Source organism: Rhodococcus sp. C-2 (genome assembly GCF_027854095.1).
GTDB classification, from domain to species: domain Bacteria; phylum Actinomycetota; class Actinomycetes; order Mycobacteriales; family Mycobacteriaceae; genus Rhodococcus_F; species Rhodococcus_F qingshengii.
The window spans coordinates 170,642-228,312 of record NZ_JAQGFI010000013.1; the positions used below are offsets into that span (position 1 = coordinate 170,642).

Here is a 57,671-nt window from a genome sequence, read left to right on the forward strand (position 1 = left end):
CGGTTTGGATGAACGACGACAGCGCGTCGACGTCGGTGGTCATACGCGTCATGATGCGGCCGGACAATTCCCGTTCGTAGTAGTCCAGACCCAGGCGCTGCAAGTGTGCATAGCTGCGGACGCGGAGCCCGAACAACACGCGTTCACCGGCTCGGGCCGTGAGCACCGTCATGACCGCCACGATGACCCAGTCTGCGGCGACCAGGAGCGCGCCGAACGCCGTCGCGATCCAGAGTGTGGTGCTGTCTGCGGTCACGACTCCGTGGTCGATCGCATATCTGACGAGGGAGGGAAATGCGATCGCCGCGGCGGAGTCCAGGGCGAGGCACACGACAACCGCCAGTAGAACCCAGCGGACCGGCCTCAAGATCTGTCGGAGTGAGAACTGTGGATTCGATTCGCGCAGGCTCTCAGGAGCGATTCCGGGGTCTTCGCGTGCGGGTGGGAGAGCGTCGACTGCTGCCCGCAGGGACGGCGTCACCGCGATTCCGCTGAGCGCTCCGGCCATCGGTCCGCCCGCACCCTGCGTCGTAGCGGCTGTGCTGTCGGCTTCGGATTCCGGTGCCTGCGGCCACAACTGCTCGGTTGTCGGCTCGCTGCGGTCACGTCCGAAAGCATCGGAGTCGACGTCGTCGAGTTCGGCCGGTAGTTCCGGCGGCGAGGAGAACAGGGCACGAAAGAGCGGACATCGCGCTTCCAGTTCGTCCACGGTTCCGGAGTCGATGATCCGTCCGCCGTCGAGAACCGCGACCCGGTCTGCGAGCGTCAGGGTGGACCGCCGGTGAGCGAGGATGAGCGTGGTCTGGCGCCGTCTGGCCCGGAACGCGTCGAAGATCGCGGCTTCGGTAGCCGCATCGACTGCGGAGGTCGCGTCGTCGAGGACCAGGATTCGTGGGTCGACGAGCAGTGCCCTGGCAAGTGCGATGCGCTGACGCTGGCCGCCCGACAGCGTCAGACCTCGTTCACCGACAACGGTGTCGTATCCGTCCGGGAGTGCCTCGATGAACGAATCTGCCTGTGCCAGTGCTGCTGCGTCGCGGATGTCCTCGTCGGAGGCGTCCTCGCGACCCAGTGCGATGTTGGCGGCAATGGTGTCCGAGAACAGGAAGGGCTCGTCGAAGACGAGGCTGACGGCGGCACGAAGCTGCTCACTGCGCAGTTCGCCGATGGGGAACGTCTCGCCGGCGGTATCGACTGTCACCGCACCCGAAGTCGGTGCGTAGAACCGGGGGAGAAGCAAGGACAACGCGGTCTTGCCCGACGCGGCCGGACCAACGACGGCGACGGTCTCGCCCGGTTCTATGCGGAGGTTCAGCCCGGTCAGGACGTCGCGTTCGGTGTCGAATCCGAATGCCACGTCGTCGAAGGTGACTCCGAGAGGACCGTCGGGCAGGTCCACCGGATGGTCTGGATCGGCGATGTCCGGCTGAGCGTTGATGACGTCGTAGACACGCTCTACAGCGGCGCGCGCCAGCTGCGCCATGACGATGACCGACGACAGAGTTCGGGTGACGCCGGTCATCGTCACGATGTAGGTGGCGAACGCGAGAAACGTTCCCACGGTGATCTTGTCGTGCAGCGCGAGATACCCGCCGAGGGCGATCACTCCCACCTGCCCGAGCTGGGGCAAGGCGGCCATGGTTGGCGCGAATTTCGCATTCAACCACGCGGCGCGAAGGCGCTCGGAGTACAGCGTGCGGCTATGTTTCTCCAGCTGGTCGACGGCTCGTTGTTCCTGCCCGAATCCCTTGACGACGCGCACGCCGGTGACGGTTTCCTCGACGTGTTGGGCGAGGTCGGCGGCCCGCTGCTGCGCGGACCATGTTGCGGCGAAGAGCATCGGTCGCATCAGGAACACCACCAGCCCTACTGCTGGGATGACGGCGACAGCGACGAGAGTCAACAGCGGCGAGAGCCACGCCATGATGCCGATCGCCAGCACGAATTGCAGGAGCGCTCCCGCGGACATCGGCACCATCGCGAGTAAACCCTGGACGAGCTGCAGATCCGTGATGGACCGGGAGACCACCTGGCCTGTGCGGATCTGATCCTGCCCGCGTCCGTCGAGGCGTTGCAGCGAACCGAGCAGGGCGAGCCGCAAGTCGTGTTGAACGTCGAGCGAGAGTCGGCCGGCAAGCATCCGTCGGCCGTACTGGCACGCGAAGCGGACGATCGCGAGCAACGCGATCGCCAACGCGACGAACCCGATCACCTTGCCCGGGTTCTCCTGGCTTGCGGCGTCGAGCGCATAGCGGGTCAGGAGAGGAAACGAGATGTCGATCGCAGAGGCGATGACCGTAACGAGTAGCGCGCCGATCGCAACTCTTCGGTGCAACCAGCATGCGTGGGCCAAGCGGCGGATCCAGCCCGGAGCTCGATCCACCTCTCCAGCTACCGGACTGTCCGTGTTGATCGTGTTCATCGAGATCCACGGTAGACCCGGCCCCAGACAGCTTTTTCAGGTGATGTCGCGGGTCCTGGTCCGTAGCCAACCGAGCCCGCAGAACAGAACTACCCAAGCGGACAGCATCATCGGGCCGCTCGGCCAGGACGCAAACGCGTCGACGTCGATCGACGGTGCCGCATTGACGATCGTGCCGATCGTGGCCGACACCGGAAGCGCGGCCCCGATCCCACCGAGATCCATCGCGAGCAGCACGGCGCGGACGATCCATTCACCGAAGACGAACCACAGGACGACCGAGAGGGCACCGGCCATCGACGAACCGGTGAGCAGGGCCACCCCGGCGCCGAGTAGTGCCCACAGCGCACACGCCAGGATGCCTGCGGCGCAGATGGCGAAGAGATCGGTGGTGAAGCTGAAGTCCCGGCCGAAGAGCAACATCGCGCCGATGCTGACTACTTCGACCGCCAGTGCGTAGCCGACGGCGAATACCGCGACGACGGCAAGTTTTGCGCCGAGAACTCCGTCGCGGCCACGAGCTGTGAGGAACGTCGTGGTGAGAGTCTTGTAGCCGAATTCGGATCCGGCGGTGAGTGCTCCGAAGACGGCCGCGAACACCAGGACAAGCGTGTTCGAGACACCGAGGCTGACGCCGGTGGACACGACATCGACGTCGAACGTGGTGTCGGCCGAATCGGCCACGACTTCGACGAACGTCCGAGTCGAGGCAGCAATCAGCACGGCCACGACCACCGGTGCGATGGCCAGTGCCCACCAGTAGCGCAGGGTGAGAACTTTGAGTGTCTCCGCGCGCACGAGCGTGGTCATCTGTGTCCTCCGGAAGGTCCGTATGCGGCAGGGCCGTAATAGCCCGGTCCGGAACCGGGACCGGGTGGGCGGTGGTATCCGACCTGGGGAACCGCGTACTGCGGTGTTGTCATCGCGAGGAACAGTTGCTCGAGATCTGCGCCTTCGGTTGCGACACCGAAGATCGTGACTCCGGCGGCCGACGCCACCGGTGGCAGTACCGACGTGTCGGTGCCGCCCACGGCGAGCCGTCCGTCCTGGGTGATCTGGGCGTCGATGATTCCGCGAGCGGCCAAGGCCGTGGCGAGGAGCGCTGGGTTGGAACACGAGACGAGCAGTCGACTGCGCTGCGAGCGGCGAAGTTCGTCCATGGTCCCTTGGTATACGAGTGAGCCGGCGCTGACGATGACCACGCTGTCGACGGTCGCTTCCACTTCACGAAGCGCGTGACTCGAGATCAGAACCGTTCGGCCGGAACCAGCGAAGGTCTGCAGGAACTGACGAAGCCACGCCATGCCCTCGGGGTCGAGTCCGTTCGCGGGTTCGTCGAGCACGAGGATCTCGGGATCACCGAGCATCGCGGTGGCAAGGATCAGGCGTTGGCGCATCCCGAGCGAGAAGGTGCCGGTCTTGTGGGCTCCGACCGATCTCAGACCGACCATGTCCAGCACCTGCGCCGCGCGCTGAGTCGGCATGCCGATAGCGGCGGCGTAGATCTCGAGGTGTCCGAGGGCCGTTCGTTTCGGATGGAGACTGCCGACGTCGAGTACTGCGCCGACGGTCCGGGCCGGGTTGGGCAGCAAACGCATCGGGGTGCCGTTGATCGTGGCCGATCCCGACGTCGGTGACACCAGTCCGAGGAGCATCCGCAACGTGGTCGTCTTGCCCGAACCGTTCGGGCCGAGAAACCCGGTGATCGAGCCCGCCTTAACGTCGAAGCTCAGGTCGTTGACCGCGCGCGCCGCCTTGAACGTCTTCGTCAACCCACGAATCTCGATGGGGGCAGAGAAGGATCCCATTGCGGTGTTCGTCAATGCTGCTCCCGGGTCGGCGGCGAATACGTGATGCGAGCCTACGGCCCGGACGGCTATCTGCGGATGGCCCGGCGTGTCTCCGTCTGGGGAAGCACTGCGGCATCGTCGGCAGGCATCACGATCAGGTGATCGGTCCACCTGGCCGGTGCCGGTCCGAAGGCTTCGCGCGCATTCTTGACGACGCCCTTGCCGATTGCACGGTTGCCCGCACCGCCGATGACCGCACCGATTCCGGCCGGAACGAGCTTGCCGAGGATCAGTGCGCTGCGCTTCGCGGCGTACTTGGTCACGAATTTCCGCACGAGGGTGCTGTTCATTCCCCTCATCGTGGGTCCGGGAATCTTGCTCGTGATTGCCGTTCCCCAGTTCTTGGCTGTGATTCCGGTGGCCTTCTGCACGATCTCCATACCGGATTCGCCGAGGGCGACTGCCAGGACCAGGGCGCGTCGTTGCTGGTGATCCTGTACGGAGATTCCATGCACTGACGCAATTGCCAACGTCAGCAGTGCTGACGCCTCGAGGAAGAAAGCCGATTCCGCACCGACGGCAGCGATGGACGCGACCGTTCCGACGCCCGGCACCGCGGCGGTGGCGCCGACGGCACTGCCGCTGCCGGTCACGGCGAGAATGAACATCTTCTCCATCCGCTCGACGATCTGAGCAGGTGACTCGTCGGGGTGCGCCTTACGGACGTGGTTGACATATTTGGCCACTGCGGGCGCTTGCAGGCGGCTTCCGTTGTCGAGAACGGAAACGAGGACCTTCTCGATACGCCCGCTGTCGTTGTTCGTCGACTTGCTCATTGCTGCCCCTCCACAGTTGTCCTCCTCTGAAGCGAGGTGGACCGTATCTCGAGAATAGGTGAAGTTTTCGCTGGCGGCGGTGATCCCCGGGGCCATAGGCTCGTACGAGACTCGGTTTTCTTCGTGAGTTTTCCCAGGCAGGAGTTCGAGTGTTATGACCGCCACTTCGGAATCTCGTTCGACGACCATCTGGCCGACGCTGCGCTACCTCGACGCCCGTGCGGCAATCCACTTTCTGGTGAGCACCTTCGGTTTCGTGGAGAAGGCCGTCTACGGAGAGGGAGACGTGGTGGACCACGCCCAACTCGACTGGCCGGGCGGTGGCGGCATCATGTTGGGTTCGCCGCGCACCGATTCGGCGATCGCCGGCCTGCCCCCTGGAATCGGTTCGGTGTACATCGTCGTGGACGACGCGGACGCCGCCGATGCACTCCACGAACGCGCTGTCGCCGCGGGCGCCACGATCACGCAGGGATTGCGCGACGAGGACTACGGTTCGCGGGGGTTCACCTGCCGTGATCCCGAAGGTGTGTACTGGAGTTTCGGCACGTACGCAGGGGAGTAGCCCCCCGCGACCTACCTGGTGGCCCAGTGCTCTGCCGGAACCACTTCCGACGGGATGGGCGGATGAGGTGGTGTGCCGTCCCCGAACGGTCGGCCACCCAACTGTTCGCGTCCGTGCGGTTCGAGCCAGTGTGTCAATTCCGGTCCCTTGGGCACGATTCCGGAGGGATTGATCTCGGAATGCACGATGTAGTAGTGCGCTTTGATCTGTGTGAAGTCGATGGTGTCACCGAATCCGGGGGTCTGGAACAGATCGCGCGCGTAGTCCCACAGCACCGGCATCTCGCTGAGTTTGCTTCTGTTGCACTTGAAGTGGCCGTGATAGACGGGATCGAACCGCGCCAGCGTGGTGAACAGGCGCACATCGGCTTCGGTGATGGTGTCGCCCACCAGGAAACGTTGCCGGGCAAGACGTTCGGTGAGCCAGTCGAGGCGAGCGAACAGCGTGTCGTATGCCTCGTCGTAAGCCTGCTGTGAACCGGCGAAACCGCAGCGGTAGACGCCGTTGTTGACGTCGCGAAAGACGTACTCGGCAACTTCGTCGATTTCGTTTCGCAGAGGCTCCGGGTACAGATCCGGTGCGCCTTCGCGGTGGTACTTCTTCCATTGCGTCGAGAAGTCGAGGGTGATCTGTGGGTAGTCGTTCGTGATCACCTTGCCCGTGGCGATCTCCACCATGGCGGGCACCGTGATTCCCCTGGGGTAGTGGGGATCTCGGGCGAAGTATGCGTCCTGCAGTCGAGGGATCTTCAGTACGGGATCGACGCCTCCCGGGTCGAGATCGAAAGTCCAGCTTCGCTTGTCGTGAACCGGACCGCAGATGCCCATCGACAGTACGTCTTCGAGGCCGAGTAGGCGGCGGACGATGATGGCGCGGTTTGCCCACGGGCAGGCACGTGCCACGATCAACCGGTATCGCCCGGGTTCGACGGGGTAACCGTCGCGGCCGTCCTCGGTGATCCGGGTCGGGATGTAGTTGGTGTCGCGTTTGAATTCACGACCCTCTTCGACGAATGTCGGTTCGCTCGCGCCGTCTTCCGTACTCATCTGCGGTCCCTCTCGTTCGAGTGTCAACTGGGCAGGTGCACGTGTACCCGAGCGTATGCCCCCAGAACGTCGAATTTGGCTTTACGTGGAAGCGTCGCGCCGATCGCACTGCCGCGACTTGTGCGTAGCTGCGGGATCAAGCCGGAATCGAGAGCGTCCTCCGCAGCGAGAAGCGTTACTGCGCAGCCGATTCCGTGACGGCGATGCGCTGGAGCAGTCAGGGTCGTGAGATCTGCCACGAATCCCTGAAATTCGGAGTATGCCGCGCATCCGAGCACCTCGGTGGAATCGGTGAGGGCGGTGAACCACCGCGTCCGGTTCCCGAGGTCGGCTGTGGTGCTGTCGTCGGGTGGGCAGAGCGCAGCGACGGCGAGGGCATCGTCGATGTCGTGGGAAATCAGTAGTTGCTCGTCGGGTGGCGCGTCCGTGTAGTCGCCGAGGAAAGCGAGATCGACGGGGCCGGTGATTCGGCCGCCGTGATCGCCGGCGATCTCGAGCAGGCGCGCCGGTTGCAGCAGGGCGTCGACGGAGATGTCCTCGGTGCGCTCGATGAACCACTGCGGCCCGACGATCGCACCTGAGCCTGCCAGATCGAGAACGTGGATGTCGTCGCCGACGACGCGGGCCGTGTGTGCCGGCCGAAGTGCCGAGTCGCCGAGGCCCAGTTCACGTGCCCAAGCGAGTCGGATGATGTCGAGGTGATGTTCGTCCACTCGCTACAGGCTAGTCCGATTCGAACGGGTTGATCGAGATGGACAGAGGTCGTATATTCCATGTGGACTATTTCAGGTGGAATAGTCAAGAAATAGTCAATTGCGGCTTGTCAGGGAGGGGGACTCATGGGTGACGTGTCACTGACGCCTCTGGGAATCACCGTTCTGGGCCTGCTGTCCGAGCGTTCGATGCATCCGTACGAGATGTATCAACTGGCCTCGGTTCGCCGGGGCGATCAGTTGGTGAAGATCAAGCCGGGATCGCTCTATCACACGGTTTCCCGGCTGGAGAAGCAGGAACTTCTGGCTTCGATCGGGACCGATCGTGAGGGCAACCGGCCCGAACGGACGACGTACGAGATCACCGCCCGGGGCCGTGAGGCCCTCGAGCATCAACTACGTGAGATGTTGGCGGTTCCGGTGCGGGAGTATCCGCGGTTGCCGCTCGCGCTCGCCGAAATGCACAACCTCTCCGCGTCCACCGCGTGTCAGATGCTTCGAATTCGTCTCGCGCACCTCGACAAGACGATCGCGAAATTCGAGGTCGACTACGAAGCGGTGAAGGCGGCGGAAAAACCACGAATCTTCACGGTGGGCGCGGACTACGCCCACGCACTGACCGTCGCCGAAAGAGATTGGATCGGCGCGTTGGTGACAGACATCGAGAGCGGCGAAATGCCCTGGCTCTCACAAGAACTTCTCGACCGGCTGGCCGGCTCCGCAGGCTCGTCCGCACTACCTAAGGACTGAAGATGGAAAAGCAGGTCAATCCCTGGCACGCGCTGTGGGCGCTGTGTATCGGGTTCTTCATGATTCTGGTGGACAGCACCATCGTCGCTGTCGCCAACCCTGCGATCATGGAGGACCTCGGCACCGACATCAACAAGGTCGTCTGGGTCACCAGCGCGTACCTGCTGGCGTACGCGGTGCCGCTGCTCGTCACCGGCCGGCTCGGTGACAGGTTCGGACCGAAGAACCTGTACATGATCGGCCTCGTACTGTTCACCGGCGCTTCACTGTGGTGTGGCCTGTCCGGCAGCGTCGAGATGCTCATCGTGGCAAGGGCTTTCCAGGGTCTGGGCGCCGCAATGATGACGCCTCAGACGATGGCCGTCATCACACGCACGTTCGCGCCGAACAAGCGTGGCGCCGCAATGGGCCTGTGGGGCGCGGTTGCCGGTGTTGCGACGCTGGTCGGTCCGCTTGCCGGTGGTGTGTTGGTCGACAATCTCGGCTGGGAATGGATCTTCATCGTCAACGTCCCGGTCGGTGTCATCGCCTTCCTCCTCGCGTGGAAGCTTGTTCCGTCGTTGCCGACCAGCGAGCACAAGTTCGACATCCCCGGCGTGATTCTCAGCGCCGCAGGCATGTTCCTGCTCGTGTTCGGAATCCAGGAAGGCAGTTCGTACGACTGGAACGGATTCGTCTGGAGCCTGATCGGTGCCGGTGTGGTGTTGCTCGCGGTGTTCGTGTTCTACCAGTCGCGCAACAAGAACGAGCCCTTGCTTCCACTCGAACTCTTCAAGGACCGCAACTTCTCGCTCGCCAACGTCGCCATCACCGCGATGGGCTTCGCGATCACGTCGATGGTCCTTCCGCTGATGTTCTACACCCAGGCAGTTCGCGGACTCTCCCCGACGCAGTCGGCGCTCCTCCTCGTTCCGATGGCCGTGCTGACCGGCATTTTTGCGCCGATCATCGGCAAGCTCGTCGACAAGACGCATCCGCGCTACATCGCGGGCACCGGCTTCCTGCTGTTTGCGATCGCCCTGGGCTGGCTCGCACTGGTGATGTCTCCCGACGTCGCGATCTGGGAACTGCTCCTGCCGATCGGCCTGATCGGCTTCGCCAACGCATGCATCTGGTCACCGCTCGCGGCCACCGCCACACACAACCTGCCTCCGATGCAGGCCGGCGCCGGCGCCGGCGTCTACAACACCACCCGGCAGGTGGGTGCGGTTCTCGGCAGTGCCGCGATCGGAGCACTGATCACCGCACGATTGGCGGCTCAGGGTCTGACCGGCGGCAGTTCCGAAGCCGGAGTGGGTCACCTACCCGAGTTCGTCCGTGAACCGTTCAGCACGGCGATGTCGGAGTCGATCTGGCTGCCCGCAGGCGTGCTGCTCATCGGCTTCGTCGCTTCGGTGTGCTTCGCTCGGCCTCTGCGCGGCGACGCACACGACGACGCGATGGCCGTCAGTGCCGAAGCGCGTCGGGAAACATCACTGCACGATTGAGATAGTCGCTCGGGTCCAGGGCTCGCTTGATCGCCCACATCGTGGCTATGTCCTCCGCAGAGAGGGCCAGGTTCAGATAGTTGCGTTTGAGCGAGCCCACCCCGTGCTCGGAACTGACGTTTCCGCCGTGATCGCGAACCAGTTCGAGGATGCTGCGGTACACGGTGTCGGCGTTCGGGCAGTTCAGGACGTTGAGGTGGATGTTTCCCTCGGCGACATGTCCGAAGAGGATCGGAATTGCCTCGGGGGCACGACTCGCGATCACCGCCGCGGCGTCCTCGGCGAAGGTGGCAAGCGAGTCCAGCGGCAGCGCCGCGTCGAATTTCAGTGGGGGACCGAACAGTCCGACCACTTCGGCGAAACACTCCCGCGCCGCCCACAAACGCGTCGAGCCGGGATCGTCGACCGCCACTGCCGGGGTCTGCGGTGGGTCGATGCGTTCGAGCAGCTCGGCCAGGTCTTCCAGCGGATCGTGGGCCGCGGACACCTCGGCGAGCAGGTACCACGGTCGCCCCGTCGGCACCGCGGCGTTCAAATGGCGTGCGGCCAATTCGAGTCCACGGCCGTCCACCAACTCCAGTGCGTCGACGCCGTCGAGAGTGCGCAACGTGCGCCCCGCGTCCACGACGTCTTGCAGTCGGTCGAAACCGGTCAGCGTCGTGACCCGGTGAGTCGGTACCCGTCGTAGTTTCAGATCGACTGCCGTGACCACACCAAGAGTTCCCTCGCTGCCCACCCACAGTGCGGGCAGGTTGTATCCGGAATTGTCGGACAACACTTTCGGTGACCGACGCACCGTGGTCCCGTCGGGGAGCACCACCTCGAGGCCGAGCACCTGTTCGGCCATGTTCCCGTATCGAACCGTGTGCAGGCCACCGGCATTGGTGGAGACCATGCCGCCGATCGTCGCAGTGTCCCGCGAGGCTATGTCGACACCGAACTTCAAACCGGCGGCGGCGGCCGCCGAATGTACCTGCGCGAGTGTCGCTCCCGCACCGGCGGCGACCCGACCGGCGGCAACATCGACTTCGCCGATCGCCTCGAGGCGTTCGGTGGAGAGCAGGACGTCGTCGTGCTCGGGCACCGTCCCGGCGACCAGACCGGTTCGCCCGCCCTGAATGGTGACCGGTACGCCGCGCGAGCGGCACACGTTCAGCACTGCCGAGACTTCGGCGGTGTTTCCGGGTCGGACCAGAGCGCTGGCGCGCCCGCTGTAGCGCCCTGTCTGGTCGGTGGAACGGGTCGCCAACACGTCGGCGTCGTCGACGACGAACCGGTGTCCCACAACGTCCGCGAGTGCATTTCTCAGACCGTCCACCCGACGATCGTAGGCCGGTTCGATGTGGCAGTGTGGCGGCATGACTGCTCCCGAATCGCATCCCACCCGCCTCGAGCGCTTCACCACCGATGGTGGTGCCGAGGTGGCTGTCCTGACGTTCGCGCACGGACCACTCAATCTGTTCGATCAGGCCATGTTCGACGCCGTCATCGCCGATGTTGCAGCGCTGACCGAAAACCCACCGCGCGCTGTGCTTCTGCGCGCCGAGGGCAAGGTCAACTCGGCCGGCGTCGACGTCCATGTGTTCGACGGACTGAACCCGGAGCAGGGAGCGGAATTGTGGCGCGAACTGTTCGCCCAGATCTGCCATCCGCTCGAGGCGTTGCCGTGCCCGGTCATCTACGCGGCGCACGGGCTGACGCTGACTGCTGCCTTCGAGATCTCCTTGGCCTGCGACATCATCCTCGCGGCGCCGAAGGCGAAGTTCGGACTGGTCGAGACAGTGGTCGGTCTGACGCCGTCCATGGGTGGACCGCAGCGTTTGGCCGAGCGCGCCGGTTCCGCACGGGCTCGGGAGTTGGTCATGACCGGCGATCTCTACGACGCCGCAACCCTGCACTCGTGGGGCGTCGTCAATGCCGTTCACGACGATGTCGATGCTGCGGCGCGTGCCCTGGTGGCCCGGTTGGCGGACGGGCCCACGCGAGCCCACGACGCCACCAAGCAGATCGTGGCGGCCTGGCGTTCCGGCGGGATCGCCCACGCGGATTCGGTGACTCCCGGGGTGTCCGGTGCGCTGTTCGCCACCGATGACCTACGCGGCGCTGTCCGCAGTTTCCTCGAGGTCGGACCGGGCAAAGCGGTCTACTCCGGAAAGTAAGTTTGCGACGATTATCGCCAGAGACCTCCACGAACTGTGATCCACGTCATATAGTCGAATGGCCGGTGGGTTGTCAGTGACGTGGAGGTATCGATGCGGTCGACGCTTGTGGAATACCCGTGTTCGACTCAGCTCCTCGCCGACGCCCGTGTCACCCGTGCGGGTGACGGGGTGCTTCGGTACAGCCAACTCGACCCGTCGCTGTCCGAACTCCTCGACATCGCCGTTCATCGATTCTCCTCACGCATCGCGGTGGAGGAGGTCGACGGCGAGCAGGTCACCTTCGCGGAGTTGTGGGCCGAGGCGTCGCGGGTCGCAGGCGGGCTGAAGTCGCGAGGCGTCGAGATCGGTGACCGTGTGGCCATTCGCGTCGCCGCCGGGGTGAGGTGGATGGAGGCGTGCCTCGGCGTCATTCTCGCCGGCGGTGTTCCAGTCTCCGTGGGTGTTCATCTGAGCGACGACGCGGCGGACTTCGTCATCGCGGACAGTGGCTCGGTGTTGGTGCTCGACGGGGAACTCCCACACGGTGTTCCGTTCATCGACGACGGTGCCGCCCCGGAGGAGATGGCGATCCTCGCGTACACCGCCGATTCTTCGGGTGAAATGCTGGGCGTCGAGTTGAGCAACGAGAACGTGCTCTCCGCCATCGTCGGCATTCTGCACTCGCGCGATTACGGCGTCGAAGGTGTGCGCAATCTGTTGGTGGACAATGACTTCAAGTCGGTACGGCAATTCGTGCACGTGCTCGCGACGTTGGTGGTCGGTGGAACGGTGGTCCTCGCCGGCGACTTCTGGCGTGAGAGTGTGCATACCGTCGACATCGTGACCGGGCGGCCCGAGGACCTGCTCGAGCCACGGTTGCTCACCCTTGGACCGGCGGCGCGTGCCGGTTCGAGGTCGGTTCAGTGGATCGATTGCAGCGGGTCGCCGATCACGGCCGAACAGGAATCCAAGCTGCTGACCCTGTTCCCGGCCGCTCGGCATGTGATCGGGTGGGGCAAAACCGAGACCTGTGGGGCTGGTCTCATTCTGCCAACCGAGTCGGCGCCCACCCACCTCGGAAGCGTCGGAATCGCTTTCGGTGGAATGGAAGTGGCGTTGTACGGCCCGGATGCTCCAGGTGGTTTCGGTGAGTTGCTGTGCCGTGGACCGAGTGTCACGCGTCGGTATTGGAACTCGCCGCAAGCGACCTCGACGAGGTTCACCCAGGGGTGGTTCTGCACTCACGACACCGCGCAGATCGACCCCGATGGCTTCGTCCGTATTGTCGAACGCAACGTCGCGTAGTCACGCGAGCGTGGTCGACAAACGAGAGGGACATCATGGCGGACGAGGTTCTCACCGAGCGGCGCGGGCGGACACTGATCATCACCATCAACCGGCCCGAGGCGCGTAACGCCATCAACTCGGCGGTCAGTCACGCATTGGCCGCTGCGGTCGAAGAGCTCGATGCGGACGACGATCTGTCCTTGGCGGTGCTGACAGGAGCCGGCGGAAACTTCTGTGCCGGTATGGATCTGAAGGCATTCGTGGCCGGCGAGAACGTACTCGTGCCGGGACGCGGTCTCGGATTCACGGAAGGGCCGCCGCGTAAGCCGATCATTTCGGCGGTCGAGGGCTTCGCGTTGGCAGGCGGCACGGAACTCGTGCTTGCCACCGACCTGGTGGTCGCGTCGTCCGAAGCGAAGTTCGGTATCCCGGAGGTCAAGCGAGGGCTGGTCGCAGGTGGAGGCGGATTGTTGCGCCTGCCCAAGCGGATTCCGTACCAGAAGGCATTGGAACTGGCCCTGACCGGTGACAGTTTCACAGCCGAGGAGGCCTACCGCTACGGCTTCGTGAACACGGTGACCGAGCCAGGTAAGGCGCTCGAAGGCGCGCTGGAGCTGGCTGATCGCATCACCCGCAACGGACCGCTCGCGGTTGCGGTCACCAAGGAGATCATCGTCAAGGCCAGCGGTTGGTCCGACGACGAAGCTTTCGCGAAGCAGTTGCAGGTCATGGCGCCGGTGTTCGCGTCCGAAGATGCACGCGAGGGCGCGACGGCGTTCGCCGAGAAGCGCGCCCCGGTCTGGAAGGGGCGGTAACACCGACATGGCTACACCTGTCGCAGAGCTGCACATGCACATCGAGGGTTCTCTGGAACCCGAACAGATTTACCGACTTGCCGAGCGCAATCGAATGGACTTGCCGTACAAGGATATCGACGATCTGAAGTCGAGGTACGAGTTCACCGATCTGCAGTCGTTCCTCGATCTCTACTTCGCCAACATGGCCGTCCTGCGCACCGCGGAGGATTTTGCCGACCTGACGCGAGCGTACTTCCGCCGCGCGGCTGCCGCCGGCGTCGCGCATGCCGAGTTCTTCTTCAATCCACAGGCGCACGTGGTCCGTGGTGTTCCGCTGACCGAGGTCCTGGACGGGATCATGGATGCGGTGGCATCGAGTGAGCGCGAGTTCGGGCTCAGCAGCGCGGCAATCGCCGCCATCCTCCGAGATCAGCCCGTCAAAGACGCCGAGGAGATCTTCTCCGAGATAATTCGCCTGCAGGCTCCAATCGTCGGGCTCGGACTCGACTCCGCGGAGGTCGGCAACCCGCCGTCACTGTTCGAGGACGTGTTCGCCCGCGCCCGTGCCGAGGGTTTGCACGTTGTGGCTCACGCCGGTGAAGAGGGACCGCCCGAGTACATCTGGCAGGCGCTCGACATTCTCGGCGCCGAGCGGATCGACCACGGAGTCCGGGCACTCGAGGATCCTGCCCTGATCGAGCGTCTGGTCGACGAGGAGATTCCACTGACGGTCTGCCCGTTGTCGAACGTTCGTCTGCGGGTGTTCGATTCGCTGTCGGATCATCCGCTTCGATCGATGCTCGAGATGGGTTTGATCGTCACGGTCAACTCCGACGACCCGGCCTACTTCGGGGGATATGTCGACGACAATTTCACCGAACTGGGCCGAGCCCTGGGTCTGACGGAGGCCGAGCGAGACACCCTCGCCCGGAACTCGATCAAGGCCTCGTTTGCGAGCGATGCGCGAAAAGCGGAACTACTGCGGCACTGACCGTCAGTCGCCGAGCACCTGACGCAAGTATTCGTTGTCGAACACACGATTCGCGTCGTACTTGTCTCGAACGGCGACAAAGTCGTCGAGTCGGTCGTACGTCGGACGCAGGTCGTCGACGGTCCGGTTGTGCATTTTTCCCCAATGCGGCCGGCCGTCGACGGCGCGCGCGATGGCTTCCACCGCGGCGAAGTACTCCGTTTCGGGTCGGCGGTGGTACTGGTGTACCGCGATGTATGCGGTGTCGCGTCCGTGAGCAGTGGAGAGCCAGAGGTCGTCGGCGGCAGCAAAACGTACTTCGACGGGGAAAGCGACGTTGGTTCCGGACTTCTTCATCCAGCGGTCGATTTCGTGAAGTGTCTCGGTGACGTGTTCGCGGGGAATCGCGTATTCCATCTCCTTGAACTTCACCCGGCGCGAAGACGCGAATACCCGGTAGCTGCGATCTGTGAACTCGCGGGCGCCGAGCAATCGGGACGACACGTTGTTGATTCTCGGGATCGCGGCCGGTGCCAGGGTGGCAACGCGGTTGACACCTTCGAAGAGTGTGTTCGAGAGGAGTTCGTCGTCGACGAACGCGCGGACCTTGCCCACCGGATCGGGTTCGGTATCTCCGGGGAGTCGCGTATTGCTCTTCGTCAGGACACGATCGGTGTGCGGGAACCAGTAGAACTCGAAGTGATCCAGGCCCAGGCGATCGCCCTCGAGGGTGTCCAGTATGTGAGACAGCGTGTCGGGTTCCTCGATTGCGCGAAGTGTGAATCGCGGAACGCAGGCGAGAGTGATCTTCGAAATGATGCCGATTGCGCCCAATCCGAGGCGGCCCGCTTCGAACAGCTCGACGTTTTCGTCGGCGCTTGCGGTAACGACGGATCCGTCGGCGAGAACGATCTCGATTCCGCGAATCTGTGTGGCGATACCGCCGAATCGTGCGCCGGTGCCGTGCGTGCCGGTGGACGTCGCGCCGGCCAGTGACTGGACGTCTATGTCACCGAGATTTGCCATCGCATATCCGCGTTGCCACAAGGCGTCGTTGAGAGCATGAAGGCGAGTGCCTGCAAAAACAGTGACCAGCGCACCGTCGTCGGTCGGTGTGATCGAGTCGATTCCGCTCAAGTTGTCCAGGCTGACGAGGACACCGTCAGTGACCGCGACACCGGTGAACGAGTGGCCGGCGCCGACGGCCTTCACACGTTGGCCACGCGAGGCGGCCTCGGCGACCAACGACGAAAGTTCACGGGTATTTGTCGGCGTCGCAAAGCGACGCGGCGCGGCGCTTTGAGTGCCCGCCCAGTTCTGCCAAGTGTCCGAAGCCATTACGCAATAATGTACTTGGACGGTCGTCCAGGCAAGTATTGCGCGAAGATTTTGTCATTTGCGTTCTACGATCATTGGATGCTGAACAGGCTCCCGGCGGACGAACGCCGCACACAATTGGTCGAGTCCGCCTTGTCTATTGCGGAACAGCGCGGTGTCAGTTCTGTGACGGTAAGGGCGGTGGCAGAGGAGGCCGGGGTATCGCTCGGCGTCGTTCATTACTGCTTCGAGAGCAAGGAAGCGCTGATCGCGGCAATGGGTGAAACGCTCATTCTGCAGCTCAGTGCGTCGATGCAGTATGCGTTCGCGCAGGTCCGCCATGCGCCGGATCTCAGTGGCGTGCAGGGGCTCAGGGAATTGCTGCACATCGGCCTGACCGGAATGTGGCCGACCATCGAGGCAACCCCGGATCGCCAGTTGTTGACCTACGAAATTACTGCGCAGGCACTGCGTAGTCGCAATCTCGGAGCCGAACGTGCTGGGGCGGTTGCATTTGAGCAGTACCGAATCATGGATGAGCTCGCGGTGTCGTTTCTCGAAGAGTGCGCCAAGATATCGGGCACGGTGTGGACGGAGCCGTTGAGTTCGATTGCGCGACTGAGTCTTGCGATGATCGACGGCCTTGTTCTGCGATGGCTGGTCGATCGTGACTCCGACGCGACTATTGCCGAGTTCGGAGAAATGGTTCAGGTAATCGCCAACAAAGCCGTGGTCGCGCCTCAGTAGAACCGCCATCCTGGACATACGTCCAGGATTGGTGATTGACTGGTCGCACGCCGCGACGATTGGATCATCTGTGACCCGGACCCTTGATCGACTCACTGCTGCCACGCGAGAACTCGACCCGCCTCTGGCTGCTCTGGATCTGACCACACTGCGCAGTAATGCAGCCGACCTGGTGCGCCGCGCCGGTGGAACCCCGGTGCGAGTGGCGAGCAAATCGGTTCGTTGTCGGACGGTTCTGGCTGAAACTCTCGGCGACACACTGACCGCGTCCGGCGGATTCCGCGGAATCATGGCGTACTCACTGCGCGAGGCTCTGTGGCTGGTCGGGCTCGGCGCACGGGACATCCTGATGGGGTACCCGACCGCCGATCGTGGCGCCATCGCGGATCTCGCTGCCGACGACACCGCTCTCGCATCGATCACCTTGATGGTCGACGACGATGCGCAGTTGGACCTCATTCGTTCGGCGTCGACGGGGGATGCGCCTGTCCGCGTGTGTCTCGACGTCGACGCGTCACTGCGGATCGGCCCGATCCATCTGGGCGTACGACGCTCGCCACTGCGCGAACCTGGCGCGGTCGCCGCACTCGCGGCGCGTGCGCGCCAACGCGGATTCTCCGTCGTCGGAGTGATGTTCTACGAAGCCCAGATTGCCGGCCTTCCTGACACCAGTGCTCCGATCGGTTGGGTCAAGAAAGCCTCTGCCCGCGAATTGGCGTCCAGAAGGGGCGCTGTGGTCGCGGCCGTCACCGATGCCGTGGGTGCACTCGAGATCGTCAACAGCGGCGGTACGGGGTCGCTGGAGGTCAGCTCGGCCGATCCTGTGGTGACCGAGGTAACAGCAGGCTCCGGACTGTACGTACCGACCCTGTTCGACCGCTACCGTGCCTTCCGTCCCGATCCGGCGCTGTTCTTCGCGCTGTCGGCCGTGCGCAAACCGACGCCGTCGGTCACGACCCTGTTCGGTGGCGGATACATCGCGTCGGGACCTGCGGGAGCCACCCGCGTTCCGTCGCCGGTCTGGCCCGCCGGTCTCAAACTGCTCCGTAACGAAGGTGCCGGCGAAGTCCAGACGCCGGTCACCGGGAAGGAAGCCGGCAACATCGCGATCGGCGACCGTGTGTGGTTCCGTCACGCCAAAGCCGGCGAGCTGTGCGAGCGCTTCGACCGCGTGTACGTGGTCGAAGCCGACGGCACCCGAACCTCGGTTCCCACCTATCGCGGCGAAGGGCAGTGCTTCGGGTAGGGCAGTGTTTCGGGTAAGACAGGCTTCGGCTAGCTCGTCAGCCTCATGAACGCGCCCAGTTCGACCAATCCCGCAGGCGTACTGGGCATGTACTGCGTCAACGCGTGCGATCGAACGATGATCGCGCACCACTTGCCGCGTGAGACAGCAACATTGAGACGGTTTCGCGACAGCAGGAACGACATCCCTCGCGGGACGTCCTCGACGGCAGATGCGGCCATCGACACGATTGCCACCGCAGCCTCGCGGCCCTGGAACTTGTCGACGGTCCCGACCTCGACCTCCGTGAGACCGGCCTCGGTGAGATCGCGCTCGACGGTGCCCACCTGGGCGTTGTACGCCGCGACCACGAGAATGTCCGACTGCTCCAGCGGCCTGGTTCCCTCGAACTCGCTCGGGTCGGTCCAAGGCGTGCCGAGAAGGCCCTGGATCTGGCGAACGATTTCCTGGGACTCTTCCGGGGAGTAGGTGGAATTGCCGCGGTGATCGACGAACACCGTGTGTACTCCGGCAGCGAGTCCGTCGAGCTTCCTTGCCGCACTGACGGTTTCCTGGGAACGCAGCTTGCCCTCGTACGACAATGCGGACACGGGCGCACACAGATCCGGGTGCATCCGCCACGTTTTCTCGAGGAAGTAGCCGAGTTCGGGTGGCAGTGCGCCGTGTCCCTCGGCGAGCCAACCGAGTGCCGATTCGTCGACAGGTTCGGGGTGAGTACCTTGGCTCACCTGCGGCAACTGCTGCGGGTCGCCCAGCAGCAACAGGTTTCGCGCGGAAATCGCGACGGCAATGGTGTTCGCCAGCGCGAATTGACCTGCCTCGTCGACCACGAGCAAGTCCAAACTGCCGGCGGGAACACGATCGGTGTTCGCGAAGTCCCATGCAGTGCCGCCGATGACGCAGCCGACGCCTTCCGCTTCGGCGATGAATCCGGCGTATTCCTCGGACGCGATGTCCTGCCATTCCGCGGTCTTGCTGCGGCTGCCCTTCTTTGCGACCAGTGCGGGGTCCACGCCGGCCTTCAGAATGCCGCCAAGCATGTTCTCGACCACCGAATGTGATTGTGCCACCACGCCGATTCGCCAATGGTGTTGTTCGATCAGTGTCTTGACGACACGAGCGCCCGTGTAGGTTTTGCCGGTACCGGGAGGACCTTGCACCGCCACGTAGGAATCGTCGAGGTCGAGAAGTGCGGCGGTGATGGCGTCCGCGTAGTTGTTGTCGGCGCCGACGGGCGGGAGCGGTGAACCCGAGCGTGTCCTCGGGGTGCTGCGCCGGAGAATGTCGACCGCTGCTACGGGTGGCAGTTCGGGCAGGATCTCGCTGGCGCCGGATGCGGCAGCGGCGATGGACTTCTCCATGCGTCCGGTGGGAATCGGACGACCAGGTGCCAATGCGACTGGAGCATCGAGGTATTCGTCACCGCCGAGCAGTTCTTCGACGGTGACCACGTCGAGTCCTTCGGACTTGACCACGGCCGTGACCTTGACGCTGCTGGTGCCGCGTTGGGTGGGGTTCTCGCTTGCAACGGCATCGGGGGAGGGGGTTGCGTAGAGAGCGAACAGATCACTGCCCGGGCTCAAAGATGTTCCGGTGCCGAAACTTCCGGTCAGCTGAATGTGTCGACGGAACTTCTTCTGACGTGGAGTGCTCTTGTGCCAGTCCGCCTCGATTTCGGACTGTTCGACCACCATGACGTCGCGGATGTCCACCAGGTCTTCGATCGGTGCGACCAATCGGTCGAAGTGGGCCCACCAGTACGGCTTCCGCTCACGATTGTGGTACCCCACCGCAGCAGCCAGTAGAGCAGCTGCCTGCTGATCGGGGGTACGCGCCGAACCTGCCTTGTGTCCTGCGAATTCGCGGAGCGCGATCTCCGATTCGGTGAGCTCCTCGAGTGGAATCTTGATCTGCCCGGTCGGCTCACGAAGTTCGACGCCGTGTTCTGCGGCGCGCTCGGCAAGCCAATCGCGCAGGCGCAGAGTGGATTCGCAGTCGTATTCGTTGTAGTCGGAGATGCCCTGAAGAAGTTCCCTGGCCTGGTCGGCTTGTCCGCCGTCGCGCAATTGGCAGTAGTCGGCATAAGCGACAACCGAAGCGGCGGCATTGGTCACGTCGCCGTCGCGGCCGTGCTCACCCATGTAGAGCGGCTCGAGTTTCTTGATGCTGTACGAGCGTTGTCCGATCCGCAGGCAGGCACGGACGATCGGGTACAGGTCCACGAGCACGTTCTCGCTGAGCAGGGTGTCCACCGTTTGCTCGCCGACACCGTGACGTGCGGCCAAGCGCAACAGCGCCGATTTCTCGTACGCGGCGTAGTGGTAGATGTGCATGCCTGGATGAGCTTCTCGACGCGCGGTGACGTAATCGAGGAAGTCGAGGAGCGCCTGGCGCTCACCCTCGCGATCGTGTGCCCAGAACGGCTTGAACACGTAGTCGTCCGCCGGCCCTTCGACCACACCGAACAGATACTCCAACCCCCAATCGGTGGACCCGTCCTCGGCCCAGAGCGGATCGCCCTCGAAGTCGAAGAAGATGTCGCCGTCGTCGGGGATGGGGAGTCCGCCGAGCGCCGAGGGTTCGTAGACCTCGAATTCGGCGTCGCCGGACACTTCCTGGCGTAGTTGAACCGCTGCCTGTGCACGGAGCTTGTCGAGTGTTTCCCGGCGGATTCCCTCGACAGGGCCGGTGCTCGCGGCGAGTTCGTCGATTGTCGTGATCCCCGAGACGATCAGCTGTTCACGCTGATTGCCGCGGACACCCGCAACCAGCAGCAGGTCTCGATGGCTTTCGACCTCGACGCTGCAGGTGTCGCATCGACCACAACGCAGGTACCGATCGTCGAGCCACTGTGTCGGTTTCCCCTCGGCGCGGTGCTCGTCGAGGACTCGTTCGAGTTCAGCTCTACGTGCCGCGAATACCGGCGCGATGTCTCCGATGTCGTGCGACGACGTGCTGCCGTCGCCTAGCAGTAGATGAACTTGATCGGAGGCGGCAATTGCATTGCGCTCCAACGCATCCGCGTATGCGGCGAGTTGTAGAAGTGCCGACACCTTGGCGTGCCGGGAGAGCTTGCTGTCGTAGACCGCGTAGGTGTCGCCTTCGCGGACGAGGAAATCGCAGAACCCTAGGAATCGGCCGTCGAAAAAGGTTCCCTGATAAATGACTGGCGCGCCCGATCGTGCTGCCTCGACGGTGGCCAACGTGGCAGCGGTCAGGCCTGCGCGTGAGTGTTCCGGTCGCGGCATGACGACGACGCCGTCTCCGTGCTGATCGATGAACTTCTGAAGCTGTTCGCGCTCGTGCGAGTCGCCGAGGCTCGACGTCCGTTCGAGCATCGGATCCGCCTCGGCGGCCTCGGCCGCGATCAGACCGGTACGGGCGTCGAGTTGCCGCAGCAGTGCGAACTCGCACGAGGCCGCAGCCGAGAGGTCGCTGGCGCTGTAGACGATCTGATCATCGAGTAGGAACACAGGGCGATTGTGCCATCGCTCACCGACAAGGCAACCCACCAGTAATCGCTCACCAGCCGCGGATATCGGTAGCGGCGTGCAGAATGACGATCATGCCTTTCTTCGACGGACGAACCGGTCAGGTGCACTTTCGGCATTGGCCGGCGGCAGGGGGTGCGGTGCCCACGGTGTCACTGGTCTTTCTGCACGGTCTCGGCCAGCACAGCGGCCAGTATCACCGCTTCGCGGGCGCAATGACGGCGTCGGGGATCGACGTGTGGGCGATCGATCACACCGGGCACGGTTTGTCGGAGGGTGATCCGGGAGTCGGGGCTCCGCTCTCCGATCTTGCTGCCGATGCAGCCGCGCTGGCTGACATCGCCTTGGCGGAACTGCCCGAAGTTCCGCAGGCGGTGATGGGTCATTCGTTAGGTGCCGTGACGGCGCTGACGATGCTGGCTCATCGCGATCACGATTTTGCCTCCGCAGTGCTGTGCGGCATCCCGCGCAGCGCGGTCGAGCAACACGGGTGGGCGGAACTCTCCGACGCGGGCATCCCGGTTTTGGTCGTTCACGGTACCGACGACCGGATCGCCCCGGTCGATCCCGTCCGGGACTGGGCGCGGACGCTGCGCAACGTCGAGATGCGCGAGTTCGAGGACGCCGGTCACGACCTGCTGCACGAGAAGGTTCACGCCAGTGTCACCAACGTCAGCCGTGAATTCCTTCTCGCGCATTCCAGGTAGTCCTCTCAGGAGAGCGCGCCGAGCACCTCTTTCGACGTGACGGGGTGCGAGAACATCGGGTAGTCGTAGGTGATCGCGTTCTCGTGTTCGGCGACCGAAGTTCCGGCTACACAATCGGTGAGTGTGATGACCCGGTAGCCGTTCTCGTATCCGGTGCGCATGGTCGATTCGACGCAGCAGTTGGTCAGGAAACCGCCGAGAAGTATCGTGCGAATTCCTTTGCTGCGCAGAATGAAATCGAGGTTGGTGCTGGCAAAAGTGTCGAGTCCGCGCTTGCCCTCGATGACGATGTCGCCGTCTTTCGGAGTGAGGTCGTCGACGATAGCGGCGCCCCACGAACCTTTCACGAAGGCCTTTCCGTCGACGACGCCCTTGAGGATTCCGTACGGATGCGAGGTGATTTCGTTGTACCCCTCGGCGAAGGTGATCGGTGCGTGCATCACGGTGACACCCGCCGCACGGGCCGCATCGACCAGCGCGGCGGTGTTCGCGAGGAGTCCGTTCGATTCCATGACTGGTGCGACGGCCTCGTGGAGGACACCGCCCTCGGTGGTGAAGTCGTTCTGGTACTCGATGAGCACGACGGCGGTGGTCGCGGGATCCAATTCGAGCTTGTCGGTCATGGTCGGCACCTTCTCTGTTGTGGTCCGGGTCACGAATCTCCTCAATTAAACAGTTTGTCAGACAAGCAGGCAAGGGGTGGTAGCGTCGCGGCATGGATACGACTCCGTTGTCGCGCATGCCGCTCAGCCTTGCCGTGTCGGGAAGAATCCGTGCTGCCATTCTCGACGGCTCGCTTCCCGTCGGTGAGGCATTGCCGACCGAACAGGAACTCGCGCAGACGTTCTCGGTGGGTCGATCGACGGTCCGTGAGGCGCTTCGGGTCCTGCAAGCGCAGGGATTGTTGACCGGCGCGGACACCACTTCTACTGCCAGGCCTCGGGTGACGCACGAGCATACGGCCGATTCCGCGGCCACAGCTCTCAGCACGGCGTTGCAGGTGGGGGCAGTTCCATTGGGCGATCTTGTCGAATTGCGAGTGCTGCTCGAAGCTGCTGCGCTGCGCACCGTCGTCGCGGTGCCGAACGGCGCCCGGGATGCGATCGAGCGGATGCGCGTCGCAACCCTTGCCGACGACTCGGTCGCATTCCACGACGCCGATGTCGACTTTCACGTTGCGCTGGCCGGAGCCGGCGGGAACAAGGCGTTCGGGTTGGTCATGACGGTTCTCCGCGACAGTATCGCCGGCTACCTGCTGAGTGAACTCGACTCGCGCGAGAACTCGGCGGCCACGCTCGGCGCACTGTTGGCAGAGCACGAGGGTATCGCTGACGCGATCGAGCGCGGCGCAGCTGACGAGGCCGCCGTTTTGGTCGAGCGCCATGTGCGCGGATTCTACGAAGGACGAACACAATGACCACGAGTATCGATCTGTTGGATGAACGCTTGCAGAAAGCGGTGGGGGACAGGGCGACAACCGATCCCGACCGAATGGGCGCGTACGTCCGGGATCAATCACTGCTCACCGCAGCCGGAAGGCCCGCCGCGCTGGTCAAGGCGAAGACGGTCGACGACGTCGTTGCGGTCATGACGGTGGCGCACGAACTCTCCGTTCCCGTGGTGACACGAGGGGCAGGTACCGGGTTGGCCGGCGCCGCCAACGCACTCGACGGATGCATCGTCTTGAGCGTCGCGGGCATGGATCGCATTCGCGAGATCGATCCTGCCGCGCGCACCGCCACGGTGGAGCCTGGAGTGATCAACGGTGACCTGGCGGAAGCTGCTGCACAGCAGGGACTTTGGTACGTACCGGATCCGGGAAGCCGGTCCATCTCGAGTATCGGCGGCAACCTGGCGACAAATGCAGGCGGCATCTGTTGCGCCAAGTACGGCGTCACCGGTGATCACGTTGCGGCCCTGACGGCGGTACTCGCCGACGGGCGTGTGATCCGTACCGGTGCACGGACGCGCAAAAACGTTGCGGGGCTGGACCTGACACATCTGCTCGTCGGGTCGGAGGGCACTCTCGCGGTCATCGTCGAAGCCACGATGCGGTTGCGTACGGCGCCCACTGCCGCGACCACTGTGGTCGCCTTCTTCGATTCCGCGGAGTCCGCGATCGATGCCGTCCTCGCCGTGTCGGCGGTGGCCGAACCGTGTCAGATGGAGTTGATGGACGACGTCACCATCGGCGCCGTCAATCGGCTGACCAAGATGGGGCTGGACGAATCGGCCGGGGCGATGCTGCTCATCCAGTGCGACGGTAGGTCGGCGGCCGCCGAGGCAGCGGACTGCGCCGCGGCGTGCGAAAGCGCCGGGGCCCGAGAGGTTTTCCACACCGACGATCCGGTGGAAGGTGAAGAGTTCACCGCCGCGCGCCGCATGGCCTTGCCGGCTCTCGAGGCGTTGGGCACGGTACTTCTCGACGACGTCGCGGTGCCGGTGCCGGCGTTGCCGTCCGTGTTGGAATGCATTCGTGAAGCGGCCGATCGCCACGGCGTCACGATCGGAACCTTCGGTCACGCCGCCGACGGCAATCTCCACCCGACCATCGTGTTCGACGCTGCCGAATCGGGTGCGCAGGATCGTGCGCGCGGAGCTTTCGACGACATCGTTGCCGGCGCACTGGCGTTGGGCGGAACGATCAGCGGTGAACACGGTATCGGGGTTCTCAAAGCGCCGTACATGGCGGACATGGTCGGCCAGACCGAACGCGAAATGATGCTTGCAGTCAAGGCCGCATTCGATCCGAAGAACGTTCTCAATCCCGGACGAGGTATCTGAGCGGTTCGTCCGTGCCTCAGTCGCCGGAAATTGCGCTACCAGACGAACGTGTTGCCGCACGACGCTTTTCAAGTGACGATGGCCCTCATGAAGCTGTTGATGCTCGGAGGAACACGGTTCCTCGGCCACGCTCTCGTCGATGACGCTTTGGTCCGGGCTGGGAGGTGACAGTGCTCCATCGTGGGCTCACCGGAGCGCCACCACCTACAGCGGAGGTCCTGTTTGCGGATCGCACCGATCAGCGTGCGATGGTTGATGCGCTCGGTGATCGTCGATGGGATCTTGTCGTCGACACCTGGTCGGGTAGCCCCCGAGTGATCGGGGAAAATGCGCGCGTCTTACTCGGTCACGTCGACCGGTACGCATACATCTCCAGTGGATCCGTCTACCAATGGGGCTTGCACGTAGACGAGACCTCACCAGTGGTGGCCGCATCTGCGACCTCCGATGACTACAGCGATTACGCGTCCGCCAAACGCGGGGCCGAACTCGCTGTCCTGGAATCCTTCCCGGACGCGTTACTCGCGAGGGCAGGGTTGATCCTCGGCCCGCGCGAGGACATCGGGCGGTTGCCGTGGTGGCTGCAGCGTATCGCGGCGGGCGGACGTGTCGTTGCTCCCGGAGTGCCGACCAGACCGTTGCAGTACGTCGATGCCCGCGACATCGCAACCTTTGTCCTGGCCGGACTGGCCGCCGGGATCAGCGGGGCATACGACGTCATCAGCCCGTCCGGCCACACCACTACCTCCGGGCTCCTCCAGGCGTGCGTGGATGCCACCGGTTCGGACGCTGAACTCGTGTGGATCGACGAGGACAGGCTGGCCGCTGCGGGAGTGCAGCCGTGGACACAACTTCCGTGTTGGGTTCCGCAAGAGGGCGAGTTCGCGGGCTTCCTCGAAGCCGACACCGCCAAGGCGGGGCAAGCAGGGCTGCGGTGCCGGCCCGTCGAAGACACCGTGCGCGATACCTGGGAGTGGATGCAGCGGGAAACTCTGCCGACTCAGCGGGAGGATCGTGCGGTGCACGGCCTTCCATCCGAGATCGAAAAGGAACTACTCTCCGCCGGACAGTGAAACGAGTCTGGCCCGGTTCGCATTCGAACCGGGCCAGACTCGTGAAAGACGATCGATCAGGCGTACAGGTCGCTGATCTTGGTCTTGTGAGCTTCGTGAATGATGTTGCGCTTGAGCTTGAGCGTCGGCGTCAATTCACCGGTCTCCTGGGTGAAGTCGACCTCGAGGATCGTGTACTTCTTGATCTGCTCGGGGTTGGAGACCTTCTTGTTCGCGTCGGCAACGGCCGAGTCGATCTCGGCGATCAGGTCGGCGTTCTTCACCAGATCGGCAATCGGGGTGCCGGCGGGCAGGCCGTTGCGCTCGACCCAACCGGGCAGAGTCTCCGGATCGAGGGTGATCAGTGCACCGATGAACGGCTGACCGTCGCCGACGACGAGGCACTGGCTGATCAGAGCGTGCGCGCGCAGGGAATCTTCGAGGCCTGCCGGTGCGACGTTCTTGCCGCCCGCGGTGACGATGATTTCCTTCTTGCGTCCGGTGATGGAGACGTAGCCCTCGTTGTCGATCGAGCCGAGGTCGCCGGTGTGGAACCAGCCGTCGACGATGGATTCGGCAGTGGCCTTCTCGTTGTGCCAGTAGCCGGCGAACACGACCGGGCCCTGCAGGAGGAGTTCGCCGTCCTCGGCGATCCGTGCTGCATGGCCGTTGATCGGCTTGCCGACGGTGCCGACGCGCTGCGCGCTCGAGGTGTTGACGGTGATTGCGGCGCTGGTCTCCGTGAGTCCGTAGCCCTCGTAGATCGGGATGCCGACGCCGCGGAAGTAGTGGCCGAGGCGCGCGCCGAGGGCTGCGCCACCGGAGACTGCACGCTCGCACTCGCCACCCAGAGCTGCGCGCAACTTCGAGTAGACGAGCTTGTCGAATACCGCGTGCTTGAGCTTGAGTGCCAGTCCGGGGCCACCCTTTTCGAGGGATTCGCTGTATTCGATGGCGGTGGCAGCAGCCTTGTCGAAGATGCTGCCCTTACCGCCGTCGACTGCCTTCTGGCGAGCCGAGTTGTACACCTTCTCGAACACGCGGGGCACCGAGAGGATGAAGTTGGGCTTGAAGCCGGCGAACTGCTCGAGCAGCGTCGTCAGGTCCGACGTGTGGGCGACGGTGACCTTGGCGTCGAAAGCGCCGAAGGAGATCGCTCGCGCGAATACGTGGGCAAGCGGCAGGAACATCAGAGTCTTCTTGCCGGGGACCATGGACTCCGGCATCGCCAGGCGGCAGGCGTTGGACTCGGCGTAGAAGTTGGAGTGCGTCAGCTGGACACCCTTGGGGCGTCCGGTGGTACCGGAGGTGTAGATCAGGGTCGCGGGCGAGGCAGCGGTGACCTGGTGACGACGAGTGTGCAGTTCTTCGTCGGTGATTGCCGAACCGCGACTGGACAGCTCGTCGATCGCACCCGACTCGATGACAAGAACCTCGCGGAGGGCTTCTGCGCCGTCGGTGACTTCCTTGTGAGTCTCCGCGTGCTTGGCCGTTTCGACGACCAGAAGTGTTGTAGCTGAATCCTCGAGGATCCACTGCGCCTGATCAGGGGAGGAGGTCTCGTAGATCGCGACGGTGCATCCGCCTGCAGTCCAGATGGCGTAGTCGAGAACGACCCACTCGTAGCGAGTCGCTGACAGGATAGCGACGCGGTCGCCGAGCTCGACACCTGACGCGATCAGGCCCTTGGCAACTGCGGAGACCTGCTTCGCGAATTCAGCTGCAGTGACGTCGACCCATCCACCGTTCGACGGCCTCTTGAACGGCACGAATGTGGGGTCTTCTTCGGCGTGACGGAACACGGAGTCGGCCATGGATACGTTCTCCGGAATTGAGAACGACTGTGGAACTGAGAACTCGCGCACTATTGACCCCTCCAGTGACTACTGACATTTCTGATGTGCATTGCATCACATTAGTCGTCATTTTGCACTGTCGTTACTATTCGGTAGAACTGGTCGGGCGCTGACCTGCAGTTTAGTGTGACCGCCTGTTTATAGGTACTCAGGCGACGTGTTGGAGCGTGCGACCGTGCACGGACAGCCACCGCCGAATTGCGTAGTCCAATCGGTCCGGATCCACTCCGAGTTGCTCTGCAGTAGCTGCAAGGATCTCCGAGGTGTCTCCCGGCAACTCGGCGGTGCCGAGTGTCGCGCTGATGAAGGTGTCGGCAGCGGTCCCCAGATCGGTGTGCGGAATTCCGGCCAACATCAACAGGTGGGCCCAGGTCACTTCGGAACCGTCTCCGCACGCGTCCACCCAGGCATGGTGAACGGCTTCGAGAGCGTTGTCGGAATCGGCGGCCGACAGCAGGTCCTCGACGCTGTTGATCCGCAAGTGATGGAGTTTCTCGGCGACCTGTTGGATGTGCCGTGCCTCGATCGGGACACCTGTCGCCGTGTAGCGACGCTTGTACGAGCCGATCTTGCCTGCCCACTGGTCCGAACTGCCGGCTTCCTCGAAGGTGCGGAGTAGTTCACGTGCGCCATCCGTGACGGGTTTGTCCTCGCGGGCTTTCCGGTACGCCAGGTAGCGATCGACGACGGTCACTTCGCTGTGACCCGACGTGGACTGAACGGATTCGATGATGCACAGGGCGAGGCTCTGTCGATAAGCGTCTGACGCAACCCAGGCGGAAGGGTCGCCCAGGCGGTCACGGCACGCAGCTGCGACGGCGTCGACGGTATCGGTCGAGATGGTCACGGTTCCTCCAGAAAGCCGAATTCTTTTTGTTCCATTTGGGCTATCGGCACCGAGGAGCGAAATGTTGCACACATCACAAATTCTCAGAGATCTCTTGGACTGTGCTCAGGCTGGAGAGGTGTGCACTCAGGCGAGGAAGGACAGCACTTCGTCGTCGCTGAGTTGATGAAAGTCCTCGAATGCAGCACCGACGCCGCCTAACAGGGCAGGAACGAAGGGGCAGACGACCCGATCGGCGGAGCACGCGATCACTCTCATGGCTTCGGGGGACGCTACTGGGACAGCGACGATCACGGCGGCAGCACCCGCGGTGCGCGCGCATCGGCAGGCAACGGCGGCACTCGCGCCCGTAGCCATTCCGTCGTCGACGATCACCGCAGTGCGTCCGTGGAGGGAAACCGGGGTCCGCCCCTCGCGCAGGAGATGCGCCCGCCGTTCCAATTCGGTTCGCTCGTCGCGTTCGACGGCGACGAGTTCTCTTTTCGAGACGCGAACCGCTGCGATGACGTCGTGGTTGAGGACCCGCACGCCGCCCTCACCGATGGCGCCCATCGCCAGTTCCGGGTTGTACGGACTGCCGAGCTTGCGCACCACCACGATGTCGAGCGGAGCGTTCAGTGCCGCAGCCACCTCGGCTGCGACCGGAACTCCGCCGCGCGGGAGTCCGAGAACGACGGGCTTGTCGATACGCAAGGTCTCGAGCCGCCCGGCCAGAAATCTGCCGGCGGAAGATCGATCCCGATACTGGGTCACTGCGTTGTCCTCGAGAAGCTCGAACCCCGACCAGTTCGACGCTACTCGCTGCAGGTCACCGCGACGAGACTGTGAACCTCCGCAGCGCGAGAGCGGGATTCTTCTCGCGTACCTCGGCGATGCGAGCAGCCGAAACGAGTGCGGTGGCGACCCCGACCTGCTCGCCAAGTGAACACATCACGACGCCCATCGGGTCGACGATCATGCTGGCACCCGCGCCGCCGCGCGCGCTCTGATCTGCCGCTGCGATGTACATCGTGTTCTCGATGGCCCGGGCGCGCACGAGAGTGGTCCAGTGGTCTTCCTTGAGCGGCCCCGGCACCCACTGGGCGGGCAGGAGCAAGATGTCTGCGCCGACGTCGACGATGCGCCGGGTGACTTCCGGGAAGCGCAGGTCGTAGCAGGTCTGGAGGCCGAAGGTCAGGCCGTCGCACCCGAAAGTCTGCGGTTCGGTGATCTCGCCCGCGCGGATCACGGCCGACTCCTGGTAACCGAAAGCGTCGTAAAGATGCAGTTTCCGGTAGGTCGCCACCAGTTCGCCGTTCGGGTCCATCGCGACGAGGGTGTTGGAGATTCTGCTCACGTCGTCGATCCGCTCGTTCATTCCTGCCACGAGGAAGATTCCGAACTCCGCGGCGACCGACGCCAGCGCCGAACCGAATTCGCCGTCCAGGTCCTCCGCGGACTCGATCAAACGCTCATCCGTCTTCGGTGCGGTGAACATCGAGTATTCCGGCGCCACGACAACTTTCGCGCCGCGTGCTGCTGCATCGGAAGCCAGTGATCGCAGTGATTCGAGGTTGGCTTTCTTGTCCGTCCCCGGGGCGAATTGGGCAATCGCGACAACGGTCTGGGAGGGGGTGGCTGCGGTGGCTTCGGTCATGCTTCCTACGCTAGGCGAAACCCGCTGGGAGGGTGGATCTGTCGTAAAAGCACCCCCGGTATGTCGTCGTGTCTATACTCTATCCGCTAAACTGCTGGTCAAATGAGTGATATTGAGCGTGACCCCGAACCCCCAACATTTGCCGACCTCGACATCGATGATCGGGTACTGAAGGCACTGTCAGACGTGGGCTACGAGTCGCCCTCGCCCATTCAGGCTGCCACCATTCCGCCGCTGCTCGAAGGCAAGGACGTCGTCGGTCTCGCACAGACCGGTACCGGCAAGACCGCAGCCTTCGCAGTTCCAGTCCTGTCGCGGATCGACACGTCGATCAAGCAGACCCAGGCGCTGGTGCTTGCTCCCACGCGTGAGCTGGCGCTTCAGGTTGCCGAGGCATTCGGCAAGTACTCCGCGCACATCCCCGGACTCAACGTGCTGCCGATCTACGGTGGCCAGAGCTACGGAGTCCAGCTGTCGGGCCTGCGCCGCGGCGCACACGTCGTCGTCGGTACCCCGGGTCGTGTCATCGACCATCTCGAAAAGGGCACCCTGGATCTGACCAATCTCAAGTACCTCGTTCTCGACGAGGCCGACGAGATGCTCAAGATGGGGTTCCAGGAGGACGTCGAGCGCATCCTCCGCGACACCCCCGGCGACAAGCAGGTCGCCCTGTTCTCCGCAACGATGCCCGGCTCGATTCGCCGGATCTCGAAGCAGTACCTGAACAATCCGGTCGAGATCACCGTCAAGTCCAAGACGTCGACCGCCTCGAACATCACGCAGCGCTACATTCAGGTTGCTCATCAGCGCAAGCTCGATGCACTGACCCGAGTCCTCGAGGTCGAGGCATTCGAGGCGATGATCATCTTCGTCCGTACCAAGCAGGCCACCGAAGACCTGGCGGAGAAGCTGCGGGCCCGCGGGCACTCGGCTGCCGCGATCAACGGTGACATCGTCCAGGCACAGCGTGAGCGGACCATCGGTCAGCTCAAGAACGGCGCCCTCGACATCCTTGTCGCGACCGACGTTGCCGCTCGAGGCCTCGACGTGGATCGAATCTCCCACGTCGTCAACTACGACATCCCGCATGACACGGAGTCGTACGTCCACCGCATCGGTCGTACCGGCCGCGCCGGTCGTCAGGGTGACGCGTTGCTGTTCGTCGCCCCGCGTGAGCGTCATCTGCTCAAGTCCATCGAGAAGGCGACCCGTCAGCCGCTTGCGGAGATGCAGCTTCCCAGTGTCGACGACGTCAACGCCCAGCGCGTGGCCAAGTTCGGTGACTCCATCACCGAGAGCCTGGCCTCGGAGAATCTCGCGATGTTCCGCAAGATGATCGAGGACTACGACCAGGAACACGACGTTCCGCTCATCGACATCGCTGCCGCTCTGGCGTTGCAGTCGCGCGACGGCGAAGCATTCTTGCTTTCTCCCGAGCCGCCGGCACCGCCGCGTCGTGAGCGCGAGCCTCGTGAACCACGTCCTCCCCGTCGTTTCGACGATGGCCCGGCCCCGCGCTCGCGTGGGCCCGAGGGCCAGGAGCTGGCCGCGTACCGCATTGCAGTCGGCAAGCGTCACCGCGTCGTTCCGGGTGCCATCGTCGGTGCCATCGCCAACGAGGGTGGGCTTCGTCGAAGCGACTTCGGGCACATCAGCATTCGCCCGGATCACAGCATCGTCGAGCTGCCGGCCGACCTCTCCAACGAGACTCTCGAAGCTTTGCGTCGCACACGTATCTCCGGCGTCCTGATCCAGCTGCAGCCTGATTTCGGGCCGCCGCAGGGACGTCCGAGTGGCCGTGGCGACCGTGGTGGCCGGGACGATCGTGGTGGACGTGACGACCGCCGCGGTGGCGGACGCGATCGCTACAACGACTGACCTACAGCTTCAACGACTGTCATGAAGACTGAAACAGGCGCTGCCCTCCGCGAGGAGGACAGCGCCTGTTTTCTGTGTGTGTGGGCAAGGCGCTGCGCGGTATCAGATCGGCGTCGGTGCGAGGGCGCCGTTCTTCCGGGCGTTGGTGTCGAACTGCGTGCGGTACAACTCGGCGTAGCGGCCGCCGCGCGCGAGCAGTTCCTCATGGTTGCCGCGCTCGACGATCTGGCCTGCCTCGACGACAAGGATCAGGTCCGCGGAACGGATCGTCGACAATCGGTGAGCGATCACCACCGCAGTCCGCCCGGCGAGTGCTTCGCCGAGTGCTTCCTGAACCGCAGCTTCCGACGTCGAGTCGAGATGCGCGGTGGCCTCGTCCAAGATGACGACGCGAGGCTGGGCCAGGAGCAGGCGTGCGATGGTCAGGCGTTGACGCTCGCCGCCCGAGAGGCGGTATCCGCGTTCACCCACCACCGTCTCCAATCCGTCGGGTAGCGACGCAACCAGGTCGGTGAGCCGTGCGCGCTCCAGAACCTCACGCAGATCTTCTTCGGTGGCATCCGGTCGCGCGAGGAGCAGGTTGGATTGAAGGCTCTCGTGGAACAGGTGCCCGTCCTGCGTGACCATGCCGACGGTCTCCCGGATGGAATCGGTACTGAGGTCTCGGACGTCGACACCGCCCAGTTCGACCGATCCGGAGTCGATGTCGTAGAGGCGGGGAATCATCTGCGCCACGGTCGACTTTCCGGCACCGGACGTGCCGACCAGGGCGACCATCTGTCCTGCTTCGGTGCGGAACGACAGGTTGTGCAACACGTCCTCGCCGCCGCGGGTGTCGAGGATCGCGACTTCCTCCAGGGACGCGAGAGACACCTTGTCCGCGGATGGGTATGCAAAAGTGACGTTCTTGAACTCGACGGACACCGGTCCCTGCGGCACCGTGCGTGCATCGGGCTTCTCGGTGATGAGCGGCGCCAGATCGAGAATCTCGAATACCCGCTCGAAGCTGACCAGGGCGCTCATGACGTCCACCCGGGCGCTGGCCAGTGCGGTCAACGGCGAGTACAGCCGCGTCAACAACAATGCCATCGCCACGACGGCGCCTGCGTCCAACTGTCCGCGCAGCGCGTAGAAACCGCCGAGTCCGTAGACGAGGGCAAGAGCAAGGGCCGAGACCAGCGTCAGCGCTGTGACGAAGACGGACTGCAGCATTGCGGTCCGGACTCCGATGTTGCGCACACGCCTGGCGCGAACCGCGAACTCCGCAGATTCTTGCGACGGGCGGCCGAACAGCTTGACCAGAGTCGCGCCGGGAGCGGAGAACCGCTCCGTCATCTGGGTGCTCATGAGCGAATTATGGTTGGCTGCTTCACGATTGAGTGCTGCAAGTTTTGCGCCCATGCGCCGTGCGGGGATGACGAAGATCGGGAGAAGTAGCAGCGCGAGGACGGTGATCTGCCAGGAGATCCCGAGCATGACGATCAGCGTGATCACCAGGGTGACCAGATTGCTGACCACTCCGGACAAGGTGTCGCTGAAGGCGCGCTGAGCGCCGATGACGTCGTTGTTGAGACGGCTGACCAGTGCTCCGGTTCGAGTTCTGGTGAAGAACGCGATGGGCATCTTCTGGACGTGATCGAAGACGGTGGTGCGCAGATGCAGGATCAGGTCTTCGCCGATGCTGGCCGAGAGCCACCGGGTCAACAGTCCCAGAGCGGCTTCGAGAAGTGCAACCAGTGCGATCAGGGCGGCAAGTTTGACGACCACGTCGACGGCGTCGCCGCCGACTATCGCGTTGACCACGCGCCCGGCCAGGACAGGTGTTGCCACGGCAAGCGCAGCAGTGACGACACTCAGTACGAGGTACCAGCTGAGGTTGCGTTTCTGTGGAACTGCGAACGTCGCGATCCGCTTCAGTGTCGCCTTCGAGAACGGGCGCCGATCTTCTTGCGCGTGCATCGCGTTGTACATCGCGTTCCACGCGGTGACTTCCATACTCATGACTTCGCCCCTCCGGTCGCCGGCCACGAAGATTACGTGGCCGGTACGACACGAAGGTAGAACCTCAACCAAACTTCAGGTCAAGTGCGGCCTCAGCGGGCCACGTCGACCACCACGCGAGGAGGGTCGCTGAGCGTCGTGACCGTGAACGGCTGCTTCTCGGTCACGCCGATGAACGACTGCGTGACTCCCTCGAAGACGTTGGACCCGTTGACCTCGGTCACGACTCCGCCGACGCCGGGGACCGGGTTGGGGCCGGAGTACTGCTCGACTCCGCTGTCGAAGGGATATGCGGAACCGTCGATTAGGACCTGGATCACTGCGGCACCCTTGATGTCCACGGGCTTACCGCTGCCTTCCTGCGTCGCCGCGTCGACGTACTTGACGCGCCAACCGGGTGTGCCGGTTCCACCCATTTCGTAGACGACACGATCGAATCCGTCGTGCTCGCCCACTCGGATGTCGACGACGGTGAGCTTGGATTCGGTGCCCGCAGCCGACGTCTTGTCGGAGCTGTCCGTCGGGACTGGTTCTGTGGTCGACGCTGCTGCACTCGAGGTCGAGGTCGAGGTGACGGCCGAGGTGGCTGCCGTGGGAGTGGTCTCCGCGTCCTGCGAACAGGCAGTCAGGCTCACGCCCACTGCGATGGCAGCGACAGCGGCAAATGATCTCGTCCGGTTCGTTGTCATGACTCGATCGTAGGGCTCGCGTTATCGGGATCCGCGGCGGCGGTGCCCGGAGTTACCTAACCGATATCGCCGTCGACATAGAGCCACTTACCCTCTGTTCGCGCAAATCGACTGCGTTCGTGGAGCATTCCCCGCTCGCGTCCGAATGTGTAGTGAGCGCGAAATTCCACGACGCCGTCGGAATCGAACAGCCCGCCCCGTTCGGTGTCCAGGATCTCCAACCGGAGCCATTTCTGGTCGGGGTCGAGATCGAGTTGGGCTGGGCGATGGTCGGGATGCCAAGTCTGCGTGAGATATTCGTCGTCCATCACAGCGAAAGCCGTGTAACGCGAACGCATCAGGGTTTCGGCGGTCGGTGCGTGCGCTACTCCGCTGATGTACTTGCCGCAGCATTCGGCCAACGCGTTGCCGCTGCCGCACGGGCACGGATCGGTCGGATTGGGTGTGGTGGGGCGGCGCGAAGTCACCGCCCCATTACAGCACGCGAATTCAGACCAGTTTGTGTTCGCGGTTCTCCCAGTACGGTTTGCGGAGGTCGCGTTTGAGGATCTTTCCGGTGGGATTGCGGGGAAGAATCTCGACGACGTCGATACTGGTCGGGCACTTGAACTTTGCGAGGCGTTCCTGTGTATAGGTGATCAGTTCGGCTTCGTCGATCTGCGCTTCGGCAGTGAGAACCACGACAGCCTTGACGGTTTCACCCCAACGGTCGTCGGGAACGCCGATGACCGCGACCTCGGCGATTGCCGGATGCTCCACCAGTACTCGTTCGATCTCGGGGGAGTAGACGTTCTCGCCGCCGGTGATGATCATGTCCTTGAGGCGGTCCTCGATGAAGACGAAGCCGTCGGAGTCGGCGCGGCCCATGTCGCCGCTACGCAGCCACCCGTCTGCGGTAATCGTTTCGGCCGTCGCCTCGGGCTTACCCAGGTATCCGGGTGTGCACTGTTCGGATCGCCACCACAGTTCACCGGTCGTTCCGGTGGGCACGTCCTCGAGCGTGACGGGGTCCACCACGCGCATCTCGACGCCGGGGATCGCCGTACCTGCCGATGCCATGCGCTCGACCTGCGACTCGTCGCGGTGAACGTCCGGCATCAACGCGGTAATGACGCCTGCCATTTCGGTCATGCCGTAGACCTGCACGAATTCGGTGTCCGGCCACGCTGCGAGTGCCGCGCGCAACAGTGGGAGCGGCATGGGGGCGGCGCCGTAGGTGATGCGTTTGAATGCTTTGAAGGCGGCGACCGCCTGCTCGCCTGCGGCCAGGACTCCGGCAATGACCGGTGGGACGAGAAAGGCGATGTTGGCTCCGGCGGCGAGGCCGGCGAAGATCGACGGTCCGTCGGCTTCTCTCGTGAAGTAACAGCGGCCACCGGTGTGAATTGCCATGATGGCGTAGCACGTTCCGCCGACGTGGAACATCGGCATCGCGATCAAGAATCGGTGATCCTCGTGGGCCGGCAGGATTTCGAGGACATTGTTGCTGTGCGCGAACAGGTTTCGATGCGTGAGCTGGACACCCTTGGGGCGACCGGTCGTCCCGGAACTGTAGAGAACCAGAGCGGTGGCATCGGGGCTCACCTCGGGGCGGGCGTGCAGCGGTGTGACCTCGTCGATCCACGGCTCGAATTCGTCGTGTTCACCGCCGACGGCGAAGATCGATTCGACGGCCGTCAAGCGGTCTCGCATCGCGACGACCTGGGGGAGTAGTTCGCTGCCGACGAACAGAATGCGAGCGCCACAGTCCGCGAGGACGTAATCCAGCTCTTCGCTCGAAAGTCGCCAGTTGGGAACGACATTCGCGGCGCCGAGTAGTGAGGCGGCGTAGGTGACTTCGAGACAGGACAGATGATTCTTGTCGACGAACGCGACAGTGTCGCCGGCACCGATGCCTGATTCGGCGAGGGCGGCGGCGATACACAAGATGCGGTCCCGCCACTGAGCCCACGTGAATTCGGTCCCTTGGAAGGTCATCGCTGCTTGATCAGGCTTGACCGTCGCCCAGTGCTCTAGCCGATCGAAAATGATTCCAGCGGTGGCGTCGGACATTCGGCCGCCTCTCTCGTGTGATTGGTGTCACAAGGTTAATGTGCGCCCGGTCTTCGTATCGCTGTTTCCAATCAATGCGCACAAGCAGGAGGGGTCGCATTCCACCCACCCTGACCGGCTCGGCCGCAGATATCAGGGTGGTCCCCGATGGCGGGCGCGCCCGCCACCCGACAGGATGGAACCAACCATTGCGGGCGTCCGTGTTTTCACGGGCGCCCGTCACGCCCGCAAAGTAGCACCGAAGTGAACAGGAAAGGCGATCATGAGTTCGCACGCCCAGGATGTCGCGGCCCGCGCAGTCGGCCTGTCCAAGACCTACGGCACCGGAGATACCCAGGTGCACGCCCTCAGTTCGGTGTCCGCAGATTTCGCCCGCGGTGAGTTCACGGCGATCATGGGGCCGTCCGGTTCCGGTAAGTCGACGCTGATGCATTGCCTCGCCGGTCTGGATTCCGCCAGTTCGGGTTCTGTTCTCATCGGTGACACGGAACTCACGACGCTTTCCGACAAACAGATGACCCAATTACGACGCGATCGCATCGGTTTCGTTTTCCAGGCGTTCAACCTGGTGCCGACGCTGACGGCGCTCGAGAACATCACGTTGCCGCTCGACATCGCGGGACGCAAGGCGGACCCGACCTGGCTGAACAGCGTCCTGACCAAGCTGGGTCTCGGGGATCGCCTCGATCATCGGCCGGGAGAGCTCTCGGGTGGTCAGCAGCAGCGTGTGGCGTGTGCGCGTGCGCTGGCGGGTCAGCCGGAGATCATCTTCGGCGACGAGCCGACCGGAAACCTCGATTCGAAGTCCTCCGGTGAGGTGCTCTCGATCCTGCGGGCGGCCGTCGACGAGTTCAACCAGACCGTGGTGATCGTGACGCACGATCCGCGGGCAGCGGCGTATGCCGACCGGGTGGTGTTCCTCGCGGACGGCAAGATCGTCGACGAATTGCGCGAGCCTACGGCGGATTCGGTCCTCGACCGGATGAAGCGTCTGGACGCTCCGCAGGCGGTCGTGAACGTGGAAGCCGGGGCTTGAGCACATGGCTTCGGTAAGTAACTCGCCGATGCGCAAGGTTTCCCTGCGCAACTTGGCGGCACACAAGGTGCGACTTGCGCTGACGGTTCTCTCCGTGGTGCTTGGCACGGCTTTTGTCGCGGGGTCGTTCGTTTTCACCGACACCCTCCAGAAGACTTTCGATTCGATCTTCGAGAACACCGCCCAGGGCGTCGACGTCCGGGTATCGATGGAAGAGCGCAACACCAGTGGCGTTCCGGTCGAGGATGTCGACAAACTTGCCGCAGTCGACGGTGTCCGAGCGGTGGCGCCGGCTGTCAGCGGACAGATCGTCCTGATCAACGCAGACGGCGGCGCTGTTCAGACCGGCGGCGCGCCGAGTATCGGGCAGTCCTACCTACCGCCGGGCCAGGCGATTGCCGAACCCGACACCTTCGTCGAGGGCGCGCCTCCGACGCAGACCGGTCAGGTCGCGCTGAACACCAGCGCCGCCGAGCGAGCCGGACTGAAGGTGGGGGACTCCGCCAAGGTTCTGGCACCGGCCCGCGGAATCGTGGACGTGACGTTGTCCGGTATCTACGAGGGGGCGGGCAGTGACACCGGCGGGTTCATCGGCGCGCTCTTCACCGACGAGCAGGCCCGTGGACTCTTCACCGACGGCCAACACGTCGAGTACATCGACGTCGCGGGCGACGGGGTGTCGCAGACGGAACTGCAGCAACGCGTCGAGCAGGTTTTCCCCGATCTCAAGGTGCAGACCGGCGACCAGGTTCGTGAGGAGACCAAGGCCGAGGTCGACTCGGCGCTGAGCTTCATCAACTACTTCCTGTTGGCGTTCGGCGCGATTGCTCTGCTCGTCGGAACGTTCATCATCTACAACACCTTCTCGATGATCGTGGCGCAGCGTCTTCGTGAGCTGGCGCTGCTGCGTGCGATCGGTGCGAGCCGAGCGCAGGTCGGCCGTTCGGTGGTCACCGAGGCGCTCGTGGTCGGACTCATCGGCAGCATCATCGGTCTGCTCGGCGGTATCGGTCTCGCCTACGGATTGCGCAGTCTCCTCAACACATTCGACGTCGGTCTGCCGGAAGGCCCGCTCCAGGTGGGTGCCCGCACGATCATCGTCGCGTTGGTGGTCGGCGTCGTCGTCACGACGCTCAGCGCTTACGCCCCGGCTCGTCGTGCGTCGAAGATCCCGCCGGTGGCGGCCATGCGTGAGGAGTTCGCCTCCACCGGCGACTCACTGCGAGTGCGGACGTTGATCGGTGCGATTCTCGGCGTGATCGGTGTGGCACTGCTCGTGTTCGGCTCTCGCGGTACCGGCGGCGGCGCGGCGCTGATCGTAGGCCTCGGTGCGTTCTCGTTGATCATCGCGGTGCTTCTCGGGGCTCCCGCGCTGTCGCGGCCGATCGTCGGCGCGCTCGGTGCCGTGTTCGCCAAGCCGTTCGGTGCCATCGGGCGATTGGCTCGTACCAATGCGGTGCGCAATCCCCGTCGCACGGCCGCAACGGCATTCGCGTTGACTCTCGGTCTGATGCTGGTGACGGTCATCGGAGTGTTCGGTTCCTCGGCCAAGGCGAGCATCAATGCTCTTGTCGACGTGGGTGTTTCGGCCGACTACATCCTGACCGGTCCCAACGCGATCGGCGTGCCGCGAGGTGCGGCCGACGCGGTCCGACAAGTGCCCGACGTGCAGAGCGCGACGTCGTTGCACGGAGTGCGTGCGAAGGTCGACGGTGAGGACGAGCAGGGCGCTTCGTTCGACGGCCCGATCGAAGGCGTGCTCGAGTACAAGATCCTCGAGGGCACGGTCGATCTGACCGGCAACAACATGCTCGTCTCGAAGTCGACTGCGGACGACAAGGGCTGGACTGTCGGCTCGACCCAGACGTTGACCGGTCCTGGCGGCGTCGAGTACCAGACCGTTGTCGCGGGAGTGTTCGAGGACAACCAGCTGATCGGCTCGTGGATCGTCTCGGACGAGGCGTACAGGAAGCTGATGCCGGCCGAGAGTCTGCCGGACTTCGTGGTGCTGGTGAAGGCGAAGCCTGGCGCGGATCTGACAACGCTGCGATCCGAGCTCGAAACGGCCACGGAGAAGTACGTCGTCGTCCAGGTGCAGGATCGTGAGGAGTTCAAGGGAACTCAGGGCCAGCAGATCAACACGTTGTTGGCGATCCTCTACGGACTGCTTGCACTCGCGGTCGTGATCGCAATCCTGGGCATCATCAACACCCTGGCACTCTCGGTGGTCGAGCGGCGACGAGAAATCGGAATGCTGCGAGCTGTCGGCATGCAGCGAGGACAGATGCGACGCACGATCTACCTCGAGTCGGTCCTCATCGCGGTGTACGGCGCGGCGGTCGGAGTTGTTCTCGGCATCGCGTTCGGTTGGGCCTTCGTGAGCACTCTCGCGGATCAGGGCCTCGACAAGATCACGATCCCGTGGGGTCAGGTGGTCGGAATGCTGATCGGCTCGGGTGTGGTGGGTGTCTTGGCGGCGCTGTGGCCGGCCAACCGAGCGGCCAAGACAAAGCCGCTCGAGGCGATTGCAGACATGTAGGGCCTTCGGCCCCCCGTGCGCACTTTTGGTAGCGGTAACAGCCGAAAGTGCGCACGGTACCGTTGCCACATGAGCACCCTTCAAGAAGTCGGCGAACGTGAATCCTGGCGCTGCTGGCTGTGTGACGAACCGGTCGATCCCGATATGTCCGTCAATGATCCGCGCGGCCCGAGTATCGACAGCATCAACACCGCAAAAAAGGGTGGCAAGACCAAAGGTGGCGTCGAACGCTTGGCGCACCGCGCATGCAACACCAAGAAGGGTGCGGTCAAACCTGTTGTGGAATGGCCGGATCGGCTGTTCGTCGTGGATCCCGCTCCGATCGTCGGGGTCGTGGAGCAGCTCGAGCGAAAGGGTGGCCGCGTCGCCGTCGCTCGCTGCCCCGGCAAGGACGACGCCCAGGAAGCGTCGGATTGGCTGATCGATCGGTTGTCGCGTCTGGCTCCCGCGTTGAATGTCGAAACAAGCATCGACGCCGCGGGCGGGGGTTACCTGTTGGTCCTGAAAACCGTGTAGGAGGTCGGCCCTGAGTGCCGTCTTTTGCGGTACCTGTTCCGCCTCCATAGTTGTCGGGGTACGGTCGAACCGAACATGAATCCGGTTTCGAGTGCGAAGGAATCCCGATGAACCTGGCATTGACCGACGAGGAACTAGCGTTCCGCGACGAGATGCGGACGTTCTTCCGTACGCAAATCCCCGCGGACATCAGGGAGGCGTACGCCCACGGCGAGGAGTTGGGGCGCGACCGTATGGTCGAGGCGCAGCAGATCCTCAACGCTCACGGTCTGGCGGTACCGCACTGGCCGGTCGAGTGGGGCGGCAAGGACTGGACCCCGGTCCAGCACAACATCTGGCTCGACGAACTGCAGCTTGCGTCGGTTCCCGAACCTTTGGCGTTCAACGCCAACATGGTCGGTCCGGTCATCGCGGCCTTCGGCTCGCAGGAGCAGAAGGAGAAGTTCCTTCCGGCGACTGCGAACCTCGACATCTGGTGGTGCCAGGGATTCTCCGAACCCGAGGCCGGTTCCGATCTCGCTTCGCTCAAGACCCGTGCGGTCCGCGACGGCGACGACTGGGTCATCAATGGTCAGAAGACCTGGACGACGCTGGGACAGTACGCCGACTGGATCTTCTGCCTCGTGCGCACCAATCCCGATGCGCCCAAGCGTCAGGCCGGCATCTCGTTCATCCTTGTCGATCTGAAGACGCCTGGCGTCACGGTCCGCCCGATCAAGCTGATCGACGGCGGCTACGAGGTCAACGAAGTGTTCTTCGAGGACGTCCGCGTTCCGGGAGAGAACCTGGTCGGTGAAGAGAACCAGGGCTGGGGCTACGCCAAGTTCCTGCTCGGCAACGAGCGAACCGGTGTCACCCGCGTCGGTTTCTCGAAGGTTCGTCTGGCCCAGGCCAAGGCCCGCGCTGCCGAGGTCAAGGTCGGCAACGGAACACTGCTCGAAGATCCGCTCTTCGCTGCTCGCCTCGCCGAACTCGAAAACGAATTGCTTGCCCTCGAGCTCACTCAGCTCCGAGTGGTAGCCAGTTCCGCTGACGGCCAGCCGAACCCGGCGTCGTCGCTGCTCAAGCTTCGTGGCTCCGAATTGCAGCAGGCGAGCGTCGAACTGCTGATGGACGTGGCCGGCCCTGATTCACTGCCGTACGACGCGGGCAGCGACATCGCCTCCGCGAGCTGGGCGCAGCACACTGCCCCGACGTACTTGAACTACCGCAAGGTATCCATCTACAGCGGATCGAGCGAAGTGCAGCGCAGCATCATCGCCTCCTCGATCCTCGGATTGTGAGGCGTGGCATGGACTTCGAACTCAACGACGAACAAAAACTTCTCCGCGACACCACCAAGGATCTCCTCGCGCGTAGCTACGACGCCGAGAAGCGCAACGCGATCATCGACTCCGATCCCGGGTGGAGCCCGCAGGTCTGGAAGCAGTTGGCCGAGGTCGGCTTGCTCGGCCTGACATTCTCCGAGGACGACGGCGGCATGGACGCCGGCCCAGTGGAAATCGGCGCGGTCATGACCGAGATCGGTCGACGCTTGGCACCCGAGCCGCTACTCGACGCGGTCGTGACGCCGGGCGGCCTAATCTCCGAAGGTGGCAGTGCAGAGCAGCGTTCGTCGATTCTTCCCGGAGTGGCCGAGGGCACCACGTTCCTCGCGTTCGCCGACCAGGAACCCGGAATCCGTTGGCCGGCAACCGAACGGGCCACCGCGGCGGCCCAGGTCGACGGCGGCTGGACAATCACCGGTATCAAGAATCCCGTCGGCCACGGCGCGACGGCGGACATCTTGGTCGTGAGCGCTGCGCTCCCCGGCGGTGGCGTCGGACTGTTCCTCGTCAAGAGCGATGCCTCCGGTTTGGTACGCAAGTCCTACGCCACTCACGACGGGTTGCGCGGGGCGCAGATCGAGTTCACCGATACGCCGGCCGAAGCACTCGGTGAGGGCGGTGACGCTACTGCTCTGATCCAGGCCGCGCAGATCCGTGAGCAGGCCGCGCTGTGCGCCGAGGCTGTCGGAGCGATGGAAGAGGCGCTACGCCTGACCACCGAATACCTCAAGACGCGTAAGCAATTCGGGGTTCCCCTCGCAAAGTTCCAGACACTGACACACCGCGCCGCCGACCTGTACGTCTCGCTCGAGTTGGCACGCAGCATGAGTCTGTACGCAACGATGTCCCTTGCCGACGGCGTCGTCGATCCAGTGATCGCTTCGCGGGTGAAGTTGCAGATCGGGCGTTCGGCTCGGCTCATCGGCCAGGAGGCGATCCAGATGCATGGTGGTATCGGTATGACCGCAGAGTACCCGGTGGGGCACTACGTGAGCCGACTCGTCGCCATCGAGCACACCCTCGGCAGCACCGAAGATCACCTTCGGGTGTTGGCCGCCGGTGTGGCTGATCACGAGATGGTCAGCGTGGTCTGATCTTTCACGAACGACGAAGGGGCCGCATTCCGTTCCAAGGATGCGGCCCCTTCGTCGTTCAGCGGTGATTGCGCAGGACGTCCAAGCGGAGTCGGCGCTGCTCGATGTTGACGGCGCTGTCGGTGAACGCTTGTTGCCACCCGGGTTCACTCGTTCGGGCCGCCGCGTCCTGCAGAAGCGGTACGGCGTCGAAAGGGAAGCGCGCCTGCACGCTTCGCAGGGTGGAAAAGTGACTGTGACGCGAGTGGATGCCCAAGTCCTCACCCGTCGCAGCATGCTCCATCGCTTCGTTCTCCAAGGCATTCAACAACTTTTCGGCGACGGCCAGGGGCCATGGGCGGTCGATGCCGTCGAGCAGTGCGCTGCCGTCGACGCCCAGAAGGTACTCGTCCGCGTGGCCGGCAACGATGTACTCGACGCGCTCGCGTGGGTCCGCGATGGCGACGATTCTCCGGTCGGTCGTGCGCCCGTCCCGCTCCAGAAATGCCGACGCCCACGCGGTGTTCTTCTGGAGAACGGTTGCGGCAATCCATGATTCGATCATCACCGCGCGCCATTGCTTCTCGATGGGGATGGTGAGGGCCTCGCGTGGCGAACCGGCCATAGATTCCCACAGCGTCAGCGGAGTGGCGGTCACGACTTGCCGTAACCACCAGCGCCGGATGCCCTTGTTCTTGTAGTGGACGTCTTCGATGCCGTCACGAAATGCGAGGTCGTCGAGCGAGCCGGGCAATCGGACGGCAAGGCGCGGCCGCAAGGGCTTCGTCTCGAGCCGCACCCAGGACCGAGCCCGAGTGACCATTCGAGAGGCAAACGGAGATCGGGGGAGTTGCCGTAGTAGTTGAATTGCACGCTCACGGACCCGCACGGCTGGATCGTCGAGTGCACGCTCGAGGAGCGCGTAGTCGTGTTCACCCAGCCCGACGTCGAGATGGTCGAGGAAGTGCAGCCGGCTTGCCGTGGCCTCGTCGTCCCAAGCGATCTCGAGCTCTTCGCTCGCCAGTTCCGGGTCGACCGTACGTATGTAATCGAACCAGGCCGTACGGTCGTCCGGATCGGGCGAAAGCCACAGCTCGTCCCGGCGTGATCCGATTCGTCGTAGCTGGGCCCAATCCGGGTTCTGCTCCGCCAGGTACTGCCCGCGTCGACCGGCGAGGCGAAGTAGCGCCTCGCGGTGCTCGGGATACTTCAGCGCGGCTTCCATGAAGAGCGGGACACTGGCCGCGGGCGCGAGGAATCCGCGTTGGTCGGCCATCGCGAACCATTCCGCGAGAGTCCAGGAACGTACTTGCAACAAGGACTGAAGTTGTTCGATCGCGAGGTCGGGAAGCAGCGGTTGAACTGCTGGATCAGTCTTCGATGCGCGCGAGTGACCTGCGTGCGCGTCTGATCGCAGGGAGGTCACCCGCCTACGGTATGGCAGGGGTGCGTCGAGCTGGGTCGCAGGGGTCGGGCGCGTGTCGGCAGATTCTGGAACAGTGGTAACCGGCACCCAGCAGGAGGCGTGAGATGACGGATGGCCGTGAGATGAGAGACGGAACTGACGACGTCTTTGTCGTGGCATCGGTGACCGAACGGCGAACGCTCATCTCCACCCGAGTGAGGGAGTGGTGTGCGGCGGGAACCGTCGAGTCGAACCGGCCGGAGTTGTCCGATGATGTCGCGCTGCTGATTGCCGGGGGGTATGGGGACGAGTCGACGCGATCGATCCTGGCGAACCGGCGCAGTGTCGGACGTTCGTTCCCGGAGATCGGCGGCTTCTCGGAGTTGCGGTATCTCACCGACGAGCTGGCCCGCACCAGACGTCGACTGCTCGCGACTCGCATCGGCCCTGTTCAGGTTGTCCTCGAACGACGGGTGCAGGCGCTCGAGAAGCGCGTTCAGTCGATGCGATCGGCGATCGTGCATTCCAATCGTCACTTCGCGAGCAGTGTCCGTGCCATCCGCAAGGACCGGCGCGACGGCCTGCATCTCGACGTCGAGCAACGCGAGGCTCTCTTTGCCGGGCTCACCCGTACGCCGGTTCCAGCCAAGCTGCCGGTGGGGCTCGGTGTCGTGGCCAGCAGTGGAAACGCAGCACTCGACAAACTCGCCGCCCAGTTCGGGAAGGTCCAGGGAACCGGTGTCATCGCCGATGCCGGAAGGCGCATCGCGGAAGTCCTCGACGGACTGGTCGATTCAGAACCCGAGGGACGCGCCGGTGAGTACGACGCCTTGCTTTACCTCGCCGGGAATCTGTTCGACCGGATCGAAAGCTCCAGCGCGTGGCATTCCGACCACTTCGTCATTCAACGTAACCAACTCGACCTGGCCGACGAGATCACCCAGATCGCGGTCGACACCGTCGCGCTGCGTTCGATTCTTGCGGAGTTGGACGACGCGGCTGCACTGGCACGCGACGAGGGAACCCGAGCCGGAATCGCTTCGCGCAGGGAAGCGCTCGGCGCGGTCTGGGACCAGCTGGTCGAGCGCGTGGCGGCCCTCGCGCGGATCGGTGACCTGGTCGCACGGGCCGAGGATCAGTTGAGTTCGCAGCGCGCGGTTGCGCATGCAGCGAGCCTCGACAGCCGGATCGACGACCTACTTGCGCGCTCCGGCTCACGTGAACTTTCGGCTGCAAACACGCACTACGTCGGGGATCAATTCGACGGTGTGGAAGAGCTGATGTTCGCTCACCGGGCGGCGCTTTACGGGGACATTGCACTGCTGACCTCTGGGAACGAGCGTCGGGCGCCGTAGTCAGGCCGTCGCCGGAGCTGTAAGGTCGGGGGTACTGACCGGCCACACGATCGAAGTAAAGGCCGGGATTTCGCTCAATGCTCGACCCCGATGCCGATCCGGTGATGCGGGCGTACCCGCTCGAGACAGGTCGATCATGGAAGACACCGCAAGCCGCGGCATCAATGCGTTCATTTCCGAAGCTACGCAGCGTGGGGGCAAGGCTGTCCGTCTCACGCACTCACGTCGTAATCCCGTCGAGGTGACGGGCGCTGACGGTGTCAGCCGAATCGTCCGCGTGCGGTCCAAGCTCGACGGTGACTGGCAGGCCAGGCGTCAGGACGAGTCGCTCGAGAGTGACGACACCCGCTCCGAGTTCTGGGTGTTCGTCGACCTGGCAGCAGATCCGCACGAGTTCTACATGTTGCCCTCCAACGAGGTCGCCGACGACATCCGCGCCGAGGTCGACCTGTGGATCATGGACAGCCCCGGACGCAATCGCACCGGCCATCACGCGATTCCGCGTGGGCGCGTCGTGCACGGTCACGATCGTTGGGATGCGCTGGGCTTAGCCGCGGTCAAGGATCCGAGCATTTACGTCGAGACCCCGGTTGCGACCAAGCGTAAGACGTCGCCGGTCGCCGCGAAGAAGCGTCGCGCCAGCGGTGTCGAGGAGATCGAAGTCGTCGACAATCGCCTCGAGATGACAGCCGATTGCCACGGATATCGCTGGGTCGGGCGCTTCGACGAAACCACCGAGGTCGTCGAGATCATGCGTGGACCGATGGAAGGCCGCCGATTCCCAGATCCGACCGCGGCCGCAAATGCTGTCACCGGTCACATCTCAGGCGACACCGAGAGCCATGACGGTTGGTCGTTCTGGACGATCAACAACACGGCCCTCGGCGCTCATCTCAAAACTGCCTGATCTCAGGCTCCGACTGCCGCCGACACCCGTTCGAGAGTGTCCAGTTCGTTCGACGAGAGAACCAGATTCGGGGCGTCCAGTAGCGCCGGGAGCTGCTCGGGCCGGCTGACGCTCGCGATCGGTGCGGTGATGCCCGGTCGAGTCAGCAGCCAGGCCAGCGCGACGGTCGAGATCTCGCTGTCGTGTGCCTGCGCGATTGTCGCCAGTTCCGCGACGACGTCGAGTCCGGCGTCGCTGAAGTATCCGGCGGTCAGTCGTTCGCGGGAGCTGCCTTCGATGTCCGCGCGGGTCTTGTATTTTCCGGTCAGGAAGCCGGAAGCGAGAGCGAAGTACGGGAAGACGCTGATGTTGTTGTCGGTGGCGATCTGGGCAAGTTCGGGTTCGTACGACTTGCGGTGAACCAGGTTGTAGTGCGGTTGCAGCGCGATGGGCGCGGCGTAACCGTTCTCTTCGGTGATTCGCAGCCACTCCCGGACGCGATCGGGGCTGTAGTTGGAGATTCCGAGATAGCGAACCTTGCCCGCGACGACCAACGCATTGAAGGCTTCGAGAGTTTCCTCGAGCGGAGTCTGCGGGTCGTCGAAATGCGCGTAGTACAGATCGATGCAGTCCGTCTGCAGGCGCTGCAGCGACGCCTCAGCTGCGGCCGCGATGTTGTCGGCCTTCAGGCCCTTGAAATCGGGATGGCTACCCACCTTGGTGGCGACGACGATGTCGTTCTGCAGTCCCCGATCGGTGATCCATTTCCCGATGATCGTTTCGGATTCCCCACCGGAATTGCCGGGAGCCGACGCCGTGTACGAGTCGGAGGTGTCGATGAAATTTGCACCGGCCTCGGCGAACGAGTCGAGGATCTCGAAGGACGTCTTCTCGTCCGCGGTCCATCCGAAAGGGTTGCCGCCCAAGCTGAGTCGGAAGATGTCGAGATCCGAATTTCCGATGATCGCCACTGTGTGGAACTCCCGTCGATGAAGGTGGTCGCTGCATCCCGCACCGTACCCTCTCACGGCGCTGGCGATGGCGCGCCCTCGCCAGGTTCGCCGAAAAATGTATCGGATCGTGATTGCCGCCGTCGGTGTTGGGTATGGCCTCAAATACTGAATTCTTCGATGGACTGCTGATAGGAGCGTCCGATGATGATTGTGGACGAAGCCACCCGCGTCGTTCGTGGTGTGGCAGACGCAACGACGACGGTGGCCGGAGCCGTCGGCGGTGGAGTGATCGGTGGAGTGACGGGCGGGATACGCGGATCGGCGGAGGGTGTCCGAGACGGAATTCGTGCGGGTAGTTCCTCGACGCCGACGGCGGTTCTCACGATGGCGGCCGTGGGTGCGGCGGGATTGGTGGAATGGCCGGTGCTCTTGGCAGTCGGCGGCACGGCCCTGGTACTCCACGAATGGGATCGCAAGAGCGGTCGGCCGGATCGCCAGGTCAAGGCGGTTGGCCGCACGAGCAAGCCGGAACAGGTAAAGAAGGAATCGAGCGGAAACTCCCACAAGGCGGCCGGCCGGTCACAGGATCGAACTCACAGTTCTTCGCACACTCGATCCACTCACTGATGTTCTCAGCGATGGCCCGGCGTGCGGTGTCGGTGGCAACTTTGCCGCCGCGCCTGGCGTTGTCGGGACTCGCGTTGGTGGGCGGTTCGACGATTCCGCGAACCGCTGTCAGTGACGTGGCGTTGCGGACCGGCACCCTCGCGTTGGCGGGTGTGGGGATGATTCCTGCAGCAGCGGGATCGATATTCGGTGCCCCGCGAATCCCAGGTTCCGCCTATGTCTCGGCGGCCGCGTCGGCGATCAATTATCAACCCCGGGTGCGTCGGCGAATCGAACAGCGCCTTGGCCGTTCGCTCACCGACTTCGCATTGGAGTCGGCGACGTCGTTCGCGGATGTTCTGACCTATGCGCCTGCGTCATTGGGCGTGGATTTCGGGCTGCGGACGATGCTGCTGCGCGAAACTCTGGCGGCGCGAAACTCTCGGCGGGTGTGGTCATTCGAACCTGGCGGTCGCGGTGCTTCCACGAGGCCTGACCCGAGTGGTCCGGGGGAGCGTTATGCCGACAGGATCGCTGGGGTTCAGCTGGCGGCCGGGGCTGCACTGGCTACCGTGTCCGCCGGCGGTGACACCGTCGCGACGAGTATCAAGGTTTCGGCGCCGCGGCCGCTTCGGATGTCGCGCGAATCATTCGCTGCTGGTGTGTCATACGGTCTGTGTCGGACGCACCACACCGCCGTTTCGGACTCTGCGGCTCTACGCATGCTCGATCGTATTGACACCGTCCTCGTCGATCCGAGCGTCCTCTTCGACGACTCGCTCCGGGTTTCCGACATACGAGAGGTGGCCGAGTCGGATCGCGTCGCAGTGTGGGAACAAGCCAGGAAAGCTCTGAACGACGGAACTGTCGGAGTGGGAAGGCACCGCATCGGCGGCGCCGAAGTGGTCGTGCGACCCGTGCGAAAAGGTCTGGCGGAAACACTGATAGGCGAAATACGTGCGGCCGGGGTCGCAGCCGTCACGATCGACGACGACGGGCTCGGATCACTGCGAAGTGGATTCGACGAGCTCTATCCGGCGCAATCGACTGCCGAAGCCGGCCTGCGCGAGGCTCTCTCGGCGTTGGTGGCCGAGGGTCGGACAGTTGCGATCGTGTCGAGTAGGGCGATAGCGGGGCAGGCAGTGCTACGCATCGGGATTTCACCACCGAGTGGCGAGCACGTGAGTGCCGACATCCACACCGACTTGGCCGGGGCGTGGCGGGTTGTCCATGCGCTCCCGGCTGCTCGAACAGCGACGAGGCGCGGTGTCGAACTCTCCTCAGGTTCTTCGGCATTGGGTGCCTTGATCATGCTTCCGGGAGTTCGAGGGGCTGGGCCGGGGCCGATCACAGCTGGTTCGGCCGCGGGACTGTGGACCGGATACACCTTGTCCCGATCTGTGATTAAAGCGCCCGTCCCTGTCGGTACTCCGAGCGATACCTGGCATGAGATGGACGGTGATGCTGTCGTTCGCGAACTATCCGAATCCATCCGACATACACCGCACCGTGCGGAAGCTCGTGTGCGAGCGCCCGCACGGTTCAGGTTGATCCGTGACGGATTGTCGGCGTTGCGAACAGAATTGGCGGATCCACTGACGCCTGTGTTGGCGACCGGCTCAGCTGCCAGTGCAGTCCTCGGTTCACCGGTAGACGCCGTCCTGGTCGGCTCGGTCTTGGTCGGCAATGCCGCGATGTCCGCTGTTCAACGGCTTCATTCGGAGCGGGCGGTGCAGCGGCTCTTGCGGACTCAGGAACCGGTAGCTCGGCGAGTAACCAACGACGGCACGGTCGAGACAGCGGCCGACGCGCTCGAACTCGGTGACGTCGTGGCAATCGAGTCCGGGGACATCGTGCCCGCAGATTGTCGCCTGTTGAGCGTCGAATCACTGGAAGTCGACGAGTCGTCGTTGACGGGAGAGTCCCTGCCCGTCGACAAGCAGACCGACCCGACCCCTGGGATGCCACTGGCCGAGCGACGGTGCATGGCCTACGCAGGGACAACAGTGCTTGCCGGATCCGGTCGTGGCGTGGTCACGGCCATCGGAGCCCGAACGGTGACCAGGCGTGCCGATGTCGGTGTGTCCCGATCCGGACCTGCTGTGGGCCTGACCAACAGACTTCGCGAACTCACGAGGGCGACCCTGCCGGCCAGTATCGGCGGTGGGGCGTTGGTGACAGTCGCGGGTCTGCTTCGTGGTACCGGTCTGCGCCGCGCCGTCACCGGAGGTGTGGCCGTAGCTGTGGCTGCCGTGCCGGAGGGGCTGCCTCTGGTTGCCACTCTAGCTCAGCAGGCCGCAGCGCGAAGGCTCACTGCAGCAGGAGTGTTGGTTCGTGCGCCACGATCGATAGAAGCGCTCGGTCGTGTCGACGTGGTCTGCTTCGACAAGACCGGAACCCTCAGCGAGAACAAGCTACGGGTGGCCGCGGTCGAACGCGTCGACGGCTGGGACGAAAGCGAGATTCTGGAAGTTGCGGCGCGCAGTGCCCTGGGAAGTCGCGACGATCGCGTGTTTCATTCGACGGATGCCGCCGTCGTCGATGCAGCCCAGCAAGCTCTGGACGATGCTTCGGTTTTCGGTGACGTCGAGGCGAACAACCTCGTTCCGTTCAGGTCGGGGCGGCCGTACTCGGCAGCTTTGCTCGGCAGGCGGATCGCACTCAAAGGTTCGCCGGAATTCGTGACCGAAGCAGGACGAGATCCGAATGCTGTGTCGGCGAAGCACGTTCAAAGCATGGCCGGACGCGGACTGCGGGTGGTTGCCGTCGCCCAGCGCGAGTTGTCGGAACACGACGCGCGACGCGCAGGCGAAGACTCGCAATTTCTCGAACAGTGTTGCTCCGAGGGGTTGGAAGCGGTCGGCCTTCTCGGACTCTCGGACACGCTCAGACCCGAAGCAACGCAACTTGTTCGAGAACTTCGAGGCGACGGACGGCAAGTGCGCGTGCTGACCGGGGATCATCCGACAACAGCGGCCGCGGTCGCCACCGAACTGGGGTTGGACGTCGCACGCGAGGATGTTGTCACCGGTCCTGACTGGGAGAACTTCTCTCGCGCCGAAAGACGGGATGCGGTCCGCGGCAGCAGCGTCTTTGCGCGCGTGACACCCGAGCAGAAGGTCGAGATCGTGCAAGCGTTGGAGACCGACGGGCGGGTGTGCGCCATGGTCGGTGACGGCGCGAACGATGCTGCGGCGATCCGAGTTTCCAGCGTGGGAATCGGGGTGGCGTCGACCGACAGTGATCCGGCGCGCGGCGCCGCAGACATCGTGCTCCTCGACGGCCGTGTCGGCGGACTGACCGACGCATTGGACGAGGGCAGTCAATTGTGGCGGCGGGTCAGATCAGCGGTAGGGGTTTTGCTCGGAGGCAACGCGGGTGAAGTCGCATTCGCGCTGATCGGTTCTGCGTTGTCCGGCGAATCACCGCTCAACGCAAGGCAGTTGCTACTGGTCAATCTGATGACGGACGCCTTGCCCGCTGCTGCGCTTGCGGTGAGCACCCCGTCCGAGAACGGATCCGAGAAGTCCGAACAGATGGACGCTCATGCGTTGTGGCAGACGATCGCTGTCCGCGGCGGTGCCACGGCAATCGGTGCGCTGGCAGCGTGGCTTCTGGCCCGGGCGAGCGGTAGGAGGCGGCGAGCGTCGACGGTGGCGTTGGTTGCCCTGGTGGGCACCCAACTGGGGCAGACGCTGCTCGAATCACGCAGTCCGCTGGTGGTCGCAACCGTTGCCGGATCCGCTGCGGCGCTGGCGACGCTCGTCAGCACACCCGTGGTGAGCCAATTTCTCGGTTGCACGCCGCTTGGTCCCATCGCCTGGGGCCAAGCGGTGGGCTGCGCGTCGGCGGCGACGCTGCTCGCGGCGCTGGCTCCGCGGGTGTTGGAGCGGATTGCCGCAACTGAGGAGAACGCGAACAGTCAATCGACGATTCGCAAGATCCCGACGCGAACGAGCACTGCGTACACCTCCCGAACCGGGGGAGTCAGCGCCCGCGACAGCGTGGAAATCAGCGACGTGGAAATCAAAGAAGCGGAAACCGGTGAATCGGACACGCTTGTGAGCGTCGCTGCTGGAAGTGACACGTCGCCGAACTCCCGGGCGACCCGAGATGAATCCTGAGGAATCGTGACATGTCCCAGAACACCGTCGACCACACGAACCCCGTCGATCACCGCGCGGTAGTCGAATCCGTCCGTTCGGCACGGAGCTTCGAGTTGGAGCTACCGATCGTCGGTGCCATCCCTGTTCCGAGACCCGAGCAGATCGCCTACTTTGCGGTGATGGGACTGATGGTCGCCTTCGAGATCATCGAGTGGCCCGTGGCAGTCACCATTGCAGCGGGGCATCTGCTCGCAACAGAGCAGCACAATCACGTCCTCGAAGAGATCGGAGAGGCGCTCGAGGGCGTCTGACGCAGGCGCTGCCTGGACACAAATCGAGCGGCCCCGCATTTCGCGGGACCGCTCGACGTGCGGAGAAACTTACTGCGCGAGTGCGCGCTTCATGCCGCGTTCGACTGCTGCGATGATCTGCGGACGCAGTTCTGCGGCAGGGACGATCTCATCCACCGAGCCGACCTCTCGGGCCCGCTGGATGTTGTGGATCGCTTCGAATTCGGATGCCACTTCGCCGAGCTTGTCGGAGCGGACGGCGATGCGCTGAGCGTTCAGTTCTACGCGCAGATGTGCTTTCTCCGTGTCATCCTTGGCTGCTGCCAAGTCTGCCTCCAGCTGCTGCACCTTCGGGTCGTTGTTGGTGCGGGTGTTCACCTCACGGGTGAAGACCACTGCGGCGGCGGGGGCGCCGCCGAGTACCGACGCGAACGAGCCTTCGACAGCAAGAACTTCCATGTTGTCGTTGAGCGCACCGGAGAACACGACGAACGCGCCGCCGTGGTAGCGGGAGACGACGCAGAACACGATCGGTCCGTCGAAGTTGACGATGGCGCGGCCGATCTCGGCGCCGTACTCGAGCTGGATGTTGCGCAGCGACTCCGGGGAACCGTCGAAGCCGGACAGGTTGGCCAGCACCACGATCGGACGGTTGCCGCTCGCAGCATTGATCGCGCGAGCAGTCTTCTTCGACGAGTTCGGGAACAGCGTTCCCGACGTCCAGGTGTCGGGACCGTCGGCGGGGAAGTGCCCCTTACGTGGGATCGCGCGGGATTCGATGCCCACCACTGTGACCGGATGTCCGGCGAGGTGCGCGTCCAGAACGACCGAGGTGTCGGCGCCGGCCATGTCGGCCCAACGCTCGAGAACAGAGTGGTCCTGGTCGACCACCGAACGCATTACGGTGCGAATGTCGAAGGGCTTCTTGCGATCCGGGTTCTTCGCCGAGGAGAAGATGTCGCCGACCGTCTCGAAGTCGCTCGACGGGTGGGTGTGCGGGAAGCTACGCACGTCGCGATCGACAGGGTCCGTCGTCGCTGCGCGGCGCGGGAACCGTTCGCCGGGAGCGAGGTACGAGTGTGCGTAGTGACGGAACAGGATCTCGCACGCCGCAGTGAGGTCGGGGGCCCAATACTGTGCCTGGCCGTTGGGGCCCATGACGCGGTCGTAACCACCGATACCGAAGTTGTCCTCGGCCGACACACCACCGGAGTAGTCGAGAGACTGCTTGCCGGTCAGCACCATCGCGCTGTCCGGGGTCATCACCAGAATGCCCTTGGTGTGCATCAACATGGTGGCTTCGGCGTTCCAGTAGGGCTGAGCGCCGACGTTGATGCCCGTGACGACGATGTTGATCTCGCCGCCGTTCTGGGTGAAGGTGATGATTCGGCGCAGGCCGCGGGAGACCCAGTCCATGTTCTCGGTGCCGCTCTCCATCGAGATGGTGGCACCGGAGGACAGTGCGAACCACTCGACCGGAGCGTTCAACTTCTCGGCCAGGTCGATGGCAGCGACGACGCGTGAGCATTCGGCCTCGGCGACGGTACCGAGCGCCTTGGTGGGGTCACCGAATAGCGCGACACGGGTCATTCCCTCGGGATAGCGCGGCGTCGGCGTGTTCACGAGGCCGACGACGATGCCGGCCTTGTTGAGCCCGTACGGACGCTCGACAGGTGAGAGGACGCCCGCTTCGTCGAAGTCGTGCTCGACGAAGGTGCCCTTGGTGCCGGTCAGGAGCGGAATCAGCTCGTACGGGTACACCGTGCCGCGTGCCCGCGAACTCTGGACCTTCTGGGCGTACGCGTCGAGGGGGAGCAGCGGTTCGGTGGGAGGTGTGGTCTTGTTGATGACCACACCGGCACCCGCGCGGTAGGAGAATCGCAGCGCAACTTCCTTGGGCGCGCCGCCCTTTCGGTCCTTCAGCCGAGTGATGAGCGTGATCTCTTCGAGCCCGGCGCCGACGGTCAGTCGGGCTGCGTTCTGAGCGATCACCGAGAACCGCTCGCTGGGAACGTCGGCGACCGGCCACACGTAGAGCACGACGCGGTTGGCTGCGAGTCGACGCTTGTCGCCGCGCTGGGACTGCGCACGGCGGATACCGTCGAGGCAGGCAGCGAGCGTGCGCTCGATGGCCGGGAGTGCAACCATCTGACCTTCGTCGTCGAGTTGCGGTGTCACGTCGCGGATTTCGGCCAGAGCGATCAGGCGCTCGTCCTTCGGATTCTCCTTGGCCGAGAGGTGGAACAGGTAGGTGTTCTCCGGAGCCGGGAGGCGCTTTCCGTTGAAGTTCTTCAGGCGCCACATGTCCAGACGCTGACCCGTGAGCGGATGCATGTCGCGGATGATGTGGTCCTCGACCAGTTCGCCGTCGACGGGGCGGAAGGTGACCCACCGGACCGGATCCCCGTTCGGGTTGCAGATGATCACCGTCGCGCGGCGAGACCGTGTGATCGTCTCGTTGCGCGAGAGTTCGGTGCGCAGCGTCTCGACGAGCACGTCGCCGTCGGCGGGCTGATCAGGCCAGTCGAGGTAGATGTCGACTACCAGCCCGCGACCGGATGGAGCATCCTGCGCGATCGTGGCGACATCGTCGAGAGCCGTACCGAGAGCGTCGAATTCGGCCACCGTCGAGACCAGATGCAGCCCGTCGCCCTTGAGGTCGAAGTTACCGGTTACGAAACGGCGGTCGACGTGCTCGAAAACGCGGACGTCTTCGAACGAGTGAATCTTGTAGTAGCGACGCGTGATGACCTCGAGCAGAGGGCCGCCATCGCGGTTGCCGAGGCCGATCTTTCGACCCAACAGGTCCAGGAGCGGTTCGGGAGTGGCGACGAGATTGGCGATTCGCTCGTCGAAATCTGCAGCGTCCGGCTGCTCCTCGAGGTAGGCGAGGTTGCCGCGTACTCCGTCGTAGACGTCTTCGCGAACCTTGCGGATGCGCGGCTCGTCGAAGAACCGGAAGCGAAGGTTGCGGGCGACGTCGCCGATGACGGGGTAGCGGACCTGCGTCGCGACGATGAGTCGATCGAGAACCTCGTTGAGCTCCTGCGCCGAGCAACCGGGAGCCTTGTCGCCGACGAGCCAGCCTTCGAGAAGTGCTGCAATGACCGGGATCTGGGCTTCCATGCGCTGCAGAGCCAGGAAGAGTCGGTACACCGCTTCCTCGACGGCCTGGCGATCTTCCAGATCGGTGACGTCGTAGTGGCGAAGTGCCCGTTCGAGTCTCGTGCGGAACGACGCCGGCAAACCTTCGCGCTCGGAGTCGAGTGAGTGCAGGAAGGTGTGGAAGTGCTCGCGGGGGCTGTGGACGGACTCGTCCTTCGCGGACTCGCCCGAGGTGGGCTTGTTGCGCGAGAGTTCGCAGATGTCGGCGAAGGTGGTCAGCACAGCCAGTTCTGCCTGGACCAGTTCGCGGTCCTCGGATTCGAGTGCGCTGCGAAGTGCGTCGTATTCGGCCAGAACAGCGTTTGCGTGCTTGCCGCTGACGTCGTAGCCACTGATCATCGCGGTCAGTGCTTCCAGCTGTGCCGATGCATCTGCGCGGGTATCGGACCCGGAAGTTGCTGCGGGAAGATCGAATTGGACTCGCGGAGCCTTCTCCGTGACAGCTTCCTCACTGACCTGGTCGACGCGCAGGAGCGGTGCGCCGGCATCGACCTGGGAGTTGACGGTAGCGAGAACCTCACGCACTTTGCCCGCATACGGAGCGCGAACCGCGGTCTCCATCTTCATGGATTCGAGCACGACCAGAGTGGATCCGGCTTCGACGTCGTCGCCGACCGCGACCGGTACTGCTACCACTACGGCGGGAGCCGGCGCGCGGACTACGCCGGCGTCGTCCTGGCTGATCTGGTGGCTGATGCCGTCGACCTCGACGAGATAGCGAGCCGGGCTCACGACGGAAACGACGTGGAAGCGGCGATCACCGATCACCAGCCGTGACTCGAAGTCACCGAGACGATCGACGTCGACCTCGATGTCGCCGGCGTCTCCGTCGACGCGGTAGCGGTGCGGGCCGATACGCCCGACGGTCAGTTTGTATGCCTGACCTTGGTAGTTGAGCTCGACGGTACGGCCGATCGCGTGGTTGGCGCGGGGACGGCCGCCGCGTGCCGAGGCGAGGAAGGCCGCACGCTCGAGGGACTCCTCGGCGTCGTAAGCATCGATGGCGGTGGCGATCAGTGCGACGTCCGCGCGACGAGTGGTGCCGGTCAGGGCGCCTGTGCGGTCGAGCCAGCCGGTATCCGCGGATGCCGAGATGACCTCGTCGCGATCGAGTAGATCGAGGAGGAACGACTTGGTGGTAGTGCCGCCGTCGAGTACGACAGTGGTTTCACGAAGGGCAGTGCGCAGACGCGCAAGTGCCTCGGAGCGGTTGCGGCCCCACGCGATGACCTTCGCGACCATCGAGTCGTAGTCGGGCGGAATGACGTCCCCGGCAGCGATGCCGGTGTCGACCCGGATGCCGGAG

The 57,671-nt window shown here is 64.0% G+C and carries 45 protein-coding genes (2 of these 45 running past the window's edge); 24 read left to right on the plus strand and 21 right to left on the minus strand.

Annotated features, from left to right (window positions below; all coding sequences use genetic code 11):
• From PCS43_RS26145 to PCS43_RS26160, 4 genes are all read right to left on the minus strand, one after another.
• Positions 1-2,422: the 5' portion of an ABC transporter ATP-binding protein gene (locus tag PCS43_RS26145; protein ID WP_209909304.1), read on the minus strand. It extends 1,388 nt beyond the left edge of the window; 2,422 of the gene's 3,810 nt are visible here — the first part of the coding sequence; the start codon lies at positions 2,420-2,422; the stop codon falls past the left edge of the window.
• A 36-nt stretch (positions 2,423-2,458) separates the two neighbouring features.
• Positions 2,459-3,232: an ABC transporter permease gene (locus PCS43_RS26150; RefSeq protein WP_209909301.1), complete on the minus strand. Its 774-nt coding sequence runs from the start codon at positions 3,230-3,232 to the stop codon at positions 2,459-2,461.
• Entirely contained in the window at positions 3,229-4,230 is a 1,002-nt protein-coding gene (locus PCS43_RS26155) for an ABC transporter ATP-binding protein (RefSeq protein WP_209911656.1), read from the minus strand. Before PCS43_RS26155 ends, PCS43_RS26150 begins: the two co-directional genes overlap by 4 nt.
• 68 nt (positions 4,231-4,298) lie before the next feature.
• Entirely contained in the window at positions 4,299-5,048 is a 750-nt protein-coding gene (locus PCS43_RS26160; RefSeq protein WP_003945111.1) for a hypothetical protein, read from the minus strand.
• A gap of 154 nt (positions 5,049-5,202) precedes the next feature.
• Here PCS43_RS26160 and PCS43_RS26165 point away from each other — a divergent pair, with 154 nt between their 5' ends.
• A complete protein-coding gene (locus PCS43_RS26165; protein WP_003945129.1) occupies positions 5,203-5,613 on the plus strand; it encodes a VOC family protein in 411 nt (136 codons plus the stop codon).
• 11 nt (positions 5,614-5,624) lie between these two features.
• Here PCS43_RS26165 and PCS43_RS26170 read toward each other — a convergent pair whose 3' ends face one another.
• The gene (locus PCS43_RS26170; protein ID WP_042450363.1) at positions 5,625-6,659 is read right to left on the minus strand and encodes a glutathione S-transferase family protein; all 1,035 of its coding nucleotides are present in this window, start codon (positions 6,657-6,659) and stop codon (positions 5,625-5,627) included.
• A gap of 23 nt (positions 6,660-6,682) precedes the next feature.
• Complete coding sequence (locus tag PCS43_RS26175; protein WP_003945114.1) at positions 6,683-7,372, minus strand: hypothetical protein; 690 nt, start codon at positions 7,370-7,372, stop codon at positions 6,683-6,685.
• 126 nt (positions 7,373-7,498) lie between these two features.
• On the opposite strand from PCS43_RS26175, the gene PCS43_RS26180 reads away from it, so the two are divergent.
• On the plus strand, positions 7,499-8,122 hold the full coding sequence (locus PCS43_RS26180) for a PadR family transcriptional regulator (protein WP_054832215.1): 624 nt from the start codon (positions 7,499-7,501) through the stop codon (positions 8,120-8,122).
• A 2-nt stretch (positions 8,123-8,124) separates the two neighbouring features.
• Complete coding sequence (locus PCS43_RS26185; RefSeq protein WP_003945132.1) at positions 8,125-9,609, plus strand: DHA2 family efflux MFS transporter permease subunit; 1,485 nt, start codon at positions 8,125-8,127, stop codon at positions 9,607-9,609.
• Here the strand turns inward: PCS43_RS26185 and PCS43_RS26190 are convergent.
• Positions 9,569-10,969: an FAD-binding oxidoreductase gene (locus PCS43_RS26190; protein ID WP_209909298.1), complete on the minus strand. Its 1,401-nt coding sequence runs from the start codon at positions 10,967-10,969 to the stop codon at positions 9,569-9,571. The two genes, PCS43_RS26185 and PCS43_RS26190, sit on opposite strands and share 41 nt — an antisense overlap.
• On the opposite strand from PCS43_RS26190, the gene PCS43_RS26195 reads away from it, so the two are divergent.
• The 4 genes from PCS43_RS26195 to PCS43_RS26210 all read left to right on the plus strand — a co-directional run bounded on the left by PCS43_RS26195 (position 10,968) and on the right by PCS43_RS26210 (position 14,825).
• On the plus strand, positions 10,968-11,768 hold the full coding sequence (locus tag PCS43_RS26195) for an enoyl-CoA hydratase/isomerase family protein (RefSeq protein ID WP_209909295.1): 801 nt from the start codon (positions 10,968-10,970) through the stop codon (positions 11,766-11,768). The genes PCS43_RS26190 and PCS43_RS26195 overlap by 2 nt on opposite strands.
• A 93-nt stretch (positions 11,769-11,861) precedes the next feature.
• The gene (locus PCS43_RS26200) at positions 11,862-13,055 is read left to right on the plus strand and encodes a class I adenylate-forming enzyme family protein (protein WP_030536925.1); all 1,194 of its coding nucleotides are present in this window, start codon (positions 11,862-11,864) and stop codon (positions 13,053-13,055) included.
• A gap of 35 nt (positions 13,056-13,090) precedes the next feature.
• Positions 13,091-13,852: a crotonase/enoyl-CoA hydratase family protein gene (locus PCS43_RS26205; RefSeq protein WP_209909292.1), complete on the plus strand. Its 762-nt coding sequence runs from the start codon at positions 13,091-13,093 to the stop codon at positions 13,850-13,852.
• Between the two features lie 7 nt (positions 13,853-13,859).
• On the plus strand, positions 13,860-14,825 hold the full coding sequence (locus PCS43_RS26210; protein ID WP_003945144.1) for an adenosine deaminase: 966 nt from the start codon (positions 13,860-13,862) through the stop codon (positions 14,823-14,825).
• Positions 14,826-14,828: 3 nt separating this feature from the next.
• Here the strand turns inward: PCS43_RS26210 and PCS43_RS26215 are convergent, their stop codons facing one another.
• Positions 14,829-16,142 carry a D-arabinono-1,4-lactone oxidase gene (locus tag PCS43_RS26215; protein WP_042450351.1) on the minus strand — a complete coding sequence of 438 codons (1,314 nt, stop codon included), beginning with the start codon at positions 16,140-16,142 and terminating at the stop codon, positions 14,829-14,831.
• Positions 16,143-16,220: 78 nt separating this feature from the next.
• Between PCS43_RS26215 and PCS43_RS26220 the strand changes: the two genes are divergently transcribed.
• Together PCS43_RS26220 and PCS43_RS26225 are read left to right on the plus strand one after the other, a co-directional pair.
• Positions 16,221-16,868, plus strand: coding sequence for a TetR/AcrR family transcriptional regulator (locus tag PCS43_RS26220; protein ID WP_020908434.1), 648 nt, complete (start codon positions 16,221-16,223; stop codon positions 16,866-16,868).
• Positions 16,869-16,938: 70 nt separating this feature from the next.
• A complete protein-coding gene (locus tag PCS43_RS26225; protein WP_007736155.1) occupies positions 16,939-18,114 on the plus strand; it encodes an amino acid deaminase/aldolase in 1,176 nt (391 codons plus the stop codon).
• Positions 18,115-18,143: 29 nt separating this feature from the next.
• Here the strand turns inward: PCS43_RS26225 and PCS43_RS26230 are convergent, their stop codons facing one another.
• On the minus strand, positions 18,144-21,587 hold the full coding sequence (locus tag PCS43_RS26230) for a TM0106 family RecB-like putative nuclease (RefSeq protein WP_209909289.1): 3,444 nt from the start codon (positions 21,585-21,587) through the stop codon (positions 18,144-18,146).
• Between the two features lie 83 nt (positions 21,588-21,670).
• On the opposite strand from PCS43_RS26230, the gene PCS43_RS26235 reads away from it, so the two are divergent.
• Positions 21,671-22,312 (plus strand): alpha/beta hydrolase, encoded by a 642-nt coding sequence (locus tag PCS43_RS26235; protein ID WP_003945142.1) that lies wholly within the window; start codon positions 21,671-21,673, stop codon positions 22,310-22,312.
• 5 nt (positions 22,313-22,317) lie between these two features.
• Here the strand turns inward: PCS43_RS26235 and PCS43_RS26240 are convergent, their stop codons facing one another.
• Entirely contained in the window at positions 22,318-22,935 is a 618-nt protein-coding gene (locus PCS43_RS26240; RefSeq protein WP_030536921.1) for a cysteine hydrolase family protein, read from the minus strand.
• Between the two features lie 92 nt (positions 22,936-23,027).
• Here PCS43_RS26240 and PCS43_RS26245 point away from each other — a divergent pair, with 92 nt between their 5' ends.
• From PCS43_RS26245 to PCS43_RS26255, 3 genes are all read left to right on the plus strand, one after another.
• The gene (locus PCS43_RS26245; protein ID WP_007736157.1) at positions 23,028-23,729 is read left to right on the plus strand and encodes a FadR/GntR family transcriptional regulator; all 702 of its coding nucleotides are present in this window, start codon (positions 23,028-23,030) and stop codon (positions 23,727-23,729) included.
• On the plus strand, positions 23,726-25,096 hold the full coding sequence (locus PCS43_RS26250; RefSeq protein ID WP_209909286.1) for an FAD-binding oxidoreductase: 1,371 nt from the start codon (positions 23,726-23,728) through the stop codon (positions 25,094-25,096). Before PCS43_RS26245 ends, PCS43_RS26250 begins: the two co-directional genes overlap by 4 nt.
• Before the next feature lie 164 nt (positions 25,097-25,260).
• The gene (locus tag PCS43_RS26255; protein ID WP_270923133.1) at positions 25,261-26,169 is read left to right on the plus strand and encodes an NAD-dependent epimerase/dehydratase family protein; all 909 of its coding nucleotides are present in this window, start codon (positions 25,261-25,263) and stop codon (positions 26,167-26,169) included.
• A 56-nt stretch (positions 26,170-26,225) separates the two neighbouring features.
• Here PCS43_RS26255 and PCS43_RS26260 read toward each other — a convergent pair whose 3' ends face one another.
• The 4 genes from PCS43_RS26260 to PCS43_RS26275 form a co-directional block, all read right to left on the minus strand.
• Positions 26,226-28,013 (minus strand): AMP-dependent synthetase/ligase, encoded by a 1,788-nt coding sequence (locus PCS43_RS26260; protein WP_042450345.1) that lies wholly within the window; start codon positions 28,011-28,013, stop codon positions 26,226-26,228.
• A gap of 139 nt (positions 28,014-28,152) precedes the next feature.
• Positions 28,153-28,851, minus strand: coding sequence for a heme peroxidase (locus tag PCS43_RS26265; RefSeq protein ID WP_209909283.1), 699 nt, complete (start codon positions 28,849-28,851; stop codon positions 28,153-28,155).
• A 126-nt stretch (positions 28,852-28,977) separates the two neighbouring features.
• On the minus strand, positions 28,978-29,604 hold the full coding sequence (locus tag PCS43_RS26270) for a phosphoribosyltransferase (protein WP_030536915.1): 627 nt from the start codon (positions 29,602-29,604) through the stop codon (positions 28,978-28,980).
• 55 nt (positions 29,605-29,659) lie between these two features.
• Positions 29,660-30,487 carry a carbon-nitrogen hydrolase family protein gene (locus PCS43_RS26275; protein ID WP_050656184.1) on the minus strand — a complete coding sequence of 276 codons (828 nt, stop codon included), beginning with the start codon at positions 30,485-30,487 and terminating at the stop codon, positions 29,660-29,662.
• Positions 30,488-30,589: 102 nt separating this feature from the next.
• Between PCS43_RS26275 and PCS43_RS26280 the strand changes: the two genes are divergently transcribed.
• On the plus strand, positions 30,590-32,365 hold the full coding sequence (locus tag PCS43_RS26280; protein ID WP_003945121.1) for a DEAD/DEAH box helicase: 1,776 nt from the start codon (positions 30,590-30,592) through the stop codon (positions 32,363-32,365).
• 102 nt (positions 32,366-32,467) lie between these two features.
• Here the strand turns inward: PCS43_RS26280 and PCS43_RS26285 are convergent, their stop codons facing one another.
• The 4 genes from PCS43_RS26285 to PCS43_RS26300 all read right to left on the minus strand — a co-directional run bounded on the left by PCS43_RS26285 (position 32,468) and on the right by PCS43_RS26300 (position 37,107).
• Positions 32,468-34,366: an ABC transporter ATP-binding protein gene (locus PCS43_RS26285; protein ID WP_209909279.1), complete on the minus strand. Its 1,899-nt coding sequence runs from the start codon at positions 34,364-34,366 to the stop codon at positions 32,468-32,470.
• 92 nt (positions 34,367-34,458) lie between these two features.
• Entirely contained in the window at positions 34,459-35,055 is a 597-nt protein-coding gene (locus tag PCS43_RS26290; protein WP_007736169.1) for an AMIN-like domain-containing (lipo)protein, read from the minus strand.
• A 56-nt stretch (positions 35,056-35,111) separates the two neighbouring features.
• A complete protein-coding gene (locus tag PCS43_RS26295) occupies positions 35,112-35,522 on the minus strand; it encodes a YchJ family protein (RefSeq protein ID WP_007736170.1) in 411 nt (136 codons plus the stop codon).
• 22 nt (positions 35,523-35,544) lie between these two features.
• Positions 35,545-37,107 carry a long-chain-fatty-acid--CoA ligase gene (locus tag PCS43_RS26300; protein WP_064444041.1) on the minus strand — a complete coding sequence of 521 codons (1,563 nt, stop codon included), beginning with the start codon at positions 37,105-37,107 and terminating at the stop codon, positions 35,545-35,547.
• 262 nt (positions 37,108-37,369) lie between these two features.
• Here PCS43_RS26300 and PCS43_RS26305 point away from each other — a divergent pair, with 262 nt between their 5' ends.
• The 5 genes from PCS43_RS26305 (at position 37,370) to PCS43_RS26325 (ending at position 43,620) form a co-directional block, all read left to right on the plus strand.
• On the plus strand, positions 37,370-38,143 hold the full coding sequence (locus PCS43_RS26305; protein ID WP_003945134.1) for an ABC transporter ATP-binding protein: 774 nt from the start codon (positions 37,370-37,372) through the stop codon (positions 38,141-38,143).
• 4 nt (positions 38,144-38,147) lie between these two features.
• Positions 38,148-40,682: an ABC transporter permease gene (locus tag PCS43_RS26310; protein ID WP_019749299.1), complete on the plus strand. Its 2,535-nt coding sequence runs from the start codon at positions 38,148-38,150 to the stop codon at positions 40,680-40,682.
• Positions 40,683-40,751: 69 nt separating this feature from the next.
• Positions 40,752-41,198, plus strand: coding sequence for a hypothetical protein (locus PCS43_RS26315; RefSeq protein ID WP_030536910.1), 447 nt, complete (start codon positions 40,752-40,754; stop codon positions 41,196-41,198).
• A 107-nt stretch (positions 41,199-41,305) separates the two neighbouring features.
• On the plus strand, positions 41,306-42,481 hold the full coding sequence (locus PCS43_RS26320; RefSeq protein WP_007736177.1) for an acyl-CoA dehydrogenase family protein: 1,176 nt from the start codon (positions 41,306-41,308) through the stop codon (positions 42,479-42,481).
• Between the two features lie 8 nt (positions 42,482-42,489).
• Positions 42,490-43,620, plus strand: coding sequence for an acyl-CoA dehydrogenase family protein (locus PCS43_RS26325; RefSeq protein ID WP_030536908.1), 1,131 nt, complete (start codon positions 42,490-42,492; stop codon positions 43,618-43,620).
• Positions 43,621-43,678: 58 nt separating this feature from the next.
• On the opposite strand, the gene PCS43_RS26330 is transcribed toward PCS43_RS26325, so the two are convergent.
• Complete coding sequence (locus PCS43_RS26330; RefSeq protein WP_209909276.1) at positions 43,679-45,025, minus strand: DUF5691 domain-containing protein; 1,347 nt, start codon at positions 45,023-45,025, stop codon at positions 43,679-43,681.
• A 104-nt stretch (positions 45,026-45,129) separates the two neighbouring features.
• On the opposite strand from PCS43_RS26330, the gene PCS43_RS26335 reads away from it, so the two are divergent.
• Both PCS43_RS26335 and PCS43_RS26340 read left to right on the plus strand, forming a co-directional pair.
• Complete coding sequence (locus tag PCS43_RS26335; RefSeq protein ID WP_050656661.1) at positions 45,130-46,359, plus strand: hypothetical protein; 1,230 nt, start codon at positions 45,130-45,132, stop codon at positions 46,357-46,359.
• A 136-nt stretch (positions 46,360-46,495) separates the two neighbouring features.
• Positions 46,496-47,266 carry a hypothetical protein gene (locus PCS43_RS26340; protein WP_003945109.1) on the plus strand — a complete coding sequence of 257 codons (771 nt, stop codon included), beginning with the start codon at positions 46,496-46,498 and terminating at the stop codon, positions 47,264-47,266.
• 2 nt (positions 47,267-47,268) lie between these two features.
• On the opposite strand, the gene PCS43_RS26345 is transcribed toward PCS43_RS26340, so the two are convergent.
• Positions 47,269-48,216, minus strand: a complete 948-nt coding sequence (locus PCS43_RS26345) for an aldo/keto reductase (RefSeq protein ID WP_007732210.1) — start codon at positions 48,214-48,216, stop codon at positions 47,269-47,271.
• Positions 48,217-48,399: 183 nt separating this feature from the next.
• Between PCS43_RS26345 and PCS43_RS26350 the strand changes: the two genes are divergently transcribed.
• From PCS43_RS26350 to PCS43_RS26360, 3 genes are read left to right on the plus strand one after another with little or no spacing between them, the layout of a single operon-like run.
• Positions 48,400-48,825 (plus strand): hypothetical protein, encoded by a 426-nt coding sequence (locus tag PCS43_RS26350; protein WP_030536906.1) that lies wholly within the window; start codon positions 48,400-48,402, stop codon positions 48,823-48,825.
• Entirely contained in the window at positions 48,825-52,928 is a 4,104-nt protein-coding gene (locus PCS43_RS26355; protein WP_209909273.1) for a cation-translocating P-type ATPase, read from the plus strand. Before PCS43_RS26350 ends, PCS43_RS26355 begins: the two co-directional genes overlap by 1 nt.
• Before the next feature lie 11 nt (positions 52,929-52,939).
• Positions 52,940-53,221 (plus strand): hypothetical protein, encoded by a 282-nt coding sequence (locus PCS43_RS26360; protein ID WP_030536904.1) that lies wholly within the window; start codon positions 52,940-52,942, stop codon positions 53,219-53,221.
• Between the two features lie 69 nt (positions 53,222-53,290).
• Here the strand turns inward: PCS43_RS26360 and PCS43_RS26365 are convergent, their stop codons facing one another.
• Positions 53,291-57,671, minus strand: the 3' portion of a protein-coding gene (locus tag PCS43_RS26365) for an ATP-binding protein (RefSeq protein ID WP_209911652.1). 1,103 nt of this gene lie beyond the right edge of the window; 4,381 of the gene's 5,484 nt are visible here — the last part of the coding sequence; the start codon falls outside the window, past its right edge; its stop codon occupies positions 53,291-53,293.

Coding starts and splice junctions, on each gene's coding strand:
- PCS43_RS26150 (WP_209909301.1), bottom strand. CDS start 3,232: ATGACCACGCTCGTGCGCGCGGAGACACTCAAAGTTCTCACCCTGCGC.
- PCS43_RS26155 (WP_209911656.1), bottom strand. CDS start 4,230: ATGGGATCCTTCTCTGCCCCCATCGAGATTCGTGGGTTGACGAAGACG.
- PCS43_RS26160 (WP_003945111.1), bottom strand. CDS start 5,048: ATGAGCAAGTCGACGAACAACGACAGCGGGCGTATCGAGAAGGTCCTC.
- PCS43_RS26165 (WP_003945129.1), top strand. CDS start 5,203: ATGACCGCCACTTCGGAATCTCGTTCGACGACCATCTGGCCGACGCTG.
- PCS43_RS26170 (WP_042450363.1), bottom strand. CDS start 6,659: ATGAGTACGGAAGACGGCGCGAGCGAACCGACATTCGTCGAAGAGGGT.
- PCS43_RS26180 (WP_054832215.1), top strand. CDS start 7,499: ATGGGTGACGTGTCACTGACGCCTCTGGGAATCACCGTTCTGGGCCTG.
- PCS43_RS26185 (WP_003945132.1), top strand. CDS start 8,125: ATGGAAAAGCAGGTCAATCCCTGGCACGCGCTGTGGGCGCTGTGTATC.
- PCS43_RS26195 (WP_209909295.1), top strand. CDS start 10,968: ATGACTGCTCCCGAATCGCATCCCACCCGCCTCGAGCGCTTCACCACC.
- PCS43_RS26190 (WP_209909298.1), bottom strand. CDS start 10,969: ATGCCGCCACACTGCCACATCGAACCGGCCTACGATCGTCGGGTGGAC.
- PCS43_RS26200 (WP_030536925.1), top strand. CDS start 11,862: ATGCGGTCGACGCTTGTGGAATACCCGTGTTCGACTCAGCTCCTCGCC.
- PCS43_RS26205 (WP_209909292.1), top strand. CDS start 13,091: ATGGCGGACGAGGTTCTCACCGAGCGGCGCGGGCGGACACTGATCATC.
- PCS43_RS26210 (WP_003945144.1), top strand. CDS start 13,860: ATGGCTACACCTGTCGCAGAGCTGCACATGCACATCGAGGGTTCTCTG.
- PCS43_RS26215 (WP_042450351.1), bottom strand. CDS start 16,142: ATGGCTTCGGACACTTGGCAGAACTGGGCGGGCACTCAAAGCGCCGCG.
- PCS43_RS26220 (WP_020908434.1), top strand. CDS start 16,221: ATGCTGAACAGGCTCCCGGCGGACGAACGCCGCACACAATTGGTCGAG.
- PCS43_RS26235 (WP_003945142.1), top strand. CDS start 21,671: ATGACGATCATGCCTTTCTTCGACGGACGAACCGGTCAGGTGCACTTT.
- PCS43_RS26240 (WP_030536921.1), bottom strand. CDS start 22,935: ATGACCGACAAGCTCGAATTGGATCCCGCGACCACCGCCGTCGTGCTC.
- PCS43_RS26245 (WP_007736157.1), top strand. CDS start 23,028: ATGGATACGACTCCGTTGTCGCGCATGCCGCTCAGCCTTGCCGTGTCG.
- PCS43_RS26250 (WP_209909286.1), top strand. CDS start 23,726: ATGACCACGAGTATCGATCTGTTGGATGAACGCTTGCAGAAAGCGGTG.
- PCS43_RS26275 (WP_050656184.1), bottom strand. CDS start 30,487: ATGACCGAAGCCACCGCAGCCACCCCCTCCCAGACCGTTGTCGCGATT.
- PCS43_RS26280 (WP_003945121.1), top strand. CDS start 30,590: ATGAGTGATATTGAGCGTGACCCCGAACCCCCAACATTTGCCGACCTC.
- PCS43_RS26285 (WP_209909279.1), bottom strand. CDS start 34,366: ATGAGTATGGAAGTCACCGCGTGGAACGCGATGTACAACGCGATGCAC.
- PCS43_RS26290 (WP_007736169.1), bottom strand. CDS start 35,055: ATGACAACGAACCGGACGAGATCATTTGCCGCTGTCGCTGCCATCGCA.
- PCS43_RS26300 (WP_064444041.1), bottom strand. CDS start 37,107: ATGTCCGACGCCACCGCTGGAATCATTTTCGATCGGCTAGAGCACTGG.
- PCS43_RS26305 (WP_003945134.1), top strand. CDS start 37,370: ATGAGTTCGCACGCCCAGGATGTCGCGGCCCGCGCAGTCGGCCTGTCC.
- PCS43_RS26310 (WP_019749299.1), top strand. CDS start 38,148: ATGGCTTCGGTAAGTAACTCGCCGATGCGCAAGGTTTCCCTGCGCAAC.
- PCS43_RS26315 (WP_030536910.1), top strand. CDS start 40,752: ATGAGCACCCTTCAAGAAGTCGGCGAACGTGAATCCTGGCGCTGCTGG.
- PCS43_RS26320 (WP_007736177.1), top strand. CDS start 41,306: ATGAACCTGGCATTGACCGACGAGGAACTAGCGTTCCGCGACGAGATG.
- PCS43_RS26325 (WP_030536908.1), top strand. CDS start 42,490: ATGGACTTCGAACTCAACGACGAACAAAAACTTCTCCGCGACACCACC.
- PCS43_RS26335 (WP_050656661.1), top strand. CDS start 45,130: ATGACGGATGGCCGTGAGATGAGAGACGGAACTGACGACGTCTTTGTC.
- PCS43_RS26340 (WP_003945109.1), top strand. CDS start 46,496: ATGGAAGACACCGCAAGCCGCGGCATCAATGCGTTCATTTCCGAAGCT.
- PCS43_RS26350 (WP_030536906.1), top strand. CDS start 48,400: ATGATGATTGTGGACGAAGCCACCCGCGTCGTTCGTGGTGTGGCAGAC.
- PCS43_RS26355 (WP_209909273.1), top strand. CDS start 48,825: ATGTTCTCAGCGATGGCCCGGCGTGCGGTGTCGGTGGCAACTTTGCCG.
- PCS43_RS26360 (WP_030536904.1), top strand. CDS start 52,940: ATGTCCCAGAACACCGTCGACCACACGAACCCCGTCGATCACCGCGCG.